Origin of the sequence: Enteractinococcus coprophilus (assembly GCF_006716305.1) — a bacterium.
GTDB lineage: Bacteria > Actinomycetota > Actinomycetes > Actinomycetales > Micrococcaceae > Yaniella > Yaniella coprophila.
The window spans coordinates 576,715-634,385 of sequence record NZ_VFOU01000002.1 but is presented as its reverse complement, the minus strand read 5'-3'; the positions used below and the strand labels follow the sequence as shown (position 1 = coordinate 634,385).

Sequence of the window (57,671 nt, the reverse complement as noted above, 5' to 3'; positions counted from 1 at the left end):
CTGACTCCTGCCCGGTGCTGGAAGGTTAAGCGGATCTGTTAGCCCACTTGTGGGCGAAGCGGAAAAGTTAAGCCCCAGTAAACGGCGGTGGTAACTATAACCATCCTAAGGTAGCGAAATTCCTTGTCGGGTAAGTTCCGACCTGCACGAATGGAGCAACGACCTCTCCGCTGTCTCTACTATGAACTCGGCGAAATTGCACTACGAGTAAAGATGCTCGTTACGCGCAGAAGGACGGAAAGACCCCGGAACCTTTACTATAGTTTGGTATTGGTATTGACTGGTATTTGTGTAGCATAGGTGGGAGACTACGAAGCCGCCACGCTAGTGGTGGTGGAGTCGAACAGTGAAATACCACTCTGGTAGCAGTGAATATCTAACTTCGGGCCATGATCTGGTCCAGGGACAGTGCCTGATGGGTAGTTTAACTGGGGCGGTTGCCTCCTAAATGGTAACGGAGGCGCCCAAAGGTTCCCTCAGCCTGGTTGGTCATCAGGTGTTGAGTGTAAGTGCACAAGGGAGCTTGACTGTGAGACAGGCATGTCGAGCAGGAACGAAAGTTGGGACTAGTGATCCGGCGACTCGTTGTGGAACGGTCGTCGCTCAACGGATAAAAGGTACTCCGGGGATAACAGGCTGATCTTGCCCAAGAGTTCATATCGACGGCATGGTTTGGCACCTCGATGTCGGCTCGTCGCATCCTGGGGCTGGAGTAGGTCCCAAGGGTTGGGCTGTTCGCCCATTAAAGCGGTACGCGAGCTGGGTTCAGAACGTCGTGAGACAGTTCGGTCCCTATCCTCTGCGCGCGTTGGAGAATTGCGAAGGTCTGTCCTTAGTACGAGAGGACCGGGACGGACGAACCTCTGGTATGTCAGTTGTACCGCCAGGTGCATGGCTGATTCGCTACGTTCGGGATGGATAACCGCTGAAAGCATCTAAGCGGGAAGCCGGCTTCAAGATGAATTCTCCTTATGAGGTCCCCAGCAGATGACTGGGTTGATAGGCCGGATGTGGAAGCACAGACTCAAGATGTGTGAAGCTGACCGGTACTAATAGACCAAATACTTACCTACACCCGTTAGCCATGGCAACATGGTCGGGTGTGTGCGGTGGGCAGCAAAAGGCCCACCAGACCCACACGATGGGCAGCACCGGGTACACGCAGCACGTCCACACAGGTTATAGGTCTCGCGTCGACTATACGGTTACAGCAACATCACCCCACCCCGCGCATGGCGGGGGTCGGGGCCGCGTCCAATACGAGAACAGCATAGTGTCAGGTCCACCCCCAACAGCCCGCCTGTTGGGACGGTACCCCACAGATTTCCCCCCCCCACCCCCTGCTAGGGGTGGTGTCGGGAGCACGGGTTACGGTGGTCATAGCGTGGGGGAAACGCCCGGTCCCATTCCGAACCCGGAAGCAAAGACCCACAGCGCCGATGGTACTGCACCCGGGAGGGTGTGGGAGAGTAGGACACCGCCGGACAACATTTATCGTAAGGCCCAAGTCAAGATTCTTGACTTGGGCCTTACGTCTTTAAGTAGCACTAATTTTCGGCTGTGTTATCGGTTGATCACACTCTGGCGGAGCACAGTGAGAGTTAAAACCGTATCCTCGAGAGTAGTAACGGAGTGCTTTTCTGGCGGGACTGGAAAAAGCTGCCCAGCAGAGATTTCCCAGGAGCGGTTATCACCATTGAGCCGTATTTTACCCTCAAGTACATGTACGAAGCCCTCTTGAGGGCTCTCATGCTCAGCCATTTCTTCACCGGCGAGTATTACTACAAGGGTTTGTCGAACGCCGTCTCCACGATATACCGTGCTTCCGGCTCGTCGTGCTACCGCGTTGTTCGCTGCATCCCGCAATACCTCCTGTTCAGCATTTAGATCGACTAGTTGAAGTTGGGCTGGTGGGTACGACACGAGATAACCTCCCTTTTCTTGGCACCGCCGCTGGTCACAGTGACAGTGCTACTCAAGTGCTTACACTGTACCTGAGAGGGCTCCGACAAGTCATTGGCACGCAGATCTAACCATGCCCACTAACGAGCCTTCAATCGATCAAAAGCCACGCCTGGCAAATGTCGGGTTAACAACACATTCAACATGGTTAGACTCTTGGCTATTTGTTGAGATGTAGGGACATACCTCTCTTGACCATGGCCCCAGGGCTGCGATGCCAACTACAAATCCTGAAGAAGCAGTATCGATTTGGAAATGCGCTGCGTAGCAGCTCCAAATTATGGTGTCTGTTGGATTGATGAAAACCAGGCTGGCCTTACCACCGTGAATGCAATACGCCGCTAACAGCTGATCACACAGTGATCCTAACCTCAGCGGCCTGAAAGTTGGTCGAAGCAAGAGGGCACGCAGGTATGGCCTTCGCGGACTAAAGATGAACGAGACTTCTTCTGAGAAACCGTCGCACATCATTTTTTGAGCCATCGCGACCTAGGAATCTCGCTCAGTAGGAGTACATACCCTGTCGAGAGCGTTGTTCGTGCTCATAAAGCCCAGCAATGCGCAGGCAGTCATGATAGCCATGATCGGTTGCACCACGGAATGGGCGACTTACACCCCGCTGGTCGAAAAAATACTGACGTACTACCCGCTGAACGTATTCAAGTAGAGCCGGGTCACGGTATCTTAGCTGACCGTTAATTGTCCATTAGGTTAAAGCCTCTCGTATTGGTGGTGCCGAGGTGAAATCCAGTTCAGCTACGAACCACAGCAAGGTCGAGATGACTTAGAGCGTCGGGGAACATACTCCATTTCATATAATCCGAAGTTCGCAGTGCGCAAATAAACAGATGGCCAATAAGCGGGTGCGCATCGTAAACCATCTACCCGACTAACGGCCGCCACTTGATGTTAGTGCGGCGTCGTAAGCGAACATAGGCTATACCCAGCGGCGATCGTCGAGCTTAGACTGGAGAACTATGACTGAAAATTCTGTGTTTGAAAGCCCAATTGTTGGTCGCCAGCTCTTCGGGCCGGGGCCCTGTAATCCGTATCCAGAGGCACATCTGGCCTTGAGTCTGCCCTTGCTTGGACACTTGGATCCGGCTTTCATTGATGTGATGGATGCTACCAGCGAGATGTTGCGCCAGGTGTGGGGCACGCAAAATCAGCGAACACTCCCATTGTCTGCGACCGGATCGGCCGGAATGGAAGCTGCCTTCGTCAACACGGTACGTCCAGGCGACGTCGTCGTAGTCGCTGTTAATGGCCTCTTTGGCGAGCGAATGGTAGAGGTAGCGGGTCGCCACGGTGCCGAAGTTATTCCCGTTGAGCATGAGTACGGTCGACCTGTTGATGTTGAGCGTGTTGTTACCGCCCATCCAAACCCGAAGATCATCGCTGCGGTGCATGCTGAAACGTCCACCGGTGTTGTTTCCGATATTCAAGAGCTCGGGCAGAACAAAGGCGACGCGTTACTATTAGCTGACTGTGTGACTTCCATCGGTGGCATAGAGATAAATTTGGATGCTTGGGGCGTTGATCTGGCCTACGCTGGCTCGCAAAAATGCCTGGGTGTAGCTCCAGGCTTGGCACCATTCACGATTTCAGACCGTGCGTTTGAACGTCGCGTTGAAAAACCTGCCAATTGGTACCTGGACCTCAATCTGTTGGGAGGCTATGCAACCGGATCGACCGGAGGCCAGCGCACCTATCACCATACGGCACCAACAGGAATGGTGGTGTCTTTGAAAGCTGGCCTGGAACGCATACTTGCCGAAGGGTTGGAGAGCGTTTACGCGCGCCACGCTGCAGCAGGACAAACACTGCAAGACGGATTGGAAGCTATGGGGCTCACCCTATTTGCGGAAGAAGGGGCTCGGCTTGCCCAGCTGACGACTGTTAATGTTCCTGAAGGTGTCGATTCGTCTGCTGTGCGGAACTTCCTGATGAGTAAATATAATTTGGAAATCGGTGCCGGGACTGGCGCTTATGCCTCCAAGATCTGGCGGATCGGTTTGATGGGGCATAACGCAACCGAGGCCAACGCGCACCTGTTATTGGCAGCACTCAAAGATGCGCTAGACCACGCCTAATCACCGACCGGATTGAGGAGTTGGGACCGGCACTTGGCCGGTCCCAACGTATTCCACAAGTAGCGCGCTAGAAGTCGATATCGTCTTGGGTCTCGGTAGTCATCACGGCGGCAGTGCCATTACGCTCAGCAACCTCAGCTACCGCTGCTGCAACAGCAGGGGCGACCTTCTGATTGAAGACCGAAGGGATGACGTAGCTGGGGTTCAGCTCTTCATCGGTGATCGTCCCGGAGATAGCATCCGCGGCGGCTACGAGCATGTCTTCAGTAATGTCGGACGCCCCGGCGTCTAACAGGCCGCGGAATAGTCCCGGGAATGCCAGCACGTTGTTGATCTGGTTCGGGAAGTCTGATCGGCCCGTCGCTACGACGGCGGCATGTTTAGATGCCTCGGTTGGCAAGATCTCTGGGTCAGGATTAGCCATGGCAAAAACGATTGCGCCATCATTCATTTTGGCAACGTCATCGGCGTCAAGCAGATTCGGTGCAGAAACACCGATGAAAACATCGGCACCCGCTAGCGCTTCTTTCAGGCTGCCAGAGAAGCCTTCGGCATTTGTGTTATCGGCAAGCCACTGGCGGTGCTCATCACGTTGGCTTGTGTTTGGCTCCAGTACGCCATTGCGACCAGCTGCCAAGATATGCCGGGCACCAGAAGCCTGGAGCAAACGGATAATGGCATGTCCCGCTGCGCCGACGCCTGAGACGACGATGCGAACGTCTTCGATCTTCTTGTCGACAACTTTCAGTGCGTTATTCAGTGCGGCTTGAGTGACGATGGCTGTACCATGTTGATCGTCGTGGAAGACTGGGATATCCAACTCTTCACGGAGCCGCGCTTCGATCTCGAAGCAGCGCGGGGCGGAGATATCTTCAAGGTTGATGCCACCATAGGCCGGTGCCAGCGCCTTGACGATCTGAATGATCTCCTCGGTGTCTTTGGTATCCAAAGCCACCGGCCAGGCATCAACGTTGGCAAATTGCTTGAATAGCACCGCTTTGCCTTCCATCACCGGCATTGCCGCTGCAGGGCCGATATCGCCCAGGCCCAAGACAGCGGTACCGTCAGTGACCACAGCAATAGTGTTGCGCTTGATCGTCAACTCGCGGGCGCGCTGTGGATCTTTTGCGATGGCCTTGCACACTCGAGCAACACCCGGGGTATAGGCCCGGGAGAGATCATCACGGTTGCGGACGTGGACTTTGGAAACTGTCTGAAGCTTACCGCCCTGATGCATGTGGAAGGTACGATCTGAAAGGCTCAATACTTCGAACCCCTCCACAGCTTCGATAGCGCCCTTGACCTCGCGACTGTGTTCTTTTCCTCGAGTGTTGCAGGTGAGGTTGATGATGTTGGACTCATGGCTGGCGTCAACTATATCTAAAGCGGTGATCGCGGCTCCGGCCTCGGCAACTACGGCGGTCAGGTCGCTGGTAGCAGTGAAGGTGGTTGGGGCCTGTACTTTGACAATGATCGAATAGCCGGGGCTAGGTGTTGCCATGTTTGATTGAACTCCTTGAACAGGTATCAAGCAGAGTCATAAAACCCACGACTCTGCATTGTGGTGGTTGAACGAGCGGCTCGTGTGCACTACCTGGCGATCATGGGGTAAATGACGACAGCACATGCAGCGGCACTGGCCTGGGTAAAGGCTCAAAGGCCACATGATTTGGAGTTGTTAGAATACCACGCTATGTCAGGCAGCCGATGAGAGTTCAGACTTATTGAGCCAGGCTGTGCAATTTTTGTGCAAAAGTCTAGTAATCAACCGTGAGTTGAATTACAGTTGTCGTTTATCGGAGCTTCGAAGATGCAGCATCTGATGCTGATCCTGACGCAGAGATTTGTCACCCACACGGTGGATATAGTCCACGCGTCAGCTGCCGGCTCTGCGAGAACACCGCGGATGCTATGAGTGATTTCGGCCCTACCTCTGTCCGGAGTTCTTGAGACCCGTTGACCTTCTGACGGGTCCCCACAGACCAGCCCCCTTTTTTATTCGGTGCATTCGATGCGCCTGAGGTCTTTGAGGAGACATCATGACTTCATTCCCAAATATTTCCCCTCGTTCAACGCACCTGCCGTCTTCCCAACAATTGCTGGCGAATTTTCCCGTCGGAGGAGCAGACCCGGACTTTGCGATCGAAGGATCGACGAGACCGAAAATTTGCGCTCTCCCTGTGGTGGGGAAACTGTTACCCCAGTGCAGGTAAGTCCTTGCTATTGGCGAAGGACGCCGTCAACGGTCAAAATCCAGCGGGTTTATGCGGGAACAGTTGTAGGATAGAGCCAGTATATTGACCTGCCTGGCACCTCAACAGGCGCAACGTTAACCCCAAGGACGTAGTAGCTTTGACCGATACCAGTGGAAACCAGCCGCAGAATCGTGACGATTCATCACGCAGGGAGCGTTCGGATCATCGTGATGCCCCGCGCGACCGGCAGCAGCGTGATCGCGGCGGTAGCTTCGGTAAACGCCCACGGCACGATCAGCCACGCGACGGAGATCGCCGTGGCAGCGGGCGAGGCCGGGATGATCAACGCGGACGCGGTAAAGGTCCGCGAAAGTGGGAGGGCCAGCCACGTCGTCGTGATGAAGATGCCGAACGCGTAGAACGTACCCCGCCTCCACATAACCCGGCCGACCTGCGTTCAGCCAACCGGCCAGACCGTGGACGTTCCCCGGAAATTGCCCCGGATGTAACAGGCCGTGAACTCGATAAGAGCGTGCAGCGCGAGCTAAGTGCCTTGGACGACCAGAATCGCCCCTGGGTGCAAAAGCATTTGGTCATGGCCGGTCGCTTAATGGAAGACGATCCCGAACTGGCGTTCGCGCACGCCCTTGCGGCGTCCCGTCGGGGTGGTCGCCTTGGCGTCGTACGTGAAGCTGCTGGCATGACAGCATATGCCGCTGGTAAGTTCTCAGAAGCTCTTCGAGAGTTTCGCACCTATCGCCGGATTTCCGGTGATAACGCACACTTACCGGAAATGGTTGACTCAGAGCGGGCACTCGGGCGGCTTGAAAAAGCACTTGAAATGGCTGCCGAAGTGCCGCGTGAAAAGCTGCCGGTCACCTCTCGCGTGGAATTGGCGATCGTTCTTGCGGGTATCCACCTTGATCAGGAAAAACCCGAGGAAGCTCTCAAGGCATTAGAGATTCCAGAGCTCAACCCTCGACGCGGCTTTTCCTATTCTCCACGCCTGTTCACCGCCTACTCCCACGCTCTTGATGCTGCCGGACGCACGACCGAAGCCCGCAAGTGGGCGAGTCTGGCGACTCGAGCTGAGCATGCCCTTGGGATGCATGTCGAACCAGAACCCGAGATTTTAGATATATCGGATGAAGACGACGAAACCGCGCCGCCGGTTCGAGCTCGCGACGTTCTCCCACCGGCACCCGCCAAAGATGAAGCACGTGCTGAAGGTGGCGAAAGTTAGCCCGTGACGACGTTTTTTAATGGCTACGACGGTCTGCTGTGTGATCTTGATGGCGTCGTGTATGCAGGGACGCAACCCATTGATCAGGCCATCACGACTCTCAATGTACTTATCGGTCAAGGTGTCCCGGTGGCGTTTGTTACCAATAATGCCTCGAAGGCTGTGACTGAGATAGCAGACCACCTCAGAGAACTTGGGGTCGCTACGAACGCTGAACACGTGATGACCTCGGCACAAGCCGTAGTTGAGATACTCACCGCGAAATACCAGTGCGATGCCGGTCCCGTCCTCGTCACTGGCTCGCCACAACTGACCCAACAGATCCGAGCCGCTGGCTTTGTAACCACCCAGCTCGCTACAGACAGACCACAGGTGGTCGTCCAGGGATTCAATCCGAAACTGGGCTGGAATGATCTTGCCCAAGCCAGTTTTGCAATTCAACAGGGTGCCGGATGGTTGGCTACGAATCTTGATCTAACGATCCCCTTGAGTCACGGGATTGCGCCTGGCAACGGCTCGTTGGTCAATACCGTAGCGCAGGCCACCGGAACACGCCCAGAAGTGGCTGCTGGTAAGCCTGCGCCGGTTATGTTTACCACTATGGCCCAGAAATTTTCGATGACCAAGCCCCTGGTGGTCGGGGATCGATTAGATACCGACGTGCTGGGTGCTGCCAATGCCGGGTATGATGCCGCGCTCGTGGAGACAGGGATCCACCGACGCCAAGATATCGGTGATCACCGCTCGGTCGTAACCCCAACCTGGTTGCTACCCGGTCTTGGCGTGTTGTTACAAGAACCCAGCGATGACCTCCGGAGTCATAATGCCTGACTTACAGAGTCTTCCAGCCGAAATCGCAGAACGCCTAGGTAGTGTGGACGAGCTCTCACCTGCCGACGAGCTAGCTACGTACGAGCGTGTCCTTGCAGAACTGACGGAACTGCTCAATGCTCCTGAAGAGCACAGGCCGGAAGGCGAATAGATGCAACGTCTCGATCAAGCACTCGTATCGCGTCAACTTGTAACGTCACGAACCGTAGCCGCTAAACACATTCAGGCCGGCGAAGTGATCGTCAATGGTCAAAAAGTGACAAAACCTGCTACCAAGGTTGTCGATCGGGATGTGATCCGACTTACCGTATCTGGGCCGCAGTATGCCTCTCGTGCGGGCCACAAGCTTGCTGGAGCATTGGACGTTTTCCACACCATCGACGTCTCCGGGGCACGTTGTCTTGATGCCGGTGCATCGACCGGCGGTTTCACTGACGTCTTGCTACAACGAGGCGCCCGAGAAGTGGTGGCTGTCGATGTCGGTCATGATCAACTAATTCAGCGGTTGCGGGTCGACCCGCGAGTCGAAGCCCATGAAGGACTCAACGTCCGATATCTGGGGTTAACAGATATCGGGCAACCCGTAGACCTGGTCGTCTCCGATCTCTCCTTTATCTCCTTGACGCTAGTCGTCGGCGCGCTAGTTTCGGTGTGTGTTCCAGGGTCTCATGTGGTGTTGATGATCAAGCCACAGTTTGAGATCGGGCGTGAGCGCCTACCGAAAACCGGTGTCGTTACCGATCCGCACCAACGGCGAGAAGCCGTGCTGGACGTGATTGTGGCTGCTTTGGCTCAAGGCTTAGTGCCTCAAGGGGTAGCAACGAGTCCACTACCAGGCCAAGATGGCAATAAAGAATTCTTCTTCTGGGCGACCTACGATGTCGCAGGAGCACATCTGCATGCCACAATTGAAGTCTCACAGTGGTTGGACGCGCAACGTGTCCAGTGGGCTGATTAATCCGTGACCCAATCTCCACAGCGCGCTTGACAGGGTAACAAAAGAAGCTAAAGCGGCTAGATTGGTGTGTTAGGCAATACGTATAAACAAAGGAGAACCATGAGCCGGCGAGTTTTGATTTTGGCTCACACGGGGCGCCAAAAGGCCATGCAATCTGCATTGCGGGCCATCGGATTGTTGCGTGCGGCCGGACTGACGCCGGTCATGTTGCCACATGATGCTGCTGTGATGCACGAAGCCATCCACAACGGTGTGTTACTGACCCACGAGGCCGGTGTCGAAGCGATTGATACCAGGTCCTCATTGCACGATGTCGAACTGGGGATGGTGTTGGGCGGTGATGGCTCCGTCCTTCGCGCAGCTGAGATGGTTCGTGAATCAAATCTGCCATTAATGGCTGTAAATCTCGGTCACGTTGGATTTCTTGCCGAAGCAGAACAAGCCGATCTGGAGCTTGCGGTCTCGGCCATTGTCAACAAGGATTATCTGGTTGAAGAGCGCATGACCATTGATGTCAAAGTCTTGGTCGGCAAACACCTCGTAGCTCATACCTGGGCCCTGAATGAGGCATCCGTGGAGAAATCCAACCGTGAGCGCATGCTTGAGGTAGTTATTGGGGTAGACAATCGTCCCATTTCGTCTTTTGGCTGTGATGGTGTAGTCATGGCTACACCAACCGGCTCGACAGCGTACGCATTTTCCGGTGGCGGGCCCATTGTGTGGCCTGAGGTCCAAGCTATGCTGATGGTGCCACTGTCCGCACATGCACTCTTTGCTCGCCCTCTGGTGGTGGCACCGGAATCCGTGATCTCGGTGGATGTCCTACAACGCAGCAACGAAAATGGTGTGTTGTGGTGCGATGGACGCCGAACCGTGGATCTGCCGTTTGGTGCACGGATTGAAGCGACACGCTCCGCTCATCCAGTCAAACTTGCTCGACTAGCTCTTACGCCGTTTTCTGAACGACTCGTGCGTAAATTTGATCTGCCTACTGAAGGCTGGCGAGGCTCGATTAGCGCATCTGACCGTGCAGCAATTGACGCACGCGAGCGTGCCCGTCGAGATCAAGATAGCTGGCATCGATCCTTAGCTGATTCACAGGGTATCCGAATCGTTGAACCACATCATGCAGCACCGCGGCCAGATATGGTCCCACCACGAACGACACCGATCCCGATTGTGACTAAGGCCGACGAAAAAGAGATTGTCGAAGTATCGAAACCACCAGCTGAGGACGAGTAGGGAGTAACGCATGCTAGAACACCTGTCGATCAACTCGTTGGGCGTCATCGAAGAAACGACGGTCGAGCTCGACCCCGGCTTCAATGTTGTCACGGGTGAAACCGGTGCCGGGAAAACGATGGTGGTCACTGCGCTGAACCTGCTGCTGGGAGCCCGTGCGGATGCCGGTGCCATTCGCGCAGGCGATACCAAAGCAACGGTTGAGGCAGGGTTCGTTCTACCCGCCGACCACGGGGCGATCAAGGCAGCTGAAGAGGCCGGTGCGATTCTCGATGAAGATAATAGCGACCGGCACCTGGTGATTACGCGTGCAATCAGCGCCTCGGGTTCCGGGACGCGCTCGCGGGCTACTGCCGGCGGGCGGGGTGTTCCGGTGGCTTTACTTTCGGAAATTGGGGAGCACGCCGTAGCGATTCATGGCCAATCTGATCAGCTCCGGTTGAAATCCACGACCGCCCAACGACACGCCCTGGACGCCTACGGAGGCAGAGGTGTTGCCAAAGCGCTGGTTGCTTATCGGAGGACCTATACCAGCTTGCAGGACACATCGATAGAACTCCAGGAACTCATGAGCCAGGCACAGGAGCGCGCTTTGGAAGCCGAAAACCTGCAGCGCAGCCTGGAGGAAATCGACAATGCCAACATTGAAGAAAACGAGGATGCAGCGATCCAGGAGCGAATCAAACGGCTAGAATCTGCCGAAGAATTCCGGGACGCAGCACGAATTGCAACCACTGCCTTATCAGGCGATGACTATAATCTCGATGCCCCCAGCGCGGAATCGCTTGTTGAAGCTGCTCGACAAGTCATTGCCCAAACTCCTGGTCAGGTGGATGAGCTCGAAGAGATCGGCAAGCGGTTGGCTTCGGTCGGTATTGAAATCGCAGATATCACCGCAGAAATCTCTCAGTTCGCCTCCAGTCTGACTGATGAGGGTCCTGCCGCCCTGAATCAAGCGCAATCCAGATTGGCAGAGCTGAACCGTCTCAAAAAGCTCTATGGACCGGACCTAGCTGATGTAGTTCGGTGGGCTGAGGAACAACGCCCTCGCTTGGATGAACTTCACGGTGATACCGAACGCATCGAATATCTGGAAGGACAGCAACACCTACTGTCTGAACGTCTTCAAGAAGAAGGGGCCGCGCTCACCACGCTTCGCCAGCAAGCTGGCAAACAACTGGGGGAGGAGGTCACCAAAGAGCTTCATGGATTGCTTATGCCCACCGCGCAGTTCTCGGTGGCAATCACTCCGGCTGAACAACCAGGACCCCATGGGCTCGATGAGATTGCGCTGCTGCTTCAACCGCACCCGGGTTCCGAGCCTCGACCACTTGGCAAAGGAGCTTCTGGTGGTGAGTTATCTCGTATCATGCTGGCTTTGGAAGTCGTGCTGGCTAACACGGATCCGGTCCCGACTTTTATTTTCGATGAGATTGATGCCGGTGTCGGCGGTGAGGCCGCCGTCCAGATTGGTCGTCGTTTAGCCCGACTGGCCAAGCACGTACAAGTCATCGTCGTGACCCACTTACCACAGGTGGCGGCATATGCCGATAGACATCTGCGCGTCAACAAAGCCCCAAATGTTGAAGCAGGATTCACGACTTCCGATGTCAGCGAACTGGTTGGCGAAGATCGGATCTCCGAATTGGCGCGCATGTTGGCGGGGCATGCTGATTCAACTTCTGCGCGCGAACATGCCAAAGAACTCTTGGAGACTTCACACTAATGGCTCATCAGGATTTGCAAGATACGGACCGGAGTGTAGCGGTCCAACACCAGGAAACGGTATTTCATGGCGCCATCTGGGATATCCAACGCGACACCTTCACGCTGTCGGGCACTGACGAAGCCCTGACGCGTGAATACATTACCCACCCTGGTGCAGTTGCTATCGTGGCCGTCGACGATCAACAGCGGATAGCGATGATCAACCAATACCGGCACCCGGTGAGACAAGACTGCTGGGAAATCCCCGCGGGGCTGTTAGACGTCCAAGGGGAAGACCCGTTAGCCGCCGCGCAGCGCGAATTGGCAGAAGAGACTGATCTGCAAGCGAGACAATGGTCGGTGTTGGTGGACCACTACCCTTCAGCAGGATCCTCAGCAGAAGCCATCCGGATATTCTTAGCCCAAGACATCGACGACGTCCTCTCAGAGCAACGTCACCAACGCGAAGCCGAAGAAGCTCATCTGATCCTGCGCTGGGTACCATTTGATCGAGCTTTGCAAGCCGTAATGACCGGGGCCGTTCGAAACGTTAACGCAATCGCCGGCATTCTGACAGCCCACCTGGTTCTGACCGGCCAACATCAGGCCCGATCGGCTCACGCACCGTTCTAATAATTATGACCGAGCACAACACCGCGAACCCGGACTCCCTACAGCACTATGTCACCGCGTACCTAAACCACCTCATGATCGAACGTGGCCTATCGGAAAACACGCTCGCCGCCTATCGTCGAGACCTACACCGGTACTTGCAATACCTGGCTCAAGAACGCGTTGGCTACGTTGCCGCTATCACACCTCATCATGTTGCCGGGTTCTTACAGGCTCTTAGCTCCGGCAGCCACAATATGGGCCAATTGGCACAAAGCTCTGTCAATCGAATATTTATCGCAGCCCGTGGTTGGCATCGGTTTCTGTTTTTGGAAAATACGACGCCAACCAACCCGGCAGCGGAAATCAAACCACCCAAAACCGGACAGCAACTTCCAGCCGGTCTCAGTATTGACGAAGTGACACGTCTACTCGACACTCCGCCGATTGATACTGCTCAAGGACTTCGTGATCGGGCCATGATGGAATTGCTCTATGCGACCGGCGCTCGCATCACCGAGGCTATCGATCTTGACGTCGATGACGTGGTTCACCTCGACGACAATGCTGACATCACTGTGGTTCGACTATTTGGTAAGGGGTCGAAAGAGCGTATCGTCCCGTTGGGTTCCTACGCGCAAGCAGCCATTGACGCATATCTGATTCGCGGCAGACCAGAGCATGCCGCAGGTGGGAAGGGATCTCCAGCGCTGTTTTTGAACCGGTTCGGAGGGCGCTTGTCACGACAGACTGGATGGAACGTTTTGAAACAAGCCGCGAAAGATGCGGAGATTACTAAGGAAATATCACCACACACCCTGCGTCATTCCTTTGCGACCCACCTGTTGCAAGGCGGAGCAGACGTTAGAGTTGTGCAAGAATTACTCGGGCATGCATCGGTGACCACCACCCAGATATACACTCAAGTCACCGCTGACACGCTCCGGGAGGTTTTCGCTTACGCACATCCTCGAGCGCATGGCTAGCCGGACCTTCAGGTTTGACGTTAAACTTTAAGGCTCGCCGTGAAAAAACCGACTAGTTCAGGAAGTTATGTGATCCAGCAATACACTAGAGTCAGAGCCCACACTCGCATTACTTACGAACACTAAGAGGATCACAACCACAACTTACGTAGCGGTCAGGAGTTTCAAGCATCGTGAACGACGCCAGCCAACAACCACAACCCGTGATGATGATCACCGGCGATCCGGTGATCGGACCTACCGGGCGGCCTAAGCACGATTTTCCCGTGCCCGAGTCACTCGAAGCGCACGGTCCTGCCCGCATCATCGCTATGGTGAACCAAAAAGGTGGTGTTGGCAAAACCACGTCCTCAGTGAACCTGGGTGCTGCACTGGCGGACTACGGCCGCAAAGTGCTCATGGTTGATTTCGACCCTCAGGGCGCGCTGTCGGCCGGCTTCGGCATGAATCCTCACGAAATGGACCTCACGATATATAACGTGCTGATGGAGCGTGGCGTGCACGTCAGCGAAGCGATCGTAAAAACCGACGATCCCAATGTTGATCTGCTCCCTGCCAACATTGACCTCTCGGCCGCCGAAGTGCAGCTGGTGAACGAAGTCGCACGTGAACAAGTTCTGGCCCGCGCCTTACGGCCCATCATCGACGATTATGACGTCATCATTATCGATTGCCAGCCATCCCTGGGCTTATTGACCGTCAACGCGTTAGCCGCGGCACACGGCGTCATTATCCCGTTAACCGCTGAGTTCTTCGCATTGCGGGCTGTCGCTCTGCTGGTTGAGACGATTGAGAAAGTGCAAGACCGGATCAACCCGGATCTTGTCATCGACGGCGTCCTTGCCACCATGGTGGATGGACGCACTCTGCACTCAAAAGAAGTCATTGGGCGTCTGGTCGAGGCCTTCGGCGACCGCGTGTTTGAAACCGTCATTAACCGGTCGATCAAGTTTGCCGATGCAACAGTCGCAGCAGAACCCATCACGACGTTTGCGCCGAATCATCCCGGTGCCAAAAACTACCAACAACTTGCACGGGAACTGATCTACCGTGGTGGCGCTCCGTGAGTCAACTAGCATCGCCAACCTTCGAAGAGGACTACACCGAAGAACATGTTGGCTTTGAACTAGCACTGACAAATTTCTCTGGACCTTTTGATCTGCTGTTATCTCTTATTGCCCGACGACGCATGGACGTCACTGAGGTCGCCCTGGCCGAAGTGACAGATGAGTTTTTAGCCTACGTGGCGACCCTTGAAACCACCGAGGAAGTTCTTGAAAACTCAACGTCATTTATGGTCGTAGCTGCGACGTTGTTAGAGCTCAAGACAGCACGGCTGCTGCCCTCCGGAATCGGGGACACCACCGAAGAGATGGCGCTTTTAGAAGAACGAGACCTGCTGTTTGCGCGTTTACTGCAATATCGGGCCTTCAAACAGGCGGCCGATCTCATCAAAGATCGCATCAGACTGCAGTCTGCAATGTTACCCCGACAGGGTGGCCCGGAACCCCAACATGCAAAGCTGCTGCCGGAGTTAGTCTTTGATCTATCTGCCCATGATTTCGCTGCTGTCGCCCAAGAATTATTCACGAGGTTTGTAACAGAACCCACCGAGGTAGGCACCCAGCACTTGCACGCGCCGGTCGTATCACTGACCGAACAGGTGGCGATCATGTCGCGCCGCATCCAAGAAGCCGGACAACTAACCTTCAGCGGTCTCACCAGTGACGCATCGAATTCTATGACGGTTGTGGTACGGTTTCTAGGATTACTTACGATGTATCGTGATCAGCTCATCACCTGGCACCAAGATGCCCCGCTGAGTGAAATTACGGTGTTTTGGCACGAGGCGCCATGACGCAGCAGCGCTACCAATCAGAGCTATTTGCTCAGCTGGAAGCCATCTTATTGATCTCGGATGAACCCGTGACCATCCAGCAACTCGTCACAGCCACCGCTGCAGATCCTACGGAGCTCCAAACCACCCTAGAGGCTATTCAGCGTGATTATGACGGGGAAGTCGACGGTAAGGTCCGAGGCTTTCAACTTCGACACGTGGCGGGAGGGTGGCGCCTTTATACCCGAGCGGAACACGCTGATGTAATTGCTACCTTTATGGTTCAGGGCGCTACACAGAAACTGAGCCAGGCTGGATTGGAGACATTGGCCGTGATCGCTTATCTGCAACCAGCCACCAGGTCACGTGTTGCACAAATCCGTGGGGTGAATTCCGATTCGGTGGTTCGGACACTGCTGACGCGAGGGCTGATCGCAGAAGGTGGGGTCGAAGAGATTACGGGTGCCGTACGCTATAGAACGACGGATTATTTTTTAGAATTGCTTGGTCTAAACTCGATAGAGGAATTGCCCAAGATTTCTCCGCTCCTTCCTGGAGTGGCTGAAGCAAGTCAACTAGCAGAAAGTCAGGAATAAATATGACATCCCGCAAGCCGAGAGGCTCCGGAGGCCGCAACCGCACACCAAAAGCTGGTCGTCGCGGTGGCCCATTCGCCGGCGCCGATTATGACCGTAACTTAGGCCCCGTAGACCGGAGTCAATACCGACGAAAGGGCAAAGGTCAGGGCAAACAATCACGCCAGCATGTCCCTGAAGGCGAGCGTTTACAAAAAGTCATCGCTGCTGCAGGCATCGCATCGCGTCGTGTGGCAGAAGACCTCATTGCCGAAGGTCGCGTCGAAGTGAACGACGAAATCGTCACAGCACTCGGCACCCGCGTGGACCCTGACAACGACGTCATATTTGTCGACGGTATCCGCGTCAATACCAAACCCGAGGCCGTCTACTATGCCTTCAACAAGCCACGGGGCGTCATTTCCACTATGTCAGATCCGAAGGGGCGCCCTTCGATTGCTGACTATGTAAATACCACCGACACCCGCCTGTTCCACGTGGGCCGACTCGATAACGAAACCGAAGGCCTGTTATTGTTAACCAATGACGGCGAACTTGCGAACCGGCTGTCCCACCCCAGTTATGAAGTACCGAAAACCTATCTGGTCCAGGTCAAAGGGCCGATGCGCAAGGGCGTTGGTGACGAACTGCGCAAAGGCATTGAGCTCGAAGACGATGGCATCGTGTCGGTTGATTCCTTCAAGGTCGTCGATTCTACCCCCGGCCATATCTTGTGCGAGGTCATCATCCACAGCGGTCAGAACCGTGTGGTCCGGCGTCTGATGAAAGCTGTTGGTTACCCAGTTCAACGCTTGGTTCGCATCGCCCATGGCCCCATTACCCTTGGAAATCAGCGTCAAGGCAGCATCCGCCAGCTCAACTCGCAAGAAGTCGGGCATCTTATGGCAACGGTAGGACTATGACGACACCGCGGTTTTCACGCACTGAAATTGTTAACACTGCTTCGTTACAGGCAGCCACCGAAACGATATCTAAACATCACACCATCCGCGAGCCCGTACTCATCGTGGGCACAGGCCTGCTGGGCACGTCAATAGGTCTGGGATTGCGTGCCGTCGGACTTCAAGTGTTGCTAACTGATCCGTCCCCGTCTGCTCAAGCAGTTGCCGAGGATATCGGCGCCGGACAGCGGCTTGCTAACGACGATCAACCCGGCACAGTGGTGGTCGCGGCACCCCCGGACGTGACGGGTTCAGAGGTGATCAACGCCCTGCGCCGCTGGCCTACCGCGGTGGTGCTCGATATTGCCTCAGTCAAAGGGGCCATTGCTCAAGAAGTCGCCGCGGCAGTTGTCTCGGGTGAACTGACAACCGAGGATGCCCAACGGTATATCGGCACCCACCCGATGGCCGGGCGGGAACGTTCAGGACCCGTCGCTGCCCGGGGTGAATTGTTTACCGCAGCACCATGGGTGCTATGCACGACCACCGAAACGCCACAAGAAGTCATCGACGTCGCCTCCGATATCGCTCGGCTCTTGGGTGCCACGATCTACCACATGAGCCCCGAGGAACACGATGCCGCCGTGGCTCAGATCAGTCACTTACCGCAAATTGCTGCCTCGCTGTTAGCTTCCCGATTGCAGGGCACATCTGGCCAAGCTCTGCAGTTGGCGGGCAATGGGCTGCGCGATACGACCCGAATCGCGGCATCCGATCCCAGCTTGTGGGTGCAGATTCTTACCGCCAATGCTGAACACATCCTGCCAGAACTTCACGGGATGAAAGCTGATCTGGACCGATTAATTCATACTTTGAGTACACCCCGTGCTCCCGGGGCCCGGCTCGACGTCGCTCAACTGATGGACGAAGGAAACCGCGGCCAAGCACGGATCCCAGGCAAACATGGGGGGCCCGCGCAGGGCTTTGCGCTGGTTACAGTGCTGGTGGACGATACTCCAGGCGCCATCGTATCGGCGCTGCAGGCTGTGGCCGATGCAGGGGTGAACGTGGAAGACTTGAGAATGGAACACTCTTCTGGTTACCAGGTCGGTATGCTGGAAATCGCCGTAGTCCCCGGTCATAAAAAGCACCTAGTTGACGCGTTGACCAAACTTGGATGGAAGGTATTGTAATGTCTACACACTCACGGCTCGTCATCGCCATAGATGGTCCTTCGGGCACCGGCAAGTCCACAGTCGCCCGTTGGGTGGCCCAAGATTTGAAACTGAGTTACCTCGACACCGGCGCCAATTACCGTGCAGCTACATTGTGGTGTATGCGAAACGGTGTAGACCTGACGCAGCCAGAGACGGTAGAGACCCAGCAAATTACCGAACTCATCACAACCATGCCATTGGCCCAAGACCTCAATCCGAATCATGTATCGGTGGCCCTGGATGGCCAAGATATAACTGAGGCCATTCGAAGCGACGAGGTCACCGCAAATGTTTCGGCTCTTTCGACTCGCCCAGAGGTACGCGAACTCCTGGTCAAATTGCAGCAACAGGCCATTGAATCACGCCCCCGCATCGTTGTAGAAGGCCGCGATATCACCACCGTGGTAGCACCAGATGCCGATGCCCGCATCTTATTGACCGCCTCACCGGAAGTACGCATGGCGCGTCGTCGCCAACAATTGCGTGAAACGGATCAAGACCCAACCAACGTTGAAGCCGATGTGTTGATCCGTGACCAAAAAGATTCCACACTGGTGGATTTCACGACCCCGTCGGAGGGTGTTGCTGAAATTGACTCCACGAATCTTTCCCTTGAAGACACCGTGACCGTCGTCCTGGCTGAAGTCCAACGCCAAGTCAACGCCAAACAATCCTAAGAAAGCGTCATGACAGAAGAAGAATACATCCCATCTAGTGCGGACACGGTCGATGAAAACCTCGCACAGATGACCGATGAAGAGCACCAAGCCCGCACCGAAGCCTATCTGGCCGGTCTGCAACAGTACCAGCTCGATGAAGAAGACGCCCAGATCCTTGAAAGCTTCGAAGAACACGAAAGCTTCGAAGAGCTTGATTTCGTACCACCCGTGGTGGCTGTCGTCGGACGACCCAATGTTGGGAAGTCCACGCTGGTCAACCGCATTATTGGGCGACGTCAAGCCGTTGTAGAAGACGTTCCAGGCGTCACGCGCGACCGAGTGTTTTACGAAGCCGAATGGAATGGTCGCCCCTTTACGGTCGCCGATACCGGGGGCTGGGAATACGGTGTCAAGGGCCTAGCCGGCAAAGTGGCCGAGCAAGCTGAACGTGCCGTTCAACGTGCCGATGCGGTGTTGTTTGTAGTCGACGCAACCGTAGGAATTACTGCCACGGACGAAGCAATTGTCACCATGCTCCGCAAAGCGAATAAACCGATCATTTTGGTCGCTAACAAAGTGGACGGGCAATCACACGAAGCTGACGCCGCGATGCTATGGGGTCTAGGGTTTGGTTACCCCTGGCCCGTATCGGCTCTCCACGGGCGCGGTACCGCCGACCTGCTGGATGCCTTATTGGAAGAACTCCCCGAAGAATCGGCCTATAAGGATGTGCTCACGTCGCAGGGGCCGCGTCGCGTAGCGTTGGTGGGTCGACCAAACGTTGGCAAGTCGTCACTGCTGAATAGTCTGGCAGGCAGCGCCCGCGCAGTTGTTGACGATACTGCTGGCACGACCCGCGATCCAGTCGATGAGCTCGTTGAACTTGACGGCGACATCTGGGAATTCATTGACACCGCAGGTATCCGACGGCGACAACATATGGCCTCAGGATCAGATTACTATGCATCACTGCGCACGCGTTCTGCACTGGAACGAGCAGAGGTCGCGGTGGTCTTATTAGAAGCGTCCCAACCGTTGAGCGAACAAGACGTTCGCATCATTCAGATCGTGCTGGATACCGGACGTGCATTGGTCTTGGCGTTCAATAAATGGGACCTCATCGATGAGGACCGCCGCCTTGATCTGGAACGAGAAATTGATCTGGATCTGCAACACGTCTCGTGGGCACCACGCATTAATATTTCAGCCAAAACCGGCTGGCACAAAAACCGGCTCGTGCCGGCCCTCGACACGGCGCTGGAATCCTGGGAAACACGCATCCCCACTGGAAAGTTGAATTCCTTTATTGGTGAGCTGGTGGCAGCTCATCCACACCCGGTGCGAGGTGGAAAACAACCGAGAATTTTGTTCGCGACACAGTCATCGACCCGTCCACCGAAATTCGTGTTATTCACCACCGGTTTCCTTGATCCCGGATACCGACGTTTCATTACCAACCGTTTACGGCAGTACTTCGGGTTTGAAGGTACGCCAATTGAACTCACGATGCGTGTACGTGAACGTCGGAAACGATAGGTGAAGATGTCGCAGACTACATGCTAAATAGCGCTCGAGTCTGCGGCATCACCGACCGCCCGCCAAGTCCTTGAAGTTCCAGCACGACGCCGATGCCCGTCACCTCAGCTCCAACGGCAGCTACTAAATCAGCACCAGCTTTCAGCGAACCTCCGGTCGCCAAAATGTCATCAATGAGCAAGACCCGCATCCCGGGTTTAAGATCCGGTGATACCTCGAGTTGATCTTCCCCGTACTCTTTGGCATAAGTGAGCCGATAAGCGGGTTTTGGGAGTTTGCCGGCCTTTCGTAGGGGGATCATGCCGGTCTTGGCTAGCGCCGCGACAGCACCGGCGAAGATGAATCCGCGAGCTTCGATTCCTGCCACGACATCAAAGCTCACGGGCATCTGAGCTAACAACTCCTGGGCAGTGGCGTGCATTGCTCGGCCATCTGCTAACAGGGGCGTGATGTCTCGAAACGCAACTCCAGGTCGAGGATAGTCCTGAATCGTTCTGATCAGAGAGCGCGCGTAAACGATATCGTCTGCATGAGACGGAAAAACAGTCATACTGTCGATTCTAGAACTACGCGCAGAAATCAACGGCATCCATTGAAATACACAAATTCGGAGTTTCTTTAGACATGGTGTAGAGTAACCCGAGTATCCAGGCGCTGAAATAATCAGTGCCAGATCGGGCTGTGGCGCAGCTTGGTAGCGCACATCTCTGGGGGAGATGGGGTCGCAGGTTCAAATCCTGTCAGCCCGACGAGATCATCCTTGGTTTATTCTTAAACCAAGGATGTTTTAGTCTTGTCAGCAGGCCTAACGGCGCACGCCTGACGGAGATTCAGCATGATGAGGCCGTAAAGGTTCAAGGAGGTCTGAGGTTTTACGGGGGGCATAGCGTGCCGAAAAGCCCAGATGACAGGCTCAGTTTCCCCAAGCCTCCCTAACTTTAACCGGTGTATTAGCTGAATCGATCGGCTAAACTGAGGTTGGCCAGGGTGGCATGCGAGACCGTGCCGCCAGCTATAGATGTGTACAACAAGGAGCGTTCAAGCATGACAAAAGATAACCCCGTTCCTGGTAACTCAGAGGATCACTCTGAGGTTGAACCAACAACCGTTGGGTTGCCCAAGCTTGAACCGTTAAGAAATCTGCCGCTCGACGTCGCGGAACGCTCGGCTGTAGAAGCCTTGCCGGTAGGGTCCGCACTGCTGGTTGCCCATGAAGGCCCAAACCGTGGAGCTCGCTTCCTGCTGGATCAAGACAAAGTAACTGTTGGACGCCATCCTGATGCTGACATCTTCTTAGACGATGTGACCGTTTCGCGTCAGCATGCGGTCTTTGAAAGGGACGGCGAGGGTTTCCGCGTCGTAGATACCGGATCGCTCAACGGTACATATATTAATAATGACCGCGTCGATTCCCTGCTGCTCCGGACCGGCATGGAGCTGCAGATCGGAAAATTCCGCTTGTCTTACTATGCAGGAACTCAGCAACCCAATAAGTAGCCGTCAAATGCTCGAGTCGCCGGTGTGATGCCGGCGACGAGTTGTATCTGGTCCTACGTTGTTGAAAAGGTTTCAAGATATTGGCCGCTTCCCCCAAACCACGAAGAGCTTCGTCCGCGACTTCAACCCGTTCCCATGGGTTGATGAGTATCGGCGAAGTATTAGAGCACATAAACTCGGAGTTCCCGGAAGTCCGGGCTTCGAAAGTGCGCTTCTTAGAGGAACGCGGATTAATTACTCCAGCACGTACGGCGGCCGGATACCGTAAATACACGCAGGCCGATGTTGACCGACTCCGGTTTATCCTGGCATTGCAGCGTGACCAGTTTCTGCCGCTGAAAGTTATCAAGGACTATCTCGATGCTATCGATGCTGGTAAGCGGCCAGAGTCGCTGCCCGGCGGCCTGCGTCTTGAACCCCGGTCGGTATCTCAACAACTTGCCCAAGAAATCAGTGGCCATAACCGGCCGATGACGCGCGCAGAGCTCCAAGGGATGTGTGGCGCCTCTGATGAGCTGATGAAAACCCTTGAAGCCTATCGTCTGATCTGGCCGGATGAGACTGGTCGATATAATGATTACAGCCTTAAAGTCGCTCGTGCAGCGGCAACCCTGGCAGAATTCGGCTTTGAGCCGCGACACCTGCGGCCATTTCGTATTGCGGCCGACCGTGAGCTAGGAATGGTTCAACAAGCCACTTCAGGGCTGGGACAACATGACGGCGGTGTTTCGAAAGAGCGGGCCTTAGAAGCCGCTCGAGAAATCACTCAAGCATGCTTGAGCTTGCATGCAGGGGTCGTGAGTGCTGAAATTGCAGATATGGACGACTAGCCGCAGCTAGCGTTGGTCACCACAACGAAAAGGAGCTTCACCATGGCCGACATTGTACTGAAGGTCCTTGAAATCAGGATTGTTTTGCCTGGTAACCAGCCGATCCTACTGCTCTTGCACCAACAAAGTCAGCGGTTGCTCCGTTTATGGATTGGCCCTTCCGAAGGGACGGCCATCGGTCTAGCACAGCAAGGCATTGACACGCCTCGCCCAACTACTCATCAATTGCTCGTAGATGCTCTCCGGCAAGCAGGTGATCCCCTCCAAGCCGTACGTATTTCCAAAGTCGATGAAGAAGTTTTCTATGCCGAACTCATGCTTACTTCCGGCACCACGGTGGACTCTCGGGCATCGGACGCGGTGGCCGCAGCGCTATTTGCTGATGTGCCGGTATATGCAACCGACACTGTCTTAGACACAGCGGGAATCGATCTGACCGAAGGCGATATCGCAGCGGAGCTCAATATCGAACAGCCGGAGATCGCACCCGAAATTACGGAAGAAAGTGTGGACGAATTCCGCGAGTTTCTTAAAGATCTCAATCCGGAAGACTTTCTTGCTCCAGAGGAAACTACCAGAGAAGGCCAGGCCGAGCCCCCAGTGGACAATGACGATGACGGGGAACCTGGGGATAACACTGGGGACGACGCAGCGGACACAGAAAAATAGTCCCGACACGACTAACATTTTCCTCTTTGGTCTTTGACCAGGGCTGATTCTCAGAATAGCGTGGGACACTATACGTTCCATTGCACAATGTGAGAGCATTAACGAATAATCGCAGATCATGTCGGTCTACGTGATGTTCTTACGAAAACTTCCCCCGCGTGGAACAGAACAGCAGGAGGAAACCCTAGTGTCTCACCAGAGTGATTCAGGGCATCGCCAGAGTCTTGACGCTGGCAACCAGGGTGTGTTGTTTAACGACGATGCGCCATGGCTAGATAATGATCGCGGTTACCGCGGTCCGACCGCGTCCAAAGCAGCTGGTATCACGTATCGCCAGTTAGATTACTGGGCGCGCACCGGCTTAGTTGTTCCATCGCTCCGTGGCGCTGAAGGTTCTGGAACCCAGCGACTGTATTCGTTCCGCGACGTGCTGGTGCTGAAAGTTGTTAAACGCCTCCTCGACACTGGGGTTTCGCTGCAACAAATCCGTATAGCAGTCGAACATCTGCGCGACCGTGGTGTCGGCGATCTTGCGCAGATCACTTTGATGTCGGATGGGGCCTCTGTGTATGAGTGCACTTCAGCTGACGAAGTTATCGATCTTGTTCAAGGAGGTCAAGGGGTCTATGGCATCGCTGTTGGGCGCGTGTGGCGTGAAGTTGAGTGCACACTCGCAGAGCTGCCTGCCGAACGTCTGGCGGATGGTCACACTGACCCTGATTTTCCCGGCGATGAACTCGCTGTCCGTCGGGCCACACGACGAAAAACCGCCTCCTAGCGGCTTATAAACGCGATAGCAATTCCAAACACAAACCCGGTTATGTATACATAACCGGGTTTTCTGGTTCTGAGATAGCGCTTCGAAAAATCGCCGAAAAACTACGCCTGAAGAGCCCTACGCGACGGGACTTTCGGTTGATGAAGTTCCTGAAGTAACTGGTCAAACGTGCGCGCAGCTGTTGAAGCGGTGTCACCGGGCCAAGCATGCACGGGCCATGCGGCTCCTTGGATCTGTTGCCAATTCGAGGTCTCAGGTATCTGGACGTCTAACATCCTTTTGCCGAACATGCGACGCATCTCTGCCAGTCGATACTTATGCTCGGTCGAGGCCGCTCGAACGCGGTTCACTACGACAGCGGTATTTTCAAGCTTTGGCGCGTATTCCCGCTGGAACAGGTCTAAGGCCCGGAAGGTGCGTTCTGTACCTGCAACGGAGAACAAGCTAGGTTCTGCCACGAGGAGCACATCAGTCGATGCCGCCCACGCCATCCGCGTGACACCGTTGAGCGCGGGAGGACAGTCGATCAGCACCAAGTCATAGCCTTGAGTGTTACCTAGCAACGTGACAAGGCGGTTAATCTCGCGGCGCCGGGTTGTCACTTTCTCAAATAACGACGTTTGAGCTGAACCCCGGATAACATCGAGCACTCCTGTCGCTGCGCCAGACGGCTGATTGGTTTCCATCCACCCGGAGGTTACGGCATGCTCATGCAAGCGAAACTGTTTGGGCTTACGTAACATCGTGCCGATTTCGGTACTTGCATCATCGTGTTTGATGCCTAAACCGGTGGTCGTATCAGCGTGCGGGTCAAGATCGATAATTAGGGTCGAGATGCCAGCTGCCCAAGCCGCAGATGCCAAACCAAGGGTTATGGAAGTTTTGCCAACGCCGCCCTTGAGGCTGGAAATAGAGATAACCTGCACTACGATTGCACCTTATTTTGTGAAATAGACATTTTGGTCGCTACCACATTCTAGCAAGCCACGCGAGAACTTCTGGGACTGGCTCTTCTCGGTACATATTGTTTGCAATGAGCAAGAACGTGGGTAGTATCACGTATGTTCAATGTATACAGGACCGGTATCTTTGAACCTACCTGAGCGCCTGTCCTTACGCATGACAGCACCAACACACCATGGAGGAACCTTGGCTGAAACTCAAGATCACTCGGCCCACACGAACGGTGGTGACCCAATGTTCAAAAAGGTATTGGTCGCTAACCGTGGCGAGATCGCTGTGCGCGCCTTCCGCGCATGTCACGAACTCAACGCTAAGACTGTCGCTGTCTTTCCGTACGAAGATCGCAACTCTATCCACCGGCAAAAAGCCGATGAAGCCTATCGGATCGGTGAAGAAGGCCATCCCGTTCGGGCCTATCTCGATGTTGACAGTATTATCAAAGTCGCATTGGAATCGGGTGCAGACGCCATTTATCCGGGCTACGGATTTTTAGCTGAGAATGCCGAGCTATCTCGAAAAGCCAAAGAAAACGGTCTGACTTTCGTTGGTCCACCCGCCGAGGTTTTGGAACAAACGGGAAATAAGGTCGCCTCACTACGCGCAGCCGAGCGTGCTGGTGTGCCGACCTTGAAGTCAACAGAACCCTCCCCAGACGCCGAAGAGCTTATTGCTCAAGCCGATACCATCGGTTTCCCGCTGTTCGTTAAAGCGGTGGCTGGCGGCGGTGGCCGCGGCATGCGCCGAGTCGAGACCGCCAAAGAACTCCCAGATGCGCTCAAAAGCGCTATGCACGAAGCCGAAACCGCATTCGGGGATCCCACAGCATTTCTAGAACAAGCGGTCTTGCGCCCACGCCATATCGAAGTGCAGATCCTTGCGGATAATTACGGCAACGTCGTCCACCTTTTTGAACGTGACTGTTCGATGCAGCGTCGTCACCAGAAAGTCATCGAAATTGCACCGGCTCCAAACATCGACGATGAACTGCGCCAGCGCCTCTACAACGATGCGATTAAATTCGCCAAAGCGATGAACTACCAAAACGCTGGGACCGTAGAATTCCTGGTCGATACCGAAGGCGAACGCGCCGGGCAGCACGTGTTCATTGAGATGAACCCGCGTATCCAGGTGGAGCACACCATTACCGAAGAGATCACTGATGTCGACCTGGTTGCTTCACAGCTCCGCATTGCTGCTGGCGCTTCTCTGGAGGACCTCGGTATTCGTCAAGAAGACCTTAAGATCCGGGGCGCTGCAATCCAGTGTCGTATCACCACCGAAGATCCAGCGAATGACTTCCGGCCCGACACGGGTAAAATTACGGCTTACCGCTCTGCCGGTGGTTCGGGCATCCGCCTCGACGGCGGGACCATTTACACAGGCGCAGAGATCTCACCGCACTTTGACTCGATGCTGGTCAAGATGTCGGCGCGTGGTCGCGACTTCCAAACCGCCATTCGCCGAGCACGCCGCGCCCTAGCTGAGTTCCGCGTCCGTGGGGTGGCAACCAATATCCCGTTTTTGATGAATGTCTTTGACAATCAACAATTCATTGACGGGGATGTCGCCACCGACTTTATTGATAAAAATCCCTACCTCACGCAGGTCAACCGGTCCAAAGACCGCGGTTCTCGGGCGCTGTCATATCTCGCCGACGTGACGGTCAATCAGCCCTACGGCCCACGCATCGAAGGCATGGATCCTCGGCGGAAACTGCCTCACTTTCCAGGCGATAAGTCTGATGAACCGGATCGCAGCCCGTTTGATGGTCCTTCACAAGAAACCCCACCGAGCGGGTGGCGAGAAGTCCTGGTCGACAAAGGACCCGAGGGCTTTGCGCAAGCACTACGGAATCACGACGGCCTAGCAGTCACTGATACGACCTTCCGGGACGCTCACCAGTCTTTGTTAGCTACTCGAATTCGCACTCGCGACATGCTGGCCGCAGCACCGGCGGTTTCCCATTTGCTGCCTCAGCTATTGTCGGCGGAGGTTTGGGGTGGGGCGACTTACGACGTCGCATTGCGTTTCTTATCCGAAGATCCCTGGGACCGGTTGGCTCGCCTGCGCGAAGAAATGCCGAACATCCCACTGCAGATGCTGCTGCGTGGGCGCAACACGGTAGGCTACACTCCATACCCACAGCGTGTCACCGAAGCATTCGTTGAAGAAGCAGCCCAAACAGGGGTTGATATTTTCCGGATCTTCGATGCACTCAACGACGTCAGCCAGATCATCCCGGCTATTACCGCAGTGCGGGAAAACACCTCATCGGTGGCCGAAGCGGCACTGTGCTACACCGGCAACCTCTTGGACCCGAACGAGAAGCTCTACACGCTGGACTACTACCTAAACCTGGCCGAGCGCATGGTCGGTGCTGGGGCACACATTTTGGCGATTAAGGACATGGCTGGGCTCTTGCGACCGGCAGCGGCAAGCAAGCTGGTCACGGCTTTGCGTCAGAACTTTGACCTGCCCGTTCATCTGCACACGCACGACACTGCGGGTGGCCAGCTGGCAACACTAATAGCAGCATCTGAGGCCGGTGTCGATGCCGTCGACACCGCAGTTGCTGCATTGGCAGGTACCACCTCGCAGGTCTCCATGTCTGCTCTGGTTGCAGCGACCGATAACACTGAGCGTGAGACAGGGCTCAGCCTAGAACATGTTGCCGGACTAGAACCCTACTGGGAGGCAGTGCGTGAAATCTACGCGCCGTTCGAGTCGGGACTACCATCTCCCACGGGCCGTGTCTACGCCCATGAGATTCCGGGCGGCCAGCTTTCGAACCTGCGTCAACAGGCCATCGCCTTGGGCTTAGGGGAGCGGTTCGAATCGATCGAAAACATGTATGCCGCAGCGAACGATATCCTTGGCGACATCGTCAAAGTCACACCGTCATCGAAAGTCGTCGGTGACCTTGCCCTGGCGCTGGTCTCGGCGGATGCCGACCCAGCCGATTTCGAAGAAAATCCACGCAATTATGATATTCCCGATTCGGTCATTGCGTTCTTATCCGGACAGTTAGGGGATCCTCCCGGCGGCTGGCCAGAACCATTCCGCACCAAAGCCCTGGAGGGCCGCGACAGCGCGGGTATCGAAGTTGAAGATATCTCGAAAGAAGACGAGGCGAAACTGGCCGAAGCGGGTGAAACCCGTCGTCGTACGCTCAACCGATTGCTCTTTCCCGGACCCACGAGCGAATACGAAGAGCACGTGCGGCTTTACGGTGATACCTCCGTCTTGCACACCCGCGACTTCCTCTACGGCATGGTTGAGGGCCAGGAGCATGTTATTTCGCTGGGTAAAGGCGTGCGTCTGCTGACGACGTTGCAGGCAGTGTCTGAAGCAGACGAAAAAGGTATGCGCACCGTGATGGTTACCCTCAATGGCCAACAGCGACAGGTCGAGGTCCGTGACCGGTCCGTGAAATCCAACGTGCATGAAGCCGAAAAAGCCGATACATCGAATACCGGCCACGTCCCGGCACCGTTTTCTGGAACCGTCACAGTCATCGTCGACGAAGGCGCGACCGTGGAGGTCGGAGACACCATTGCCACGATCGAGGCCATGAAGATGGAAGCCGGTATCACCGCCCCCGTCGCCGGAACGGTGTCTCGTGTCGTCCTGAAGAACCCAACGCCGGTGGAAGGAAACGACCTCATTTTAGTTGTCGACCCCGCATGACGCTAGGTTGAACCAGGAAGTCAGTACCGGATTCGGAACCACTACACTAATGGCATGAGCATCGAACAATACGATCTGGCCATTATTGGTTCCGGATCCGGAAATTCTGTTATCACCCCGTATTGGGATAATAAAAAAATCGTCATCATCGACTCCGGTGTGTTTGGCGGGACCTGCTTGAATGTGGGGTGTATTCCCACGAAAATGTTTGCCTATCCGGCGCAACTCACTGCGACAGCCCGTGACGCAAGACGCCTCGGCGTCGACTTGACCGTCGATGCGACAAATTGGCCAGAAATTCGCGACCGAATCTTCAACCGCATCGATGCCATTTCAGAAGCCGGAAAGCACTACCGCGACGTACAGCTGGACCACACGACGCTGATTACCGAAGAAGTCCACTTCACCGGCCCCAAGCAGCTGACAACCTCCAGCGGACGAGTGCTGGAAGCCGACCACATCGTGGTCGCAGCCGGCTCTCGGCCGAGCCTGCCTGACGTCCCAGGGATCAACCTTCCAGGGGTACACACCTCAGACACTGTAATGCGACTTAAAGTCCTCCCAAAACGTATCATTATCGTCGGTGGCAAATACATCGGATCCGAATTCGCAGCGGTGTTTTCAGGACTGGGTTCCGAGGTTATTCACATCAACCGCTCTGGTCAGCTCTTGTCGGACCATGACAACACCATCTCCGATGAGTTCACCCGGGTCGCCAAGGAATCCTGGCAGGTTGCCCTCAACCGTACCCTGCACTCAATTGAACGCCACGACGGTAGGCTGCGAGTCAATCTCAGCGCTACCGGACATGATAATGACGAGGTCGTGGATTATTTCATCGGCGACGTCGTGCTTCTGGCCACCGGACGTGTCCCAAATACCGATCGGCTCAACCTTCGTGCAGCAGAAATCGACGTGGACGACGGTTTTATTGCACGTGATGAATATTTACGTGTCCTATCAGATGGCACACCGCTTGATGGCGTCTGGGCACTTGGTGACATCGCGAACCCGCAGATGCTCAAGCACGTGGCGAACCATGAACAACGTCTCGTGTCGCACAACATGGAAAACCCGGAGCAGATGAAACCCGATACGCTGGCGACCATCCCAGCGGGAGTTTTCACCCGCCCGCAAATCGCGAGTGCGGGACTTACCGAAGACCAGGCGCGGAACGAGTATGGGGCGGATGCGATCACCGTGAAAGTACAGTCTTATGGTGATACCGCATACGGTTGGGCGATGGAAGATGTCGACGGGTTCGTGAAAGTCGTCGCAGAAAAGGCTACCGGTCATATCTTGGGGGCCCACATTATGGGTCAGGAAGCAACGAACCTGATTCAACCCCTGTTGACCGCGATGTCATTCGAGATCACCGCACATCAGCTGGCCCGTGGGCAGTACTGGATCCACCCCGCAATGGCTGAAGTGGTAGAAAACGCGTTATTAGGGCTGGACGTCCCGGATTCGGGTCATCTCTAAACTGAGCATAAACAACACCGCGCCGGCTCGAACCGAAAAGTTCCCACCGACGCGGTGTTCGGTTTACTTAGTCATTATTTAGTTGCCGTCTGGTAGATATCATCCACGAGGTGTTGATAATCCTGCAAAATGGTTTCGCGCCGAATCTTCAGCGACGGGGTCATTTGTCCGGCTTCAATTGTGAAGTCCCGGTCAGCAATACGAAATTCGCGGATTGACTCAGCCCGTGAGACGGACTCGTTAGCTTTGTCAACCAGCCCTTGAACGTATTCTCGGACGGTGGGATGAGTAGCCATCTCAGCCATCGACATGGCCGGCTCGAGGCCACGCTGCTTGAGCCAGGAGGGCGCGGTCTCTTCATCAAGAGTGACAAGTGCGGCCACAAATTTCTGATTGTCACCGATCACGATGACCTGAGAGACCAGCCCGTCCGCACGGATCTGATCTTCGAGTTGGGCAGGAGCCACGTTCTTACCGCTTGCGGTGACGAGAATTTCCTTCTTCCGGCCGGTTATGGTCAAATACCCATCGTCGTCGAGATGACCAATGTCTCCTGTGTGAAACCAGCCATCAACGAGTTCTTCCTCGGTTTTGTCAGGCAGATTGAGATACCCCTTGAACACGCAGACACCGCTGGCCAGAATCTCCCCATCATCGGCTATCCGGATGCCACACCCTGGAGTCGGCAGACCTACCGTGCCCACCCGGGTTTTGCCCGGGCGGTTTACGGTGACTGGCGCGGTGGTTTCGGTCAGGCCGTAGCCTTCTTTGATACTGACACCGATGCCGCGGAAAAAGTGACTCAAATAAGCCCCCAATGGCCCTCCGCCGGAAATGGCATCCTTAACGTTGCCTCCCATGGCGGCTCGTATCTTGGAGTACAGCAGCTTGTCAAAGACCCAGTGTTTCAGACGCAAGCCAGTACCGAGCTGGCCGGCTTCCTTGGCCTTTGAATATTCGACAGCTATTTCGGCTCCGCGTTCAAAGATTTTTCCTTTACCGGCCTCCTGAGCGTTCAGCAATGCTGAATTATAAACCTTCTCGAAGACTCGCGGGACGGCCAGCAGAAAATCTGGCTGGAAAGATTTTAAGTCCGGGACCAACTGTTTGACGTCCGGGGTGTGACCAACTTTGGAGCCTGCAGCCAGGGTCTGGAAGGAAATGAAGCGCGCAAAAATATGGGCCAGCGGAATGAACAGGATCGTCGTACTATCCCGAGTCAGTACTTCGTGCATTTCGGAATGCAAAACATTGAGCGAAAGGTTGACGAGGTTGCCGTGAGTGATCATGCATCCCTTCGGACGCCCAGTCGTGCCGGAGGTATAAACGATCGTGGCCACGTCATCAAGGTTTGCTTGGGAACGACGACGCTCCATTTCTTCGGCGTCAGGCCCATTGGCTGCCAGCGCTCGCAAATCATCCAGACCGTCTTCCATAATCCAGGTGCCCTTGAGTTCAGGTAGCGCTTCGCGCTGCAACGCTGTTTGGACACTTCGAGCATGGCCGGACGTTTCGACAATAGCGGCTTTGACTTGAGAATCTCGCACGATCCAGGCAATCTGCGAAGGGGAGGACGTTTCATAGATAGGTACCGTGACGGCCCCTGCGTACATGATGGCTAGGTCAATCAGAGTCCATTCATATCGAGTCGGACTCATGATGGCAACTGAGTCACCGGGTTCGATTCCGACTGATGCTAGGCCGCGAGCGATAGTCTTGGCGTCTTCGCGAAATTCACGAGCCGAAACATCGGTCCACTGACCGGGTTGTAACTGCCGTGCAAAAAGTGGATGGTGAGGGTCTTGTCGGTACTGATTTTCGACTAGATCTGTTGCGTTTGAGTCGTGTGGGGCTTCCGCGACCGGAGGGATGATGATCTCTTGCAAAATTTGCTCCTCAGTAAGCAAGGGTGTGCGATTTAAATCACATTCTACTAGTCGGTAATGCGAATGACGAGACGTCACGTATTAAGAAATCTGGGGATCATGAGGTGCTATAGCTTGGCGCCGTCACCGTAATTGCCGTCACCGTGTTGGTCGAGGTGTTCCCGGGTGCGAGGGAGAAGGAAGAAAAGACTCAGCGCACATGCAAGGAACGCCCCGATAGTTAGGCTCGCCAGCCACCATGAAAGGGGCATCCCGAGTAGAGCTGCGAGAAGCCAGACAACCACCGAACCGATCACTCCGGTCCAGGACAGCAGGACCCTGGGGTTGCCCGTTGCAATCGGTTGAGGTTTGGGTGGTTGAAACTCCTCGACGACTTCTTCGGCTACGGTGTAGTCGCGTGGCCCTTGCATGGCAGAAGGGCTGAACGTGTGGGGTTTGGCAACTGGCGCTGACTCGGCTTCATCTGTGCTGCCTCTGAGGCGGCGAACGATGTCCTCCCACTCCTTATCGGGCTCGTTAGGAACAACCATGCACACCTCCAGAGAGACTCAGTAGCGTGTCGATGCTGTCTTGGTGGATCATTGCAGCGTCATTGTCTAGCGTGGCCACATGATAACTGTTGTCTAAGACGACGGTCCGCAAAAGATTGGGATCGATGTGTCGTCGTAGAATCTTTGCAGACGTTGCTGGAACGACATGATCTTCAGACGACCAGTACAACGTTACTGGTGAGCTGATCTGAGCCAGCCGGCTGCGTACCGTCCGAATGAGTTTCGCTAACTCTGCAACTGCTGGGACCGGTGTGCGGTCATAGGCATCTTCAAGAACCCCAGCTTTTTTGATATCCCCTGCCAATGGCCCAACCGTTGGAATGAGGCGCTGGAATAACGGAGAAAGGGCCACCCCGAGCTGGTCTAATGGTTTAAAGCTCAACGCGGGGTTGACCAATAAGGTGGCATCAACGGCGCGATGAGCTGCAGCGTCGAGCGCCAAGGTGCCGCCTAGGGATAAACCGGCCACCGCTAGGCGGTCGAATCCCTGAACGAATGTATGATCCAAGGTTTGCTGTATCTGACGCCGCCATTGTCCAGCATCAGTCTGTGCGAGATCACTGACAGTGGTGGCATGCCCGGGAAGTGTCGGAATAATAACCGTCGCACCAGCTGCGGCTAAAGCCCGACCCCAGGGCAAGACTGAGCTCGGACCGGCGGTAAAACCATGCACCAATACGACACCCCAACGCACCTTGGTGTCGCTCAGCGAGCCGGAGGGGTGGGGGTCGAGGATTTCCAGACAGTGCTTCGTATTCATCAACTCCAGCATAGTGCTGGGTGTGAGAGGATGAATAGCTCATGATTTCTACGTAAACTTCCGGCTCGTATACGGCCTAGTTTGGGCTCTTAGCGTCATGAACTACCTCACGTGTATCGGCGGGTCGTATGCTTGTCTCCATGATGTTTGACACTGCGGAACAAAATCTGGCTGTAGAGCCGTTTGGCACCACCCATTCACAGGGTGCCGCTGATTATCCTGGCCTGGATGAATGGCGGGATCTTGATGTGCGACAGGCCCCGCAGTGGTATGACCAGCAGGTATTGGAAGAAAGCATCGGTGAGCTATCAAACGTCCCCCCGCTGGTATTTGCGGGAGAAGTTGACGTGCTGCGGGAGCGTCTCGCGGCAGTTGCCGCAGGCAAGGCTTTCGTGCTGCAAGGTGGGGACTGTGCAGAAACTTTTGCAGGAGCAACCGCTAATAAAATTTCTGCACGCATCCGTACCATCCTGCAGATGGCTGCCGTCTTGACTTATGGTGCATCGATGCCCGTCGTCAAGATGGGCCGTATGGCGGGGCAGTTTGCTAAGCCGCGTTCTTCAAATAGCGAAGTTCGTGATGGAGTGGAGCTTCCGTCTTTCCGTGGCGAAATTGTCAACGGCTTTGATTTCACCGAAGAATCCCGCCGACACGATCCGCGGCGCATGGTCCAGGCGTACCACACGTCGGCATCGACGCTGAACCTCATTCGTGCTTTCACGACGGGAGGGTTCGCAGACCTTCGGACCGTGCACTCTTGGAATAAAGGCTTCATGTCGAACCCGGCTTACGCACGGTTTGACGAATTAGCAGCCGAAATCGACCGCGCTGTTCGCTTCATGGAAGCCGCCGGCGCTGACTTCGATGCGCTGAAGACCGTAGAGTTCTTCTCTGCCCACGAAGCGTTGCTGCTCGAGTATGAACGCGCACTGACCCGTATCGACTCGCGAACCGGTCTACCTTACATCACCTCTTCACACTTTGTGTGGATCGGTGAACGCACCCGCCAGGTCGACGGGGCGCATGTCGATTACTTATCCCGCATCCGGAATCCCATCGGCGTGAAACTGGGCCCTACCACCACGGTCGAACAAGCGATGGAACTCATTGACAAGTTGGATCCGAACCGTGAACCAGGTCGTCTGACGTTCATCGTGCGTATGGGAGCCAATAAGATTCGCGAGCAGCTGCCAGGCATTATGGCAGGCGTCAAGGCAGAAGGTGCAACGCCGCTGTGGATTACCGACCCCATGCACGGCAACACGATTACCGCTGCTAACGGGTACAAGACCCGTCACCTTGAAGACATTATGAACGAGGTTCGCGGATTCTTTGAAGTAGCTAACGCTACTGGCACACACCCAGGTGGCTTGCATATTGAACTTACCGGTGATGACGTTGCTGAATGCTTAGGCGGTTCAGTGGCTATTGATGAATCAGCATTTGATGAGCGTTATGAAACGCTCGTTGACCCCCGGCTGAACCATCAGCAGTCTCTGGAACTCGCGTTCTTGGTTGCTGAGTCGTTGGCCAAAGACAGTGCGAAATAACTTCGAAATATATCCGATGGCCCCTTAGCCAAAGATCCAGCTCATCAGCGCTGCGCCTGCCCAATTTCCTAACAGAACTGTGGCAGCGGCAGCCATAATGATCAGAAGTGTGATGATGGCAGCCCGTGAGGTCTGAATCGGAGCGAACGCACGGACCGGTTCATATTGCTTCTTATTGCCGAAGTCTCGTACCTGCGGAGTTGCAGCTGATTGCTGCTCGACCGCGGGACGCTGATAGTAATCGATTGCCCCCATCGGGGACGCTTCTGCCGTGACCGAAGGCGGAAGCACTGTGACATTAGGTTGTGGTGGCGGGGGTGGCTCCGTGGCATTGGCAGCGTCGTCGGCATGTTCTTCAACACCGAACGTGCCGGTAGCAGCGTCATCAAAGACCTGAGTAGCGTCGTCCATGTTGTCCTGGCCGGCCAGTTCTTCGGCGGCTTCGGGATTTTCCAAAAGGTGCCGAATCAAAATCAGTACTTCGGTGGCATCTGCCGGACGGTCCTCGGGGGAGGGTTCGGTCATGTGCAATACGATATCGTCAACCGCAGCACTGATACCTGGAACATAAGTTGATGGCGCCGGGACACGCGAGTTGGTGTGCTGCACCGCAATGGCTACAGCCGACTCACCACTAAAGGGCCGTTGCCCGGTGAGCATTTCAAAAATTACGATACCTAAAGCATAGACATCGGAGCGCTCATCGGCTTGTTCCCCCGTGACCAATTCGGGTGACATATACGACACAGTGCCCATGAGTGCCATCCCCGTGCCGGTGTGGTTAGATGCAGCGCGAGCTAGGCCGAAATCCGCAACTTTAATGTCGCCGTCATGAGAGACCAGTACATTTTCAGGTTTGATATCACGATGTACCAAGCCGACTTGGTGCGCCGCGGCCACCCCACGAATAATAGGAACTGCAATATTCCATGTTTCTTCGACAGTCATTCGACCGGCGGCCCGCATCACCTCGCGCAGCGTATGGCCTTCGATGAATTCCATCGCCAGGAACGCTACAGTGCCATTTCCAGCGGTCCCGACACCTTGGTCATAGACATTGACGACGTGCGGGTGATTGATTTTGGCCGTGTTTTTGGCTTCAGCCTCGAACTTTTCGATGACAGCTGGATCTTCGGCCATGCTGGGACGCAGAATCTTCAGAGCGATTTCGCGGTCCAGACGGGTGTCGATAGCACGGTAGACCGTGGCCATACCACCGTGCGCTAACCGCTGCGTGATGGCATAGCGATTATCGACAGTGATGCCGACGAGCGAGGGTCCTGCTGGGGTATTCACAACACATAGAATACCCGGCCAGCAATGCTGACCGGGTATCCGTTTCCTATCAGAAGAGTTTCATTAGAATCTGCTCATGGTGTTTTTGACCTTGGCGACATAGTCTTTGGTATCGGGGTACATACCGTATTTCCGGACGCCGCCTTCGCCCTGGTAATAGCCAGCGATGCCGATATCACCCGGGTTGTTACGCTGCAGGTGACGAATGATCGCCACGCCCGCGGTGATGTTGTCCTGTGGGTCCAACAGGTTCAATTTGCGGCCGACAAGTTGGGATGCCCACTCACCGGAGCTTGGGATGACCTGCATGGTTCCGATGGCATTGGCAGGCGAAACCGCAGCCGGGTCGAACCCAGATTCCACCTGAGCGTGTGCCATCGCTAGCCGAGGATCTACATCCATCGAGGCTGCGGTATTCCGAACCATCTGGCGAACGGTCTCCCGTGACGGCATTGGAGCCGCCAGTAGCGCCCGCTTATTAGCATTCGCGTTGGCTACAACGTGATCCGGATAGGTGTAGTGCAAGAACGTGTTACCAACAAGTTGGTCATCATTGCCTGATGACGCCGTCGATACTGAGCCTGAACCTCCGCTACCCGACAGCTTGAGTTTCTGACCCGGGTAAATGACCGACGTCCGCGACAGACTATTAGCTTGTAGCAACGTTGACAGACTGATGCCATTGCGCGCAGCAATCCCCGACAGGGTGTCTCCAGACTTGACGGTGTAGGTACCAGCACTCTTCGACGCGCCACCCGAACTACTTGATGATGAGCCGGAGCTGCTTGAGGAAGCAGCTGTGCCCGAAAGCTTAAGTGTCTGACCCGGGAAAATAATGGAGCTGCTACTGAGCCCGTTAGCTTTCAGAATGGTCGAAACGCTCACACCGTTACGTGCGGCAATACCTGATAAGGTGTCCCCGGCTTTGACGGTATAGCTCGAGGCATTCGATGAGCTCGAAGCTTTCTTCGTCGATGTAGAGGATGAGCTTGCGCCAGTACCTGAAAGTTTAATGTTCTGTCCCGGAAAGATCGTCGATGATAACGACAATCCATTAGCTTTCAGGATCGTAGACAGGCTAACGCCATTTCTGGCTGCAATACCTGATAAGGTGTCCCCGGCTTTGACGGTATAGCTCGAGGCATTCGATGAGCTCGTACCGGATGTCGACTTCGATGACGAAGAATTAGAAGCACTCCCCGAAAGCTTCAACTGCTGACCGGGATAAATAATCGAAGATTGAGACAGGCCGTTGGCGTTCAACAAGGTTGACAGACTGACGTTGTTCTTGGCAGCAATGCCGGACAAGGTGTCGCCAGACTTCACGTTGTATGTGCCGCCACTCGATGAAGCGGACGACTTCGAGCTCTTCGAAGGGGCTGCGGACGACGATGAGCCCGAAAGCTTCAACGATTGTCCTGGATAGATAACAGACGACATCGAGAGGCCGTTGGCATTCAAGAGAGTCGACAGACTGATTCCATTGCGAACTGCGATGGCCGACAATGTATCACCGGCTTTAACATTGTAAGTGCCTCTGTCCGATGAAGATGTCGAAGAAGCGTTCCGCGGAGCCGAGCTGCTGGCACTTGTCGGACCAAGATGCAGTACATCACCGGGGTAAATGGTCGACGAGGCCTTGAGTTCATTCCACTTCAACAAATTAGAAAGCGAGACCTTGTGCTTCAGCGCAATGTGCCCCAGGGTTTCGCCCGATTTCACCTTATAGGTCGTGGGGGAGGTCTTAGCTGCTTGGAAGTGTTGCTGGGTAAAGCGCGCTGGCAGCGCCACAGCGACCTGATCCGCTGGGATCAGGGCTGACTCGAGCTGTTGTTGTGCTGCTGTCAGGTTGGCAGCTGTTGCAGACTTGGGACTCAATGCCGTACTGGGTGCATCGGCTACCGCCGCGGGGGCTGCAGTGGCAGAGCCTAAGGCAAGTAACGGCAGAGCCGATGTCGCAACAGCTGATTTGTAAAACCGAGAAGCCCCGGAAGTACGGTCAGTCATGGATAACGTATTCCTCTTTGCGTCAGGCACCCGAGCCAGGGGAAGTTCTTGTGCACTGTGTGACAAAAATAGCGTCGAGGTGTACGTGATGAAAATGTTACATGAGTGAATATACATGACTGAAGGGACAAATGTTAAGAGAAGAGGTTTGATCGTCATTAAATGACTAGGTTCCCTGTGTTGAATACGCTAAGCGTCCCGAAACGGCTGAAAACTGCGATAAAGTTGAGGTGTGAAGGAAAACCAAGATCTTGAAGCACTTGTCGGCGAGTGGCTAACGCTGCCAGATGTCGCAGAACACCTTGATGTAATTGTGACCCGAGTTCACCGGATGATTAAGGAAAAACAGCTCGTTGACGTTCGTCGCGGTGAGGCCAACGTACGGTACGTACCCGCAGCGTTTTTTACGGAGACCGGTATTCTCAAACCGCTTCGTGGCACCATCATGGTTCTGGCCGACGCTGGGTTCACGGATGCGGAGATTATCCGGTGGCTGTTTACCGACGATGAGTCCTTGCCAGGGCGTCCTATCGACGCGCTCCACGCTGGTAAGAAAACCGAGATTCGTCGCCGAGCTCAGGCATTAGCCTGGTAGTAACTAGTGCTGGCGATGTAGTAACCCGGAGACTAGCTGCTCCAAGCCAGATTGTACGTCGCGTGATGTTGGCAGCTTTCCGAGCGCTTCGTAGGTTGTTTGGCCGAGACGCTGCACTTCAGCTTCAACCACCGCCCGTGCGCCAGAAGATTCGATGAGCAGTTGCATCTCATCGACTGAGTGTGCGCTGGCCTGCGGATCCTCAAGGAAATTGTTGAGCATTTGAGCTTTTTCGGGTTCCAGATTCTTCAACGCATGAGCGATCAGTTCGGTGCGCTTGCCTTCAATGAGATCATCGCCAGCAGGTTTACCCGTCAGGGTTGGATCGCCAAACACTCCTAGCAGGTCATCATCGAGCTGAAATGCCATGCCGAGCGGAGTGGAAAAGTCACGATAGGTTTTTAGGGTCGTTTCATCGGCACCAGCAAGAATCCCACCGAGTTCGAAGGGCCAGACGGCGGAATAATGCGCTGATTTATATTGCAAGACGGTTCGGGCCTGTTCCAGTGCTACTGCCGGATCTGTAGGGATATGAGCTTCAGCCAAGATGTCCAGATACTGCCCGGTCATCACTTCAAAACGCATCGCATGGAAAGCTTCGCGAGCCGGTGTGGCGAATGCGGTGGCGTCGGCAGTGGTCGAAAAGACCTCTTCGCTCAATCCAAGGGCCAGGTCTCCGGCCAAAATGGCTGCAGATACACCAAAGTGTGCACCATCCTGGGCCCATTGTTCATCGTGGTGCAACTTCTCGAAGCTCTTATGGACAGCAAGCTGTCCCCGCCGTGTGTCTGAACGATCTAAGACATCGTCATGGATTAAAGCGGCAGCTTGAAACAGTTCAAGTGCCACACCTGCCTCGATGATGCGAGGATCATCGGCGGCACCGCCCGCACCCTGCCAACCCCACCAGGCTAGAAGCGCTCTGAGGCGCTTGCCGCCTTCTACTAACCGTGCAATGGAAGCGACCAGCGGTTCTGCAGAGGTTGCGATATGACTAGCGCGGTCGCGATACTCGGCAAGTAATTCCTGCATTCGATCTTGGACCTTCGTCCGAAACCAGGCAGCGTCCAGTGTCGTCACGATGTTGAGTCTCCTGTCTGCTGAACATTTCAGCAAAATGTTGTTCATCTCAACCCTACCGGTCGCGCGGCGTAGACTAGGCATATGGTCTCAGCGGGTCAAAACTCAGTGTCCGGCCAGCAGTGCGTCGATGAGTCTTGGGAGGCAACGATCTTGCATGTCGACATGGACGCCTTCTTCTTGTCCGTAGAGCTCCTGGACTATCCACAGTTCCGCGGCCGTCCCGCTGTGGTAGGTGGCAGATCGCCGAGATCAGTTGTCACCTCAGCTTCATATGAGGCTCGTCAATTTGGCATCCGCTCCGCCATGCCAATGGCCCATGCTCTTGCGCGCTATCCGCGTCTGATAGTCATCGAGCCGACCAGGGAAAAATACACGCGCGCTTCGCAACGAGTTATGGAGGTCCTTCATCAGGTCACTCCTAAGGTCGAGCAGTTATCTATCGATGAAGCGTTTGTGGATGTCGAAGGCGCCCGTCGACGCCTCGGAAGTCCTGTTCAAATAGCCAACCTTATTAAAGAGCAGATACGGGAAGCCACCGAGCTATCATCAACGATCGGTGTGGCTGCCACTAAATCCCTGGCCAAAATTTTATCCGAGCGCTCTAAACCTGATGGCATAGGGGTTGTCCCAGCGCAGCGAACTCGCGAATATCTCGAGCCATTACCAGTTAGTGTGATCTGGGGTGTGGGCCCGAAGCTATTGGAGCGGCTCAATAACGCCGACATTCGTACAGTAGGGGATCTCGCTGCTCAAGATCCGGTTCGTATGAAGCGTTGGCTGGGGTCCATTGGGCCACAGATCGTTCAATTAGCGCAAGGTGACGATCCGAGGCCAGTGGAACCTCGGCACGAAGCGAAGTCGATGTCCGTTGAACATACTTTTGATGACGACATAACCGATGCCTACCGACTGGAAAAGTATCTACTAGACCTTTCCTATGAGTGCTCAAGACGCGTGCGCTCTGAGGGTCTAGCCGCCGGTGGATTGACCGTGAAGATCAAAGACATCGATTTTTCGACACGTACCAAGTCAATAACACTCAAAGCCCCAGCCTCTTCAGGTGCAGTGTTCTTTCAGCACGCCAAGAACTTGCTCGAAGAACTCCTGAGACAGCGGTGGCACCCTGTCCGATTGCTCGGCGTGCGAGCAGACCGAGTAGCCGCGCCGGTTGAACAATCTGAGACTCAAGAATCGCTTTTTGACTTGGTAGATCCCAGCTTGAAGAGCAACTCGAAGCAAGACTGGGAAGCTACCGACAAGATTCTGGATGACGTGGCACAGAAATTCCCAGGGGCAGCAATTAAGCCCGCAACCCTCTTGAGCCATGAACGCCGAGCGAGGATGCCTGACGGCTAGATGTTGAAAGTTGTAGTTCACCGTGTGACAATCTCAGCAAATAGTCAGGCAAAAACTCTAGAATAGAAACAAACTCAACTGAAAACTCGCCGAGTTTTCGGTATCACATGTGGAGGCGACCATGGGTTTATCAGATAGAGAGCAAGAGGTATTTGCTGAGATTGAATCTCAGTTAATTTCAGAGGACCCCAAATTTGCGTCCCAGATGCAAATGAATGCCAAGGGGCCGCTACGTCGATTCTCAACACGCAATATCGTCCTGGGGGTGCTTACCGCCACCATTGGTATCGTGGTCTTATTGACCGGCGTGACGATTGATGCAATTTGGTTGGGAATCATCGGTTTCATCATCATGGGTAGCGGCATCTATTTGGCAACAAAACGGACCACGAAACCACCTAGCAAAACCGGTCGTCGTGGCGGCTCCGGCACCCTGAAGTCTAATCAAGGTTTTATGGAAGGACTCGAATCCCGGTGGGACGAACGGCGGCGTCAGCAGTAGCTTTCCCGACTCTGACACTTGTCCTTCACATTGAAGGCCCGTAGCAAACGCTACGGGCCTTTTCTTTGCCTGCACTCTGTGGGAATCCTAGGAGGCCCCGTTAGCGTCATCGTCCATATTCGCGTCGTCCGAACCCGGCTCTGGCTCACCCGACTTTCCATCGTGTCTTTTCCTGCGAAGTCGGTTTTGTAGTTCCTGGTATTGAGTGTGTGACGGAATTGGAATATCTGGAAATGGTCCAGGGTGCTCCAACTGCTTCGTGGCTTCACGTTGTCTCGGCGTTTGGGTGGTGGACTGGTCCTGTGCGCCCGGAACTAGGGGCGCCTCAAAGATTTCGGTTTCAGTCAGTCGGTCTTTGGGCCCTTGCACGTTATATGGTTTCGCATCTTCGGGATGTGTAGTAGCAACACCCCACACCCTGGTGGCAGCACGCCGCATCCGAAACAGCAAGACAACGATGACAATCAGGAAAAGGACGGTCAGAACCACGACCCAGATGGTTGTCGACGTGGGCCCATTCGCGTAAATAATAAAACTGCCAGTCGAGTCTTCGATAAGTACGGTGCGTTCGTTCGATTCACTATCCTGGGTGTGGCCGGTATGCATGGCGGGTAGTTGCACGCTGAAGGTGGTTGCGTCCTCTACTCCGCCGGTCACCACTTCCCAAATAGGGGAGATATCAACACGTAGATCGTAATTTGCCCAGATCCCGATAATCGCGTCGTGATCAATCGTGGCAGGAGCCGCTATGCCTTTATCCTGTAGATAGTCGTTAAGCATAGTCGTGAGACCATGGGCGTTTTGAGCTTGAAATGTCGTGGTGTATACCGTCTTGTCGCCTTCAACTGCGCTATGGAATGAACCGGTGTTGGGCGGCGGTGAAAATCGTGCAGCCACAGTCGCCTCGTGACCTTCTATCGTGGCGTTATCAACGACAAATTCAAAGGTTTGTGTCATGTTGCCATTGAAGTCAAGACGCGTAGCTGCAGTCATTTGTTGCAGCGGCATACCACGGTTGAACTCCGCAAAGAACTCACCCTCACCACGTTGCTCATCGACTAGCTTCCACTGTTCAGGAAAGGTCGTGTCCCCGTCTAGCTGTTGTAAGTTAGCTGGATCGCAGATTTGCTCGCAGGTCCAATTGGATCCCGCGTATTGGGTAACAACATCTGGAGAATCTTTATCGGACGTTTCGTGCTTCTCAAATGATGCATCGTCATGCTTCAGCAATACTTTCATCCCCGCATCGGCCGCTTCAGGCGTCGAAAACAGAGCAGAGATCTGCCGGTTTTCACCGCCACTATCGTCCGGAGAGTCTTTGGCGCCTGAATCAGCGACGGCTTCGGAAAGCCCCTCAAGATCGTTGAGTTCTGTCACCTGCCGGGTGAGAAAGTCGTTTTGTATCGCAGCCGACTCGCCAGATATCAGATAGGCCATGGTAATTCGAATTTCGCCCGTCTCTAAGAACTCCACGTCTAATCCAACGTCTTGAAACCGATGATCGCTGGATAGCTCGAAGTTCATGCGGGGGAGGGAGGTGGAAGTCGCGATCTCCTCGCCTGCAAAAATCACCGTCGCTCTGCCACTAGAGGTCAGAACTGTGGCGTCATCGGCCACGACACCCTCACTCAGGAGAGCATTCGCAGCCCAGCCCATCAGGTCATCATTATAAAAGTTTTCCTGGAGAGATAACCTGGTCACCAACGGTTGCTCATCCAACTCAATGTTCATGTCGCGGTCTGCCATTGATACCTCTGAAGCATCCAGAAGAGCGCGGATTTTATGTTGATAGTCCTCAATATCGCTAAAAGACATTATGAAGGTAGCGCTGTAGCCTTCCTCCTGCTGCTCAATGCCCTCGAACGAGAGCACCTCAGGGGTATGTGCTTCAAGAGCTTGAGTCGCAGAGTCAAGACCGCCGGACAACGCTTCAATATCAGTCTCGGCCATAGTCATAACAAAAGCTCTTGTGCCCGAAAAATCTTCATCGAGTTCCAGCCGGCTATTGACGTCTGCTCCGCATGCTGCCAAAACCAGTGCACAAGCGCACACGAGCGCAGTCCATATACGTTTACGTGCTCGCCGACCGGCATCCGGTTGCTCGGTCCGAGAAGTGAAGGTCTGCACATCAATACTTTCAGTCGAGGCACCACCGGTAGACAGGCCGATGATCATTTACCGACTCCATCGTAACGAGATTGTTGGTGGTAGCGCTTTCCGAAGCGCCCCACTTTGCTCCATCTGCTCTAAATCGCGGACCCAGATTCGCAGACCTGAGCGATGAGTCACGCTCATCTTTCACAATTGTCACAATTGTCACTAACAGCGAGAACAGCCACCCCACCATCACCCCCAGAGCACTCCGTTTCAACACACCAGCGCATAAGAGCGCGAGACTGTGCAGTTTTACCTAGTGAGGGACACCCTGGATAAGACTGAAAATTTCTCGAAAATTCGTGAATAATGAGGGATGAAGCCTTGTATGTGGGGCAAAGTGGGGTAAAGTGGAGCACGACGAGGACGGTGATCGCAGAGCAAGAGCAAAAAGGATCGAACCACGCTGGAGGTAGTGCCATGTTCTTGGGTACATACACTCCTCGCTTGGATGAGAAGTCCCGCTTGATCTTGCCAGCGAAGTTCAGAGATGAACTAGCTGACGGCCTGGTATTAACCAGAGGTCAGGAGCGCTGTGTATACGTGTTTTCGATGGAAGAATTCCAGCGAGTGCACAATCAGATGCGAGAAGCGCCGCTCTCATCACGTCAGGCCAGGGACTACATTCGTGTCTTCCTGTCCGGTGCTTCAGACGAAACCCCGGATAAGCAAGGCAGAATCACTATCCCCGCACCGCTGCGAGAGTATGCGGGCTTGGATAGAGACGTTGCAGTCATTGGCGCCGGCACCCGAGCAGAGATCTGGGACCAGACGGCTTGGAATGACTACCTTGCAGAGCAGGAATCAGCATTCTCTGATACTGACGAGGAAATTATTCCGGGATTGTTCTGATGCAAGATTCTGTGAGTACATAAATCTATATATGACAAGGTCTCTTATTTCAGACCTCTGTCCGAACAGCTGGCCCGTCTTCCCCTGGGCCAGGTGCACGGATGGGGATCTGGGGTAAGAGCCTCATTTTTGCAGGACAGTAACGACGTAGAGCAGAGGAGCGCGATGGCAGTCTTCGACCAGAGCGACCAGCGTCGCGAGCAAGCTAGCCCCGACGCTGCTGCGCGTCACGTTCCTGTTATGGCTAATCGCGTGATCGATCTTCTCGCCCCGGGAGTCGAAGCTGCTCGTCAGCAACAACGCCAGCCCATATTGGTCGACGCAACCCTCGGCATGGGCGGCCACACCGAGCTCATGTTGAACCGTTTCCACGACGTTGTTGTCATAGGTGTTGATAGAGACACTCAAGCCTTAGCGCTCGCTGCCGAGCGACTGGTTGCATTCGGGAGCCGCTTTATTGCGTTCCATGGCACCTATGACCAGATTGCTGAAGCCTTAGCTGCGGCAGGCGTTTCAGCGGCAGATGGGTATCTGTTTGACCTGGGTGTCTCGTCCTATCAGCTCGACGAACGCGATCGTGGATTCGCCTACTCTTACGATGCACCCCTTGATATGCGCATGGACCCAACCGCCCGATTTAGTGCAGCGAACGTGGTCAATGATTACGACCCAAAACGTCTTGAACACATTATTCGCAGGTATGGCGAAGAAAAATTTGCTCGCAGAATTGCCACGGCCATAACCGAACGTCGTAAAACCCAACCATTTACTAACACCGGAGATCTGGTCAACGTCATCCGCTCGGCTGTCCCGGTCGCTGCTGGACGGAGCGGGGGACATCCCGCGAAACGAACGTTCCAAGCACTCCGAATTGAAGTTAATGAGGAACTCGATATTCTACGTGGCGCCCTACCAGCAGCTATGGCAGGACTTCACATTGGCGGCCGAATGGTTGTTATGAGTTATCACTCGCTTGAAGACAGAATTACTAAAAAGGCTTTCCAACAGGAAGCAACGAGTCTGACACCTCCGGGGTTCCCAGTTGAACTGGAAGAGTATGCGCCAGTCGTTGAAATACTCACCCGGGGGACTGAAAAACCAACCGAAGAGGAAATCGCTCAGAATCCACGTGCGGCATCTGCCAAGGTCCGTGCCATAGTAAAAATTCGACCTACCAGGAGCAACGGATGACCACTTCCCCCTCCAACATCCGCGCATTGCGTCCCGAATACTCAGTGGAATCGACCGCCCGGAAGCTGGAATATCAGTACCAACCAGGCGTGCGCCCCAGACACACCGGTGGCGATTCTGAAGCAAGCACACGACGTGACCAACTCAAGGTCATCTCAGGCCAGCTTAAACGGGCTCCGATCGGATATAGCATCTTTGTGCTCTCCATACCGGTCATTGCGCTCCTGGTTGTTTTAGTGGTCAATATCGTCCTGTCCAACCGACAGTATGAACTCGTAGAACTCAACGCCCAGCTGACGGGCATTACGCAAACGAATGAAGCGCTAGCGCAACAACTGTCACAAAAATCCGCGCCCCAGGCAGTCGCGCAGCAAGCTGCGGATATGGGAATGGTGTTACCTGGAACAACGGCCTCCATCGATTTGTCATCGGGTGAGATCGTCGGCACTGCCACAGCAGCAGAAGCAGAGAACACGCCTACCAGCTTTGTCGCGAAACCTACTGTGCGTTCCAGTACTGGTATTCCAGCTGAAGTTGAGTTACCTGCCCACGACACCTCAGACCCAGTGACCGTAACCAACGGAGAAGTACCAGGTCCAGAGTCCAACACGGTGAAAATTATTGAACCTCAGGTCTCTTTGCCGCCAACAAGTGCGACAAATTCAACATCTCAAGATGGCGTGGCAGACACAATTCAAACGTCTTCAGTAGGTAGTCTTCAAGGACCCAAGATCAGCCTGCCGACCGACAACTAACGCGGGCCCCTGGCTAGCTATGTTGAAGGTAGGTGAGTCCTGTGCCTAATACCCCCATGAGCCGAGTCCCCCAAACTCGGTTGAAAGTAACCATGGTGTTGCTCATGGTTAGTCTTTTCGTGTTAGGCGGACGACTCCTGTTTATCCAAGGTATCGATGCCGAAGATCAAGCACAACAAGCCATGGATCGGCGCACCCGGCCTGTCACACTAGCTCCGGAACGTGGTTCGATTCTCGACCGCGACGGCAATGTAATGGCCGAGTCCGTGCAACGCTACGACCTTGTCGTTGATCAACGACTAGTCAAAGATTCCCGAGTCTGGGACCCGGAGCAGTCCGCTTATGTGGATCTCGATATCGACGAACAACTCAAAGAGCTCTCCGAAATTCTCGACATCGATCACCCCGAGCTCCAAGAACTGATGGTTGGCGACCGACCATACCGAATCGTTTCTCGACGTGTCACTCCGGAAATCCGCCAAAAAGCCCTCGACGTTGGCATTCCCGGGTTATTGTCCGAACCAGTAGCGGAACGGATTTATCCTAATGGGGCCGTTGCCGGTTCCATCCTGGGCTTCAACGGCCATGACGGACACGGACTCGAAGGCATTGAGCGATCCCAAGACGAGCAACTCCGCGGACAAGAAGGCCAGCGAGTCTTTGAAATCTCCGCCGATGGTGTTCGCATACCGAATGCCTCATTTTCGGAAACCCCCGCGATCGACGGGGACGACATTCGCCTCACAATCGATCTTGACGTGTCCTGGTATGCCCAAGAAGCTATCGCTGCCAAGGTTGATCAATACAATGCCAAATGGGGCAACATTGTTGTGATGGACGCAAAGACCGGGGACATCCTGGCACTTGCGGATTCCGAGACGGTAGACCCGACAGACCCTACCGACACCGATCAGCTGTTCTGGCGTCCCACCGCGTTGAGCCAAGCTTTCGAGCCCGGCTCCACAGGCAAGGCGGTGACCTTTGCTATGGCGCTGGATGCCGGAGTGGTAACGCCCGAACAAAAATGGACCGTACCCAACAAACAGACCTTTAATAACGAAGTCATTAGCGACTCGATGCCACACGATACATACGACATGACGACCGCCGGCATCTTTACTCGGTCCTATAACACCGGAACCGTCCAAGTAGCAGAATTACTCAGTGCCGAACAACGCTGGGAGTACATGAAAAAGTTCGGGATCGGCGAGCCGATCGATCTTGGGATCAGCGGCATGAACCAGGGCCAATTCACCCACTGGGAGAACTGGGATCGGCGCCAACACTTCACGACTACCTTCGGACAAGGCTATTCGCTGACCTCACTGCACACCACCCGAATTTTCCAAGCACTGGCTAATGGTGGCAAGATGATGCCGGCCCGTCTTATTGATGCATACATTGACGAGGACGGCGTGGAAAGAACATGGGAATCGTCCGAAAAACCGAAGCAGGTCGTCTCCGAAGAGGCAGCCGATGAAATGCTGAAACTGATGGAGGGAGTCGTGCAAGAAGGCACCGCATATGCGGCCGAGATCGACGGCTACCGAGTCGGTGGGAAAACCGGCACCGGTGAGGCCGCCGGAGCCGGCGGCTACGACGGGTATACCACCTCATTTACCGGCGTCGTCCCGCTCGATGATCCACAATTCGTGGTCTCAGTTGCGGTGCATCGTCCACAAGGGGACTGGAAAACGTGGCAGGTAACCGATACCGCAGCGGATGTGATGGAATATCTGTTGAGTAAATATTCTGTGCCGCCGTCTGATACCGGACCCCAAAACTATGATGTATTTACAGAAGATCCACAGGAAAGGCCTTGGTAATCCAAGACGGCGGGCACACCGCGCTGACCATGCTACGACCACAAACGAAAATAAACACAACACTTGAAGCACTCGTCGAACAGCTTGCACGCTATCGGCCTGTACTCACCGGAAACTCCGCACAGACGGTGACCGGTATTTCTATGAACTCCAAAGCTGTTCAACCAGGCGACCTCTATGCTGCGGTCGGCGGGGCGCGACACCACGGTGCCGATTACATCAACCAGGCTGTCGAAGCGGGTGCAGTAGCCGTTCTGACCGATGACAGCGGGATGGCTCGCATGCCCGAGGGGCTCACATACATTGTGGTCGACGATGTCCGCACAGCACTAGCCGATGCAGCTGCGCTGATCTATGGCAACCATACGGCCGGAACACCGATCGTCTACGGAGTGACGGGAACCAATGGCAAGACCACGACCTCGTATTTTGTCAACGCCCTTTTAACTGCCTTGGAGTACACGACCGGTCTGATCGGTACTATTGAGACGCGTATTAACGGTGTGGCCACACCATCTGAATTCACTACCCCAGAAGCACCCGAGCTGCACAGTTTGGTTGCAAGAATGCGCGAAGCTGGAGTGGAAACCATGGCGATGGAAGTCTCGTCACATGCCATGGACTATCGACGCGCCTTCGGGTTGCGTTACCAAGTGGCCGGTTTTACGAACCTGACCCAGGATCATCTGGATCTCCACGGCAGCATGGATGAATATTTCAACGCCAAAGCCCTGCTCTTCCAGCCCGAGCGTGCGGCCAGTCAGGTCATCACGCTGAATGGGGGAACAGAACCGCAATGGGGTCAACGCCTGGCCGCCGAATGTCCCGGGGCAGTAACACTCGATCTAGGCCCGGTCGCCGTCGTGGACACCGCGCATACCGAAGCTACCTGGATCATCATCGAATGCGAACCCGCAGGTCTCGGGTACGCGTTCCGCCTGCGCCATCAATCCGGATTTGAAGTCGCCACGCGAGTTGGCATGCCCGGCGAGTTCAATGTGGCCAACGCCGCCTTGGCCGCCGTCATGGTTTTGACCGGTCATGAGCGGCAAGATTGGGACCGCATTGCCGCAGTCTTAGCTGACCCGAAGCGTGCGCCATTTGAATCCGCCGTCCCGGGGCGGATGGAGGTCATCTGTGATGAGCCAACGGTTATTGTGGACTTCGCGCATAACCCCGATGGTCTCACCCAAGCACTTAAAGCAGTCAACCGGGCCAAGCGCGTTCCGAACGGTCAAGCAGCACGCACGATCCTGGTCTTTGGTGCCACCGGTGACCGTGATACCGCCAAGCGGCCTCTTATGGGACGCATAGCCGCCCAACACGCCGATGTGGTGATTATCACCGATGATGATCCGCACTATGAAGATCCCGCAGATATTCGGGAAGCTGTGATCGAAGCAGCCCAGCTCCAAGCCCAGCAGGTCGCGCACGCACCCGAAGTCATTGAAATCGCTCCGCGAGGTGACGCGCTGGCTCACGCTGTGCAATTGGCCACTAAAGACGACATCATTCTAGCGGCCGGACGTGGCCATGAAACACATCAGGACCTGGCTGGACAGCGCTTTGCGATTGATGATCGCCAAGTATTGCGTCAAGCTCTGGCGGATCACGGCTTCGTCACAACCAGCCCCGGGTCATCACAAAGTACGGACTAAAACGGTAAGGTCAAATGCGACATGATTGAACTCAATGCGAACCAGATAGCTGAAGCCACTGGGGGTCGCCTGACGGCTACCGTTGATCCCAACTCCGTCGTGACTTCGGCCAATACCGACTCCCGGGAGATGAATCCCGGCGCGCTGTTTATTGCCAGGCGCGGGCAAACCACCGACGGGCATAACTTCATCACCGCAGCCCGCCAAGCGGGGGCCACCTTGATCCTGGCAGAACGCGAGACTCAGGACGGGCTAGGGGCCATTGATCCTGCCGTCATCGTGGAAGACTCCACCCAAGCGATGGGTCACTTAGCTCGGTACATCGTAGATAAAATCCGGGAGCACTCTGAAACGACCGTCATAGCGATCACCGGATCTGTTGGCAAGACCTCGACCAAGGACGCTCTTGCAGCGATGCTCGCTACTCAGGGTCCCACCACTGCACCGCAGGGATCCTACAACGGTGAAGTTGGAGTTCCACTGACGATTTTTACCGCTGCACTGGATACCCGGTATCTGGTCGTAGAGATGGGTGCCGACCGCATTGGCAATATCACCGAACTGACGGATATTGTCCGCCCAGATATCTCGGTCGTACTGACCGTAGGTACCGCCCACGCTGCCTCCTTCGGCTCGGTTGACAACATCGCCCAGACCAAAGGCGAAATTGTCGAGGCCCTGCCAGCCGGCGGCATAGCGGTTCTGAATGCCGACGACATTCGCGTTGCTGAAATGGCGGAGCGTGTTCCGGACCAGGCTTCGACCCTGTGGTTCTCGGCTGCGTATGCACCCCCGCAACGCGAACGCCTCGTTTATGCCGCGGACGCGGCTACCACCAAAAACGAAAACCCGCACTTCACGCTGCAGTATTTCGGGTCCGACGCTGATGAAGCTGACCGAACCGGTTACGACGTGACCGCACAACTGATCGGTGAACACCACACGACCAACCTCTTGGCTGCAGCAACTGCTGCCTTCGCTGCCGATATTCCTCTCGACACGATCGCATCTCTCATACCGACCATCACTGCGACATCGGCCCACCGCATGGCGCGCACCGATCGTCCTGATGGCATTACCATTCTTGACGACGCCTATAACGCCAACCCAGAATCTATGCGTGCCGGTCTGAAAACCCTAGCGATGCTCGGTCGCAACACCGGACGACGCACCTGGGCCGTGCTCGGCCCGATGCTGGAACTTGGTGACGCCCACGCAAAAGAACACATTTTGCTGGGTGAGGTGGTCGTGCGACTCAATATCGATCAGCTCGTTGTGGTCGGGTCCACGGCCCGGGCTCTCTATACTGGCGCCGTCAACGAAGGCTCCTGGGGCGATGAAGTTGATTACGTGTTATCGAATGATGAAGCTCTTGAGTTGCTAGCACAGCACGTTGAACCCGGCGATATCATCTTTGTTAAAGGTTCCAACGGAACGCGACTGTGGGAGCTCGCCGATCAACTCACCACGGCACAACTTGTAGCGCACAAGGAGAAACGCAAGTGATTGGACTACTCCTCGGCGCCGTGCTCGGCGTGATACTCACCGGCGTCGGATCACCGTTGTTTATCCGGTTGTTGAATAAACGTGGATACGGACAAATTATCCGCGACGACGGCCCCACAACTCACGCAACCAAGCGCGGTACCCCCACGATGGGTGGTGTGGTCATCGTGCTAAATTTTGTCATCGTATATTTCTTGACCCATTGGCTCATGATGTTGCTCGGGTTAGAAAACTCTGGCATCACAATGTCAGCATTACTTTTGTTATTCCTGACCGCGGGCATGGGTCTTATCGGCTTTCTTGATGACTACATGAAGATCTCGAATCAGCGGTCCCTGGGCCTCACCCCGTTAGGTAAGATCATTGGCCAAGGTGCCGTTGGCATTACCTTCGCCGTCCTAGCTCTGAATTTTCCGAACGAAAACGGCCTGACTCCGGCATCTACTGCGATCTCGGTCTTCCGGGATACCTCATGGGATCTCGCGTTCTTCGGCACGATCACCGGAGCCATCCTGTTTGTCCTGTGGTCGAATCTCATCACCACCGCAACAACCAACGCGGTCAACCTCACTGACGGGCTCGACGGCCTGGCAACTGGTGCCGTGGCCATGGTAGCCGTCGGATACGTCCTCATGACCTTATTCCAGGCCAATCAATCCTGCTATAGTGCCACAAGTTCCGGGGGTTGTTATGAAGTCCGAGATCCGATGGATCTTGCCTTGCTCGGTTCGATCTTGGCCGGCGTATTGATGGGCTTTTTGTGGTGGAATACCTCGCCGGCAAAAATCTTTATGGGAGACACCGGTTCGCTGGCGTTGGGCGGTGCGCTGGCCGGCTTCGCCATTTTCTCCAAGACCCAAGTCTTGCTGGTAGTTCTGGCCGGGCTGATGGTTATTATCGCATTGTCGGTCATCATCCAGGTTGGGTACTTCAAGATTTCCGGCGGCAAACGCGTCTTCCTGATGGCGCCCCTTCAGCACCACTTTGAGCTCAAAGGGTGGGCAGAAGTGACCGTCGTCGTCCGATTTTGGCTCATCGGCCTAGCCTTTGTGGTCGCTGCACTGGCCTTGTTTTACACCGAATGGGTGATCCTTCGATGAATACCAACCTCGATAACCTCACCACCTGGGACGCCGACTGGAGTCACCTATCCGTTGTGGTCACCGGGCTTGGAGTAACTGGTTTCTCTGTCGCCGATACATTAGCCGAACTCGGCGCTGACGTCCTCGTTGTGGACGGCAAAGATACCCAGGCCAATCGCCAAGCTGCTGACACCTTGAAGATCGTAGGTGTCAAGGAGGTGCAATTGGGCGCCCACGCCGTGCAGGGACTACCGGATGCACACCTGATAGGCGACAAGATCGACCTGGTCATCACATCGCCGGGATGGCGTCCAGATAACCCGGTCCTCATCGCAGCCCAAGCCGCTGGCATCCCGATTTGGGGAGACGTAGAATTCGCCTGGCGCGTGCGCCAGCGTGAAGGCAGGCGCACCGCACAATGGGTCGTACTCACCGGTACAAACGGCAAAACGACTGTGGCTACCATGGCGCAATCAATGGCCCGGGCACAAGGGCTAGACGCTGTAGCGGTTGGCAATGTTGGCAGACCGATTCTGGATGCGATTCGATATCCGGACGGCTTTGACTTGCTGATCGTTGAATTGTCTTCCTTCCAGTTGCACTGGCTACACCACGTCGAACCTGAAGCATCCGTGGTGTTGAACCTAGCGGAAGACCATCTGGATTGGCACGGCGGTTTCGACAACTACGCAGCGGCCAAGGCCAAGATATACGAGAACACTCGCATCGCGGCAATTTATAACGACGACGAACCCATGACCATACGCATGGTGGAAGACGCCGACGTCCTTGAGGGGTGCCGTGCGATTGGTATCACCACAGATACCCCACAGCGCTCGATGCTCGGTGTCGTTGATGATTTGTTGGTGGACCGGGCGTATCTTGCAAACCGCGCCACACAAGCTCTCGAACTCGCACAGTTTGCTGACATCGGGAATCCCGCGCCGAAGCACATGGTCTTCAACGCGTTAGCAGCCGCTGCCCTGGTCCGAGCCGTGGGCGTGGAACCAGCCGCTGTACAAGCTGGTCTTCGCAGTTACGAACCAGAACCACACCGTATCCAAGCCGTTGCGCATTTTCATGACGTATTGTGGGTCAACGACTCAAAAGGCACCAATCCGCATGCTACGGATGCGGCCTTGGCAACCTATGATCCGATTATCTGGATTGCCGGTGGTTTGTCCAAAGGGGCGTCTTATGAGCACCTGGTACAAACTCACAAGTCGCATCTCAAGGCGGTTATCTTAATCGGGAGCGACCAGCAACCCATAATCGAAGCGTTACAGCGACACGCGCCTGAAGTGCCGATACACGCTGATTACCTCAAACACACTACAGTGGATTTTGCAGACGGAGCAGCGGTCATGCACCACGTCGTACGTTTGGCCCACCAGCTAGCCGAACCACATGACACGGTCTTACTATCACCCGCCGCCGCATCGATGGACCAGTTCGAAAACTACAATGTGCGCGGTGAAAAGTTCACCGAAGCCATTGCCCAGTTGTTAGCCGATCTGAACTATCCAGGACACTAAAGCCACAAGCACCAGGAGCACGACATGACCCAAGGTCCCGTACCTCCCGCAGCTCGTGTCTGGGATTGGTTGACCGGTAAGCATTCTACGAAATCCGCCTACTGGATGATTCTGGGTCCCACCCTGGCACTGACGTTCATCGGTGTCATCATGGTGTTATCGGCGTCGTCGGTCGAATACATCGGTGGGGCCGGGTCGTTTTCGTCCCTGCGCTCCCAGGGGCTCTACGCTGTCATCGGGATTATCCTGTTGTTCTGGATGGGCAAATGGCGCCGGACGACTTATCACAAACTGGCAGTGGTCATGTTGTTTGCTTCAATTTTCCTGTTGTTGTTAGTTTTTACCCCGCTTGGTGTCGAGATTAACGGTAACCGCAACTGGATTCGAGTCGCAGGCTTTTCTTTCCAACCCGCCGAAGCAGCCAAACTGGCCTTTAGCGTGTGGGCTGCCTTTGCACTAAGCCAAAAACTCAAATACACCGCCTATGGTAAAGACCTACTGGTACCGGTGGTATTTCCCTTCGGCGCACTGCTCGTCGTGTTGATTGGCGCAGGCCGTGACCTGGGTACCGTACTGATCTTGTCGATGATCATCGCCGTGGTTCTCTATCTGGGTGGCATGCGAGGGATGTACCTATTGGCCACCGCGGCTGGCGGACTGCTCGTCGTGGCAATTCTGACCATGATGTCGTCGAACCGCATGTTACGTATTCAAGCCTGGCTAGGTCAGTGTGATCACCCGGCAGACCCCTGTTACCAATATGAACAAGGGATCTTTGCCTTAGCCTCGGGCGGTTGGTTTGGTCTTGGGTTGGGGCAATCACGACAGAAATGGTCATACATTCCAGAAGCCGGCAACGACTTTATCTTCACCGTGCTTGGCGAAGAACTCGGTTTACTAGGCGCCTTGCTTGTTATCGGATTATTTATCACGTTGGGCCTGGGCATGTTCCGAGTTGCATATAATACGACCGATCATTTCGTACGGATTGCCACCGGTGCCATCATGACCTGGTTGCTAGGACAGGCCTTCATGAACATTGCTATGGTCACTGGTCTACTGCCAGTCATTGGTGTGCCGCTGCCATTTATTTCGGCGGGCGGTTCAGCGTTGCTGATGGCTATTCTCGCCGTCGGTGTCGTCCTATCATTCGCCCGCCACCAGGCCCACGAACTTCAACACAACACCCAGTCTGTGACCACCGAACCCAAGGTCAAAGAAAGCGTACAATCGAGACAATGAATACGACCATGAACGTAGTCTTTTGCGGCGGTGGCACAGCAGGCCACGTGACACCCATGCTGGCCATGGCTGAGACACTAAACCGCAGTTATCAAGACACTGACATCGACGTGAACATTTTGATGATCGGGACAGCCGAAGGTATGGAGGCTACCCTGATTCCGGATGCCGGATACGAGTTTGCCACCATTGAAAAAGTGCCCATGCCGCGCAGCGTCTCCATCGATCTTGTATCGCTACCGTTTCGACTCCGTACCGCGATCAAACAGGCCCGAAAACTTTTACGCGAACACCAAACCCAGGTGGTTGTCGGCGTTGGAGGCTACGCCGCAACCCCGGTATATCTGGCAGCGCGAGCCGAAAAGATACCCGTCATCGTCCACGAAGGTAATGCGCGTCCGGGACTAGCCAACAAACTCGCGGCCCGGTTTGCCACGGTGGTCGCCTGCGCTTTTGAAAATACCGACCTCCCAGGGGCGATCCATGTCGGCATGCCGCTACGCAGCGAAATCTCCCAGCTCCCGATAGGCCCTACCATGCGGCATGAAGCCCGCCGTTCGCTGGGCCTAGACCCCGATAAAACAACTTTGGTGGTCACCGGGGGATCGTCCGGGGCGCAAAATATTAACGCGGCTATAGCTGGTGCACTTGATGACCTCTTGGAAACCGGCGCACAAATCCTGCATCTCACCGGCCGCGATAAGACCATTACCGACGAGGTCGGCAACCGGATTGAGAAACCTGGGTATGTCCAAGTGGAATATATCGACGGTTTGTCAAGGGTCTACCAAGCCGCTGACCTCATTGTTGCTCGCGCAGGTGGAGGCACGGTCCATGAAATCGCGGCGATTGGCCTGCCATCCGTGTTGGTGCCGTTGCCGGTGGGCAATGGAGAACAAGAACTCAATGCCGCCAGCTTGCGTGAATCTGGGGCGGCTGTAGTCGTACCAGATAAGGATTTCACTTCGCAGTGGGTCGCCACCCGTTTGCCGAATCTCCTACAAGACGAGGCACGGCTGGAATACATGGCCCAGACCGCTAAGAACTTCGGCATCACCGAAGCCGCCGAGACTATGGTTCGCATCATTTCCGAAACGAAAGTCGCTCGATGACTACATCTGTTATTCCTGCTCTGCACGACATCACCCATGCTCATTTTCTTGGCGTCGGGGGAGTCGGAGTCTCCGGGATCGCCCGAATCTTTGCTGCTCGCGGGATCACTGTTACCGGAACCGATGCGAAAGATCTTCCGGTCATGGACCAACTTCGGGATCAAGGCGCCACGCTGTATGTAGGATACGCTGCTGAGAATATCGCACGCGCGGAAGCCGATAGCGGTCATCCCATCGATGTCATTATCGCCTCGACTGTGGCTGGCCCCGATAATCCGGAACGTCAAGCCGCAGAAGCTGCCGGGATACCGATTTATCACCGTTCCCAAGGACTTGCTGCCGCGATGGAGGGCAAAAAAGTGCTGACGGTTGCTGGCACCCATGGCAAGACCACGACCTCTTCGATGGCAGCTGTGACATTTGCCTCCGCTGGCTACGAACCCTCCTACGCCGTGGGAGCAGCGATCGCCAATCTTGGCACGAATGCAGACCACGGTGCAGGGGAGTGGTTCATCGCAGAAGCCGACGAATCTGATGGCTCGCTGCTGAACTACACCCCCGACATCTCTATTGTCACGAATATCGAGGCTGATCACCTGGACTACTACGGTACCGAGGCAGCCGTCCACCAGGTGTTCACAGACTTTGCCAACCGCATTCGGCCTGACGGGGCGCTCATCATATGCGCTGATGACCCGGGGGCGGCTGCAC

General features: G+C 55.0%; 48 protein-coding genes, 1 tRNA gene and 2 rRNA genes (2 of these 51 only partly in view). 40 read left to right on the top strand and 11 right to left on the bottom strand.

The window, feature by feature from the left end:
* Window positions 1–1,073 (top strand): 23S ribosomal RNA (locus FB556_RS07630) (it extends 2,021 nt beyond the left edge of the window).
* A gap of 296 nt (window positions 1,074–1,369) precedes the next feature.
* Window positions 1,370–1,486: ribosomal RNA gene (rrf, locus tag FB556_RS07625) — 5S ribosomal RNA — on the top strand.
* 77 nt (window positions 1,487–1,563) lie between these two features.
* On the opposite strand, the gene FB556_RS13870 is transcribed toward rrf, so the two are convergent.
* Window positions 1,564–1,923, bottom strand: coding sequence for a cupin domain-containing protein (locus FB556_RS13870; protein ID WP_141866341.1), 360 nt, complete (start codon window positions 1,921–1,923; stop codon window positions 1,564–1,566).
* A 1,016-nt stretch (window positions 1,924–2,939) separates the two neighbouring features.
* Between FB556_RS13870 and FB556_RS07615 the strand changes: the two genes are divergently transcribed.
* On the top strand, window positions 2,940–4,055 hold the full coding sequence (locus tag FB556_RS07615; protein WP_141866339.1) for a pyridoxal-phosphate-dependent aminotransferase family protein: 1,116 nt from the start codon (window positions 2,940–2,942) through the stop codon (window positions 4,053–4,055).
* A 67-nt stretch (window positions 4,056–4,122) separates the two neighbouring features.
* On the opposite strand, the gene FB556_RS07610 is transcribed toward FB556_RS07615, so the two are convergent.
* Complete coding sequence (locus tag FB556_RS07610; protein WP_141866337.1) at window positions 4,123–5,556, bottom strand: NAD-dependent malic enzyme; 1,434 nt, start codon at window positions 5,554–5,556, stop codon at window positions 4,123–4,125.
* 851 nt (window positions 5,557–6,407) lie between these two features.
* On the opposite strand from FB556_RS07610, the gene FB556_RS07605 reads away from it, so the two are divergent.
* The 15 genes from FB556_RS07605 to der all read left to right on the top strand — a co-directional run bounded on the left by FB556_RS07605 (window position 6,408) and on the right by der (window position 20,555).
* Window positions 6,408–7,493 carry a tetratricopeptide repeat protein gene (locus FB556_RS07605; protein WP_141866335.1) on the top strand — a complete coding sequence of 362 codons (1,086 nt, stop codon included), beginning with the start codon at window positions 6,408–6,410 and terminating at the stop codon, window positions 7,491–7,493.
* Window positions 7,494–7,496: 3 nt separating this feature from the next.
* A complete protein-coding gene (locus FB556_RS07600; protein ID WP_141866333.1) occupies window positions 7,497–8,324 on the top strand; it encodes an HAD-IIA family hydrolase in 828 nt (275 codons plus the stop codon).
* Window positions 8,317–8,475, top strand: a complete 159-nt coding sequence (locus FB556_RS13415) for a hypothetical protein (protein ID WP_170200408.1) — start codon at window positions 8,317–8,319, stop codon at window positions 8,473–8,475. The genes FB556_RS07600 and FB556_RS13415 overlap by 8 nt, the downstream gene beginning before the upstream one ends.
* Window positions 8,476–9,282, top strand: a complete 807-nt coding sequence (locus FB556_RS07595; RefSeq protein ID WP_141866332.1) for a TlyA family RNA methyltransferase — start codon at window positions 8,476–8,478, stop codon at window positions 9,280–9,282.
* 99 nt (window positions 9,283–9,381) lie between these two features.
* Window positions 9,382–10,524: an NAD kinase gene (locus tag FB556_RS07590; RefSeq protein WP_141866330.1), complete on the top strand. Its 1,143-nt coding sequence runs from the start codon at window positions 9,382–9,384 to the stop codon at window positions 10,522–10,524.
* A gap of 10 nt (window positions 10,525–10,534) precedes the next feature.
* A complete protein-coding gene (gene recN, locus FB556_RS07585; RefSeq protein WP_141866328.1) occupies window positions 10,535–12,250 on the top strand; it encodes a DNA repair protein RecN in 1,716 nt (571 codons plus the stop codon).
* A complete protein-coding gene (locus FB556_RS07580; RefSeq protein ID WP_141866326.1) occupies window positions 12,250–12,864 on the top strand; it encodes an NUDIX domain-containing protein in 615 nt (204 codons plus the stop codon). Before recN ends, FB556_RS07580 begins: the two co-directional genes overlap by 1 nt.
* A 5-nt stretch (window positions 12,865–12,869) precedes the next feature.
* Window positions 12,870–13,829 (top strand): site-specific tyrosine recombinase XerD, encoded by a 960-nt coding sequence (gene xerD / locus FB556_RS07575; RefSeq protein ID WP_141866324.1) that lies wholly within the window; start codon window positions 12,870–12,872, stop codon window positions 13,827–13,829.
* Between the two features lie 206 nt (window positions 13,830–14,035).
* The gene (locus FB556_RS07570; RefSeq protein ID WP_141866586.1) at window positions 14,036–14,896 is read left to right on the top strand and encodes a ParA family protein; all 861 of its coding nucleotides are present in this window, start codon (window positions 14,036–14,038) and stop codon (window positions 14,894–14,896) included.
* Window positions 14,893–15,687, top strand: coding sequence for a segregation and condensation protein A (locus tag FB556_RS07565; protein WP_141866322.1), 795 nt, complete (start codon window positions 14,893–14,895; stop codon window positions 15,685–15,687). Before FB556_RS07570 ends, FB556_RS07565 begins: the two co-directional genes overlap by 4 nt.
* On the top strand, window positions 15,684–16,262 hold the full coding sequence (scpB, locus tag FB556_RS07560; RefSeq protein WP_141866320.1) for an SMC-Scp complex subunit ScpB: 579 nt from the start codon (window positions 15,684–15,686) through the stop codon (window positions 16,260–16,262). The genes FB556_RS07565 and scpB overlap by 4 nt, the downstream gene beginning before the upstream one ends.
* Window positions 16,263–16,264: 2 nt before the next feature.
* Window positions 16,265–17,164, top strand: a complete 900-nt coding sequence (locus FB556_RS07555; protein ID WP_141866318.1) for a pseudouridine synthase — start codon at window positions 16,265–16,267, stop codon at window positions 17,162–17,164.
* A complete protein-coding gene (locus FB556_RS07550; protein ID WP_141866317.1) occupies window positions 17,161–18,336 on the top strand; it encodes a prephenate dehydrogenase in 1,176 nt (391 codons plus the stop codon). Before FB556_RS07555 ends, FB556_RS07550 begins: the two co-directional genes overlap by 4 nt.
* Window positions 18,336–19,037: a (d)CMP kinase gene (gene cmk / locus FB556_RS07545; protein ID WP_141866315.1), complete on the top strand. Its 702-nt coding sequence runs from the start codon at window positions 18,336–18,338 to the stop codon at window positions 19,035–19,037. The genes FB556_RS07550 and cmk overlap by 1 nt, the downstream gene beginning before the upstream one ends.
* Window positions 19,038–19,046: 9 nt before the next feature.
* On the top strand, window positions 19,047–20,555 hold the full coding sequence (gene der, locus FB556_RS07540) for a ribosome biogenesis GTPase Der (RefSeq protein ID WP_141866313.1): 1,509 nt from the start codon (window positions 19,047–19,049) through the stop codon (window positions 20,553–20,555).
* Between the two features lie 16 nt (window positions 20,556–20,571).
* Here the strand turns inward: der and FB556_RS07535 are convergent, their stop codons facing one another.
* Window positions 20,572–21,105, bottom strand: coding sequence for an adenine phosphoribosyltransferase (locus FB556_RS07535; RefSeq protein WP_141866311.1), 534 nt, complete (start codon window positions 21,103–21,105; stop codon window positions 20,572–20,574).
* A 125-nt stretch (window positions 21,106–21,230) separates the two neighbouring features.
* Between FB556_RS07535 and FB556_RS07530 the strand changes: the two genes are divergently transcribed.
* The 5 genes from FB556_RS07530 (at window position 21,231) to FB556_RS07510 (ending at window position 24,329) form a co-directional block, all read left to right on the top strand.
* A tRNA-Pro gene (locus tag FB556_RS07530) sits at window positions 21,231–21,304 on the top strand.
* A 295-nt stretch (window positions 21,305–21,599) separates the two neighbouring features.
* Entirely contained in the window at window positions 21,600–22,052 is a 453-nt protein-coding gene (locus tag FB556_RS07525; RefSeq protein ID WP_141866309.1) for an FHA domain-containing protein, read from the top strand.
* Window positions 22,053–22,195: 143 nt separating this feature from the next.
* Window positions 22,196–22,882, top strand: coding sequence for a transcriptional regulator FtsR (gene ftsR / locus FB556_RS07520; RefSeq protein ID WP_141866307.1), 687 nt, complete (start codon window positions 22,196–22,198; stop codon window positions 22,880–22,882).
* A gap of 42 nt (window positions 22,883–22,924) precedes the next feature.
* Window positions 22,925–23,551, top strand: coding sequence for a bifunctional nuclease family protein (locus FB556_RS07515; protein WP_141866305.1), 627 nt, complete (start codon window positions 22,925–22,927; stop codon window positions 23,549–23,551).
* Window positions 23,552–23,738: 187 nt separating this feature from the next.
* Window positions 23,739–24,329 (top strand): MerR family transcriptional regulator, encoded by a 591-nt coding sequence (locus FB556_RS07510; protein WP_281280476.1) that lies wholly within the window; start codon window positions 23,739–23,741, stop codon window positions 24,327–24,329.
* A 101-nt stretch (window positions 24,330–24,430) separates the two neighbouring features.
* Here the strand turns inward: FB556_RS07510 and FB556_RS07505 are convergent, their stop codons facing one another.
* Entirely contained in the window at window positions 24,431–25,255 is an 825-nt protein-coding gene (locus FB556_RS07505) for a ParA family protein (RefSeq protein ID WP_141866303.1), read from the bottom strand.
* Between the two features lie 271 nt (window positions 25,256–25,526).
* Here FB556_RS07505 and FB556_RS07500 point away from each other — a divergent pair, with 271 nt between their 5' ends.
* Window positions 25,527–28,979, top strand: coding sequence for a pyruvate carboxylase (locus FB556_RS07500; RefSeq protein WP_141866583.1), 3,453 nt, complete (start codon window positions 25,527–25,529; stop codon window positions 28,977–28,979).
* Window positions 28,980–29,033: 54 nt separating this feature from the next.
* Window positions 29,034–30,461: a mycothione reductase gene (locus FB556_RS07495; RefSeq protein ID WP_141866300.1), complete on the top strand. Its 1,428-nt coding sequence runs from the start codon at window positions 29,034–29,036 to the stop codon at window positions 30,459–30,461.
* A 74-nt stretch (window positions 30,462–30,535) separates the two neighbouring features.
* Here the strand turns inward: FB556_RS07495 and FB556_RS07490 are convergent, their stop codons facing one another.
* The 3 genes from FB556_RS07490 to FB556_RS07480 all read right to left on the bottom strand — a co-directional run bounded on the left by FB556_RS07490 (window position 30,536) and on the right by FB556_RS07480 (window position 33,658).
* A complete protein-coding gene (locus FB556_RS07490) occupies window positions 30,536–32,347 on the bottom strand; it encodes an AMP-dependent synthetase/ligase (RefSeq protein ID WP_141866298.1) in 1,812 nt (603 codons plus the stop codon).
* Window positions 32,348–32,454: 107 nt separating this feature from the next.
* Complete coding sequence (locus FB556_RS07485) at window positions 32,455–32,877, bottom strand: MFS transporter (protein WP_141866296.1); 423 nt, start codon at window positions 32,875–32,877, stop codon at window positions 32,455–32,457.
* A complete protein-coding gene (locus FB556_RS07480; protein ID WP_170200407.1) occupies window positions 32,864–33,658 on the bottom strand; it encodes an alpha/beta hydrolase in 795 nt (264 codons plus the stop codon). Before FB556_RS07480 ends, FB556_RS07485 begins: the two co-directional genes overlap by 14 nt.
* A 140-nt stretch (window positions 33,659–33,798) precedes the next feature.
* Between FB556_RS07480 and FB556_RS07475 the strand changes: the two genes are divergently transcribed.
* Entirely contained in the window at window positions 33,799–35,208 is a 1,410-nt protein-coding gene (locus FB556_RS07475) for a class II 3-deoxy-7-phosphoheptulonate synthase (RefSeq protein ID WP_141866292.1), read from the top strand.
* Between the two features lie 24 nt (window positions 35,209–35,232).
* Here the strand turns inward: FB556_RS07475 and FB556_RS07470 are convergent, their stop codons facing one another.
* Together FB556_RS07470 and FB556_RS07465 are read right to left on the bottom strand one after the other, a co-directional pair.
* Entirely contained in the window at window positions 35,233–36,504 is a 1,272-nt protein-coding gene (locus FB556_RS07470) for a protein kinase domain-containing protein (RefSeq protein WP_141866290.1), read from the bottom strand.
* A 63-nt stretch (window positions 36,505–36,567) separates the two neighbouring features.
* Window positions 36,568–38,511, bottom strand: coding sequence for a lytic transglycosylase domain-containing protein (locus tag FB556_RS07465; RefSeq protein ID WP_170200406.1), 1,944 nt, complete (start codon window positions 38,509–38,511; stop codon window positions 36,568–36,570).
* 232 nt (window positions 38,512–38,743) lie between these two features.
* Here FB556_RS07465 and FB556_RS07460 point away from each other — a divergent pair, with 232 nt between their 5' ends.
* Window positions 38,744–39,106 (top strand): Rv2175c family DNA-binding protein, encoded by a 363-nt coding sequence (locus FB556_RS07460; RefSeq protein ID WP_141866286.1) that lies wholly within the window; start codon window positions 38,744–38,746, stop codon window positions 39,104–39,106.
* A gap of 3 nt (window positions 39,107–39,109) precedes the next feature.
* On the opposite strand, the gene FB556_RS07455 is transcribed toward FB556_RS07460, so the two are convergent.
* Complete coding sequence (locus FB556_RS07455; RefSeq protein WP_246057264.1) at window positions 39,110–40,186, bottom strand: polyprenyl synthetase family protein; 1,077 nt, start codon at window positions 40,184–40,186, stop codon at window positions 39,110–39,112.
* A gap of 84 nt (window positions 40,187–40,270) precedes the next feature.
* Between FB556_RS07455 and dinB the strand changes: the two genes are divergently transcribed.
* A complete protein-coding gene (dinB, locus tag FB556_RS07450) occupies window positions 40,271–41,545 on the top strand; it encodes a DNA polymerase IV (protein WP_141866282.1) in 1,275 nt (424 codons plus the stop codon).
* Between the two features lie 121 nt (window positions 41,546–41,666).
* Window positions 41,667–42,047, top strand: a complete 381-nt coding sequence (locus tag FB556_RS07445) for a DUF3040 domain-containing protein (RefSeq protein ID WP_141866280.1) — start codon at window positions 41,667–41,669, stop codon at window positions 42,045–42,047.
* Window positions 42,048–42,134: 87 nt separating this feature from the next.
* Here FB556_RS07445 and FB556_RS07440 read toward each other — a convergent pair whose 3' ends face one another.
* Window positions 42,135–44,003: a hypothetical protein gene (locus tag FB556_RS07440; protein ID WP_141866278.1), complete on the bottom strand. Its 1,869-nt coding sequence runs from the start codon at window positions 44,001–44,003 to the stop codon at window positions 42,135–42,137.
* Between the two features lie 618 nt (window positions 44,004–44,621).
* Between FB556_RS07440 and mraZ the strand changes: the two genes are divergently transcribed.
* The 11 genes from mraZ to murC form a co-directional block, all read left to right on the top strand.
* The gene (gene mraZ, locus FB556_RS07435) at window positions 44,622–45,053 is read left to right on the top strand and encodes a division/cell wall cluster transcriptional repressor MraZ (RefSeq protein WP_141866276.1); all 432 of its coding nucleotides are present in this window, start codon (window positions 44,622–44,624) and stop codon (window positions 45,051–45,053) included.
* A 165-nt stretch (window positions 45,054–45,218) separates the two neighbouring features.
* The gene (rsmH, locus tag FB556_RS07430) at window positions 45,219–46,244 is read left to right on the top strand and encodes a 16S rRNA (cytosine(1402)-N(4))-methyltransferase RsmH (protein WP_141866273.1); all 1,026 of its coding nucleotides are present in this window, start codon (window positions 45,219–45,221) and stop codon (window positions 46,242–46,244) included.
* A complete protein-coding gene (ftsL, locus tag FB556_RS07425; RefSeq protein WP_141866272.1) occupies window positions 46,241–46,999 on the top strand; it encodes a cell division protein FtsL in 759 nt (252 codons plus the stop codon). The genes rsmH and ftsL overlap by 4 nt, the downstream gene beginning before the upstream one ends.
* Before the next feature lie 104 nt (window positions 47,000–47,103).
* Window positions 47,104–48,825 (top strand): peptidoglycan D,D-transpeptidase FtsI family protein, encoded by a 1,722-nt coding sequence (locus FB556_RS07420; RefSeq protein ID WP_246057263.1) that lies wholly within the window; start codon window positions 47,104–47,106, stop codon window positions 48,823–48,825.
* On the top strand, window positions 48,819–50,483 hold the full coding sequence (locus FB556_RS07415) for a UDP-N-acetylmuramoyl-L-alanyl-D-glutamate--2,6-diaminopimelate ligase (RefSeq protein ID WP_246057262.1): 1,665 nt from the start codon (window positions 48,819–48,821) through the stop codon (window positions 50,481–50,483). The genes FB556_RS07420 and FB556_RS07415 overlap by 7 nt, the downstream gene beginning before the upstream one ends.
* Window positions 50,484–50,504: 21 nt before the next feature.
* Window positions 50,505–51,989 carry a UDP-N-acetylmuramoyl-tripeptide--D-alanyl-D-alanine ligase gene (locus FB556_RS07410; RefSeq protein WP_141866270.1) on the top strand — a complete coding sequence of 495 codons (1,485 nt, stop codon included), beginning with the start codon at window positions 50,505–50,507 and terminating at the stop codon, window positions 51,987–51,989.
* Entirely contained in the window at window positions 51,986–53,089 is a 1,104-nt protein-coding gene (mraY, locus tag FB556_RS07405) for a phospho-N-acetylmuramoyl-pentapeptide-transferase (protein WP_141866268.1), read from the top strand. Before FB556_RS07410 ends, mraY begins: the two co-directional genes overlap by 4 nt.
* A complete protein-coding gene (murD, locus tag FB556_RS07400; protein ID WP_141866266.1) occupies window positions 53,086–54,606 on the top strand; it encodes a UDP-N-acetylmuramoyl-L-alanine--D-glutamate ligase in 1,521 nt (506 codons plus the stop codon). The genes mraY and murD overlap by 4 nt, the downstream gene beginning before the upstream one ends.
* Before the next feature lie 24 nt (window positions 54,607–54,630).
* On the top strand, window positions 54,631–55,848 hold the full coding sequence (locus FB556_RS07395) for an FtsW/RodA/SpoVE family cell cycle protein (RefSeq protein WP_141866263.1): 1,218 nt from the start codon (window positions 54,631–54,633) through the stop codon (window positions 55,846–55,848).
* The gene (gene murG / locus FB556_RS07390) at window positions 55,845–56,960 is read left to right on the top strand and encodes an undecaprenyldiphospho-muramoylpentapeptide beta-N-acetylglucosaminyltransferase (RefSeq protein ID WP_141866260.1); all 1,116 of its coding nucleotides are present in this window, start codon (window positions 55,845–55,847) and stop codon (window positions 56,958–56,960) included. The genes FB556_RS07395 and murG overlap by 4 nt, the downstream gene beginning before the upstream one ends.
* A protein-coding gene (gene murC / locus FB556_RS07385; RefSeq protein ID WP_141866257.1) for a UDP-N-acetylmuramate--L-alanine ligase crosses the window boundary here: on the top strand, window positions 56,957–57,671 show its 5' portion. It continues 794 nt past the right edge of the window; only the first 715 of its 1,509 coding nucleotides appear in the window; its start codon is at window positions 56,957–56,959; its stop codon lies beyond the right edge, outside the window. The genes murG and murC overlap by 4 nt, the downstream gene beginning before the upstream one ends.

Excerpts from the sequence above, each read along its gene's own strand:
- FB556_RS07535 (WP_141866311.1), bottom strand. The coding sequence starts at position 21,105 with ATGACTGTTTTTCCGTCTCATGCAGACGATATCGTTTACGCGCGCTCT.
- FB556_RS07480 (WP_170200407.1), bottom strand. The coding sequence starts at position 33,658 with ATGAATACGAAGCACTGTCTGGAAATCCTCGACCCCCACCCCTCCGGC.
- FB556_RS07420 (WP_246057263.1), top strand. The coding sequence starts at position 47,104 with ATGGTTAGTCTTTTCGTGTTAGGCGGACGACTCCTGTTTATCCAAGGT.
- rsmH (WP_141866273.1), top strand. The coding sequence starts at position 45,219 with ATGGCAGTCTTCGACCAGAGCGACCAGCGTCGCGAGCAAGCTAGCCCC.
- FB556_RS13415 (WP_170200408.1), top strand. The coding sequence starts at position 8,317 with ATGCCTGACTTACAGAGTCTTCCAGCCGAAATCGCAGAACGCCTAGGT.
- murD (WP_141866266.1), top strand. The coding sequence starts at position 53,086 with ATGAATACCAACCTCGATAACCTCACCACCTGGGACGCCGACTGGAGT.
- FB556_RS07440 (WP_141866278.1), bottom strand. The coding sequence starts at position 44,003 with ATGACTATGGCCGAGACTGATATTGAAGCGTTGTCCGGCGGTCTTGAC.
- FB556_RS07525 (WP_141866309.1), top strand. The coding sequence starts at position 21,600 with ATGACAAAAGATAACCCCGTTCCTGGTAACTCAGAGGATCACTCTGAG.
- FB556_RS07515 (WP_141866305.1), top strand. The coding sequence starts at position 22,925 with ATGGCCGACATTGTACTGAAGGTCCTTGAAATCAGGATTGTTTTGCCT.
- FB556_RS07445 (WP_141866280.1), top strand. The coding sequence starts at position 41,667 with ATGGGTTTATCAGATAGAGAGCAAGAGGTATTTGCTGAGATTGAATCT.
- FB556_RS07595 (WP_141866332.1), top strand. The coding sequence starts at position 8,476 with ATGCAACGTCTCGATCAAGCACTCGTATCGCGTCAACTTGTAACGTCA.
- FB556_RS07475 (WP_141866292.1), top strand. The coding sequence starts at position 33,799 with ATGATGTTTGACACTGCGGAACAAAATCTGGCTGTAGAGCCGTTTGGC.
- recN (WP_141866328.1), top strand. The coding sequence starts at position 10,535 with ATGCTAGAACACCTGTCGATCAACTCGTTGGGCGTCATCGAAGAAACG.
- FB556_RS07570 (WP_141866586.1), top strand. The coding sequence starts at position 14,036 with ATGATGATCACCGGCGATCCGGTGATCGGACCTACCGGGCGGCCTAAG.
- FB556_RS07395 (WP_141866263.1), top strand. The coding sequence starts at position 54,631 with ATGACCCAAGGTCCCGTACCTCCCGCAGCTCGTGTCTGGGATTGGTTG.
- FB556_RS07495 (WP_141866300.1), top strand. The coding sequence starts at position 29,034 with ATGAGCATCGAACAATACGATCTGGCCATTATTGGTTCCGGATCCGGA.
- cmk (WP_141866315.1), top strand. The coding sequence starts at position 18,336 with ATGTCTACACACTCACGGCTCGTCATCGCCATAGATGGTCCTTCGGGC.
- dinB (WP_141866282.1), top strand. The coding sequence starts at position 40,271 with ATGGTCTCAGCGGGTCAAAACTCAGTGTCCGGCCAGCAGTGCGTCGAT.
- FB556_RS07610 (WP_141866337.1), bottom strand. The coding sequence starts at position 5,556 with ATGGCAACACCTAGCCCCGGCTATTCGATCATTGTCAAAGTACAGGCC.
- ftsR (WP_141866307.1), top strand. The coding sequence starts at position 22,196 with ATGAGTATCGGCGAAGTATTAGAGCACATAAACTCGGAGTTCCCGGAA.
- FB556_RS07465 (WP_170200406.1), bottom strand. The coding sequence starts at position 38,511 with ATGACTGACCGTACTTCCGGGGCTTCTCGGTTTTACAAATCAGCTGTT.
- mraZ (WP_141866276.1), top strand. The coding sequence starts at position 44,622 with ATGTTCTTGGGTACATACACTCCTCGCTTGGATGAGAAGTCCCGCTTG.
- FB556_RS07590 (WP_141866330.1), top strand. The coding sequence starts at position 9,382 with ATGAGCCGGCGAGTTTTGATTTTGGCTCACACGGGGCGCCAAAAGGCC.
- FB556_RS07500 (WP_141866583.1), top strand. The coding sequence starts at position 25,527 with ATGTTCAAAAAGGTATTGGTCGCTAACCGTGGCGAGATCGCTGTGCGC.
- murG (WP_141866260.1), top strand. The coding sequence starts at position 55,845 with ATGAATACGACCATGAACGTAGTCTTTTGCGGCGGTGGCACAGCAGGC.
- der (WP_141866313.1), top strand. The coding sequence starts at position 19,047 with ATGACAGAAGAAGAATACATCCCATCTAGTGCGGACACGGTCGATGAA.
- FB556_RS07410 (WP_141866270.1), top strand. The coding sequence starts at position 50,505 with ATGATTGAACTCAATGCGAACCAGATAGCTGAAGCCACTGGGGGTCGC.
- FB556_RS07485 (WP_141866296.1), bottom strand. The coding sequence starts at position 32,877 with ATGGTTGTTCCTAACGAGCCCGATAAGGAGTGGGAGGACATCGTTCGC.
- scpB (WP_141866320.1), top strand. The coding sequence starts at position 15,684 with ATGACGCAGCAGCGCTACCAATCAGAGCTATTTGCTCAGCTGGAAGCC.
- FB556_RS07615 (WP_141866339.1), top strand. The coding sequence starts at position 2,940 with ATGACTGAAAATTCTGTGTTTGAAAGCCCAATTGTTGGTCGCCAGCTC.
- FB556_RS07580 (WP_141866326.1), top strand. The coding sequence starts at position 12,250 with ATGGCTCATCAGGATTTGCAAGATACGGACCGGAGTGTAGCGGTCCAA.
- xerD (WP_141866324.1), top strand. The coding sequence starts at position 12,870 with ATGACCGAGCACAACACCGCGAACCCGGACTCCCTACAGCACTATGTC.
- ftsL (WP_141866272.1), top strand. The coding sequence starts at position 46,241 with ATGACCACTTCCCCCTCCAACATCCGCGCATTGCGTCCCGAATACTCA.
- FB556_RS07555 (WP_141866318.1), top strand. The coding sequence starts at position 16,265 with ATGACATCCCGCAAGCCGAGAGGCTCCGGAGGCCGCAACCGCACACCA.
- FB556_RS07550 (WP_141866317.1), top strand. The coding sequence starts at position 17,161 with ATGACGACACCGCGGTTTTCACGCACTGAAATTGTTAACACTGCTTCG.